The sequence below is a fragment of the Curtobacterium poinsettiae genome (assembly GCF_025677645.1).
Classification (GTDB): domain Bacteria; phylum Actinomycetota; class Actinomycetes; order Actinomycetales; family Microbacteriaceae; genus Curtobacterium; species Curtobacterium poinsettiae_A.
The window spans coordinates 2,853,126-2,910,796 of record NZ_CP106879.1; the positions used below are offsets into that span (position 1 = coordinate 2,853,126).

The 57,671-nt window shown below is 71.1% G+C and carries 50 protein-coding genes, 1 tRNA gene, 1 rRNA gene and 1 pseudogene (2 of these 53 cut by a window edge); 16 read left to right on the plus strand and 37 right to left on the minus strand.

Annotated elements, in window-relative coordinates; genetic code table 11:
• From OE229_RS13590 to otsA, 14 genes are all read right to left on the minus strand, one after another.
• A 16S ribosomal RNA gene (locus OE229_RS13590) occupies positions 1 to 1,001 on the minus strand; it reaches 521 nt to the left of the window's first position.
• Positions 1,002 to 1,522: 521 nt separating this feature from the next.
• Positions 1,523 to 2,293 carry a fumarylacetoacetate hydrolase family protein gene (locus OE229_RS13595; protein WP_027466538.1) on the minus strand — a complete coding sequence of 257 codons (771 nt, stop codon included), beginning with the start codon at positions 2,291 to 2,293 and terminating at the stop codon, positions 1,523 to 1,525.
• 30 nt (positions 2,294 to 2,323) lie between these two features.
• Positions 2,324 to 3,433: a branched-chain amino acid aminotransferase gene (locus OE229_RS13600; protein WP_262138475.1), complete on the minus strand. Its 1,110-nt coding sequence runs from the start codon at positions 3,431 to 3,433 to the stop codon at positions 2,324 to 2,326.
• A gap of 15 nt (positions 3,434 to 3,448) precedes the next feature.
• Positions 3,449 to 4,522: a 3-isopropylmalate dehydrogenase gene (locus OE229_RS13605; protein WP_262138476.1), complete on the minus strand. Its 1,074-nt coding sequence runs from the start codon at positions 4,520 to 4,522 to the stop codon at positions 3,449 to 3,451.
• A gap of 12 nt (positions 4,523 to 4,534) precedes the next feature.
• The gene (gene serA, locus OE229_RS13610) at positions 4,535 to 6,124 is read right to left on the minus strand and encodes a phosphoglycerate dehydrogenase (protein WP_262138477.1); all 1,590 of its coding nucleotides are present in this window, start codon (positions 6,122 to 6,124) and stop codon (positions 4,535 to 4,537) included.
• A 156-nt stretch (positions 6,125 to 6,280) separates the two neighbouring features.
• On the minus strand, positions 6,281 to 6,664 hold the full coding sequence (locus tag OE229_RS13615; protein ID WP_214560901.1) for a hypothetical protein: 384 nt from the start codon (positions 6,662 to 6,664) through the stop codon (positions 6,281 to 6,283).
• The gene (locus tag OE229_RS13620) at positions 6,661 to 7,125 is read right to left on the minus strand and encodes a hypothetical protein (RefSeq protein ID WP_027466533.1); all 465 of its coding nucleotides are present in this window, start codon (positions 7,123 to 7,125) and stop codon (positions 6,661 to 6,663) included. The genes OE229_RS13615 and OE229_RS13620 overlap by 4 nt, the downstream gene beginning before the upstream one ends.
• 59 nt (positions 7,126 to 7,184) lie before the next feature.
• Positions 7,185 to 8,375, minus strand: coding sequence for a mannitol-1-phosphate 5-dehydrogenase (locus OE229_RS13625; protein ID WP_182065920.1), 1,191 nt, complete (start codon positions 8,373 to 8,375; stop codon positions 7,185 to 7,187).
• A gap of 210 nt (positions 8,376 to 8,585) precedes the next feature.
• On the minus strand, positions 8,586 to 9,611 hold the full coding sequence (gene ilvC, locus OE229_RS13630; RefSeq protein ID WP_209135192.1) for a ketol-acid reductoisomerase: 1,026 nt from the start codon (positions 9,609 to 9,611) through the stop codon (positions 8,586 to 8,588).
• Positions 9,612 to 9,682: 71 nt separating this feature from the next.
• On the minus strand, positions 9,683 to 10,183 hold the full coding sequence (gene ilvN, locus OE229_RS13635; RefSeq protein ID WP_017888842.1) for an acetolactate synthase small subunit: 501 nt from the start codon (positions 10,181 to 10,183) through the stop codon (positions 9,683 to 9,685).
• Positions 10,180 to 12,003, minus strand: a complete 1,824-nt coding sequence (locus OE229_RS13640; RefSeq protein WP_182065921.1) for an acetolactate synthase large subunit — start codon at positions 12,001 to 12,003, stop codon at positions 10,180 to 10,182. Before OE229_RS13640 ends, ilvN begins: the two co-directional genes overlap by 4 nt.
• Before the next feature lie 45 nt (positions 12,004 to 12,048).
• Entirely contained in the window at positions 12,049 to 13,743 is a 1,695-nt protein-coding gene (ilvD, locus tag OE229_RS13645; RefSeq protein ID WP_071246395.1) for a dihydroxy-acid dehydratase, read from the minus strand.
• 70 nt (positions 13,744 to 13,813) lie between these two features.
• Entirely contained in the window at positions 13,814 to 14,596 is a 783-nt protein-coding gene (otsB, locus tag OE229_RS13650) for a trehalose-phosphatase (RefSeq protein WP_209135191.1), read from the minus strand.
• Entirely contained in the window at positions 14,589 to 16,181 is a 1,593-nt protein-coding gene (gene otsA, locus OE229_RS13655; RefSeq protein WP_071405817.1) for an alpha,alpha-trehalose-phosphate synthase (UDP-forming), read from the minus strand. Before otsA ends, otsB begins: the two co-directional genes overlap by 8 nt.
• 262 nt (positions 16,182 to 16,443) lie before the next feature.
• On the opposite strand from otsA, the gene OE229_RS13660 reads away from it, so the two are divergent.
• Positions 16,444 to 19,218, plus strand: a complete 2,775-nt coding sequence (locus OE229_RS13660; RefSeq protein ID WP_262138479.1) for a hypothetical protein — start codon at positions 16,444 to 16,446, stop codon at positions 19,216 to 19,218.
• A 99-nt stretch (positions 19,219 to 19,317) separates the two neighbouring features.
• Positions 19,318 to 20,289, plus strand: coding sequence for a magnesium transporter CorA family protein (locus tag OE229_RS13665; RefSeq protein ID WP_182065924.1), 972 nt, complete (start codon positions 19,318 to 19,320; stop codon positions 20,287 to 20,289).
• Between the two features lie 45 nt (positions 20,290 to 20,334).
• Here OE229_RS13665 and OE229_RS13670 read toward each other — a convergent pair whose 3' ends face one another.
• On the minus strand, positions 20,335 to 21,486 hold the full coding sequence (locus OE229_RS13670; RefSeq protein ID WP_262138481.1) for an SLC13 family permease: 1,152 nt from the start codon (positions 21,484 to 21,486) through the stop codon (positions 20,335 to 20,337).
• A 93-nt stretch (positions 21,487 to 21,579) separates the two neighbouring features.
• Here OE229_RS13670 and OE229_RS13675 point away from each other — a divergent pair, with 93 nt between their 5' ends.
• Positions 21,580 to 21,771: a hypothetical protein gene (locus OE229_RS13675; RefSeq protein ID WP_071261817.1), complete on the plus strand. Its 192-nt coding sequence runs from the start codon at positions 21,580 to 21,582 to the stop codon at positions 21,769 to 21,771.
• A 114-nt stretch (positions 21,772 to 21,885) separates the two neighbouring features.
• Here the strand turns inward: OE229_RS13675 and OE229_RS13680 are convergent, their stop codons facing one another.
• Positions 21,886 to 23,049 carry a mechanosensitive ion channel family protein gene (locus tag OE229_RS13680; protein ID WP_262138482.1) on the minus strand — a complete coding sequence of 388 codons (1,164 nt, stop codon included), beginning with the start codon at positions 23,047 to 23,049 and terminating at the stop codon, positions 21,886 to 21,888.
• 138 nt (positions 23,050 to 23,187) lie between these two features.
• Here OE229_RS13680 and OE229_RS13685 point away from each other — a divergent pair.
• Together OE229_RS13685 and OE229_RS13690 are read left to right on the plus strand one after the other, a co-directional pair.
• Positions 23,188 to 24,722, plus strand: a pseudogene (locus tag OE229_RS13685) (amino acid permease).
• A gap of 77 nt (positions 24,723 to 24,799) precedes the next feature.
• On the plus strand, positions 24,800 to 25,099 hold the full coding sequence (locus OE229_RS13690) for a hypothetical protein (protein ID WP_182065928.1): 300 nt from the start codon (positions 24,800 to 24,802) through the stop codon (positions 25,097 to 25,099).
• A gap of 58 nt (positions 25,100 to 25,157) precedes the next feature.
• Here the strand turns inward: OE229_RS13690 and OE229_RS13695 are convergent, their stop codons facing one another.
• The 7 genes from OE229_RS13695 to OE229_RS13725 form a co-directional block, all read right to left on the minus strand.
• Positions 25,158 to 25,814: a PepSY domain-containing protein gene (locus tag OE229_RS13695; protein WP_262138483.1), complete on the minus strand. Its 657-nt coding sequence runs from the start codon at positions 25,812 to 25,814 to the stop codon at positions 25,158 to 25,160.
• A gap of 49 nt (positions 25,815 to 25,863) precedes the next feature.
• Positions 25,864 to 27,237 carry a sensor histidine kinase gene (locus tag OE229_RS13700; RefSeq protein ID WP_262138486.1) on the minus strand — a complete coding sequence of 458 codons (1,374 nt, stop codon included), beginning with the start codon at positions 27,235 to 27,237 and terminating at the stop codon, positions 25,864 to 25,866.
• A gap of 16 nt (positions 27,238 to 27,253) precedes the next feature.
• On the minus strand, positions 27,254 to 27,931 hold the full coding sequence (locus OE229_RS13705) for a response regulator transcription factor (protein ID WP_262138487.1): 678 nt from the start codon (positions 27,929 to 27,931) through the stop codon (positions 27,254 to 27,256).
• Between the two features lie 143 nt (positions 27,932 to 28,074).
• Positions 28,075 to 28,287 carry an SCO4848 family membrane protein gene (locus tag OE229_RS13710; RefSeq protein WP_027466517.1) on the minus strand — a complete coding sequence of 71 codons (213 nt, stop codon included), beginning with the start codon at positions 28,285 to 28,287 and terminating at the stop codon, positions 28,075 to 28,077.
• Between the two features lie 162 nt (positions 28,288 to 28,449).
• Positions 28,450 to 29,376 (minus strand): hypothetical protein, encoded by a 927-nt coding sequence (locus OE229_RS13715; protein WP_262138488.1) that lies wholly within the window; start codon positions 29,374 to 29,376, stop codon positions 28,450 to 28,452.
• Positions 29,373 to 29,834: an ImmA/IrrE family metallo-endopeptidase gene (locus tag OE229_RS13720; RefSeq protein WP_209135182.1), complete on the minus strand. Its 462-nt coding sequence runs from the start codon at positions 29,832 to 29,834 to the stop codon at positions 29,373 to 29,375. Before OE229_RS13720 ends, OE229_RS13715 begins: the two co-directional genes overlap by 4 nt.
• Positions 29,831 to 30,271 (minus strand): hypothetical protein, encoded by a 441-nt coding sequence (locus OE229_RS13725; protein ID WP_051596928.1) that lies wholly within the window; start codon positions 30,269 to 30,271, stop codon positions 29,831 to 29,833. Before OE229_RS13725 ends, OE229_RS13720 begins: the two co-directional genes overlap by 4 nt.
• 101 nt (positions 30,272 to 30,372) lie before the next feature.
• On the opposite strand from OE229_RS13725, the gene OE229_RS13730 reads away from it, so the two are divergent.
• Positions 30,373 to 31,023 (plus strand): YigZ family protein, encoded by a 651-nt coding sequence (locus tag OE229_RS13730; protein ID WP_410007316.1) that lies wholly within the window; start codon positions 30,373 to 30,375, stop codon positions 31,021 to 31,023.
• A gap of 105 nt (positions 31,024 to 31,128) precedes the next feature.
• Here OE229_RS13730 and OE229_RS13735 read toward each other — a convergent pair.
• Positions 31,129 to 31,201 (minus strand) — tRNA-Lys (locus OE229_RS13735).
• A gap of 95 nt (positions 31,202 to 31,296) precedes the next feature.
• Between OE229_RS13735 and bcp the strand changes: the two genes are divergently transcribed.
• Positions 31,297 to 31,767, plus strand: coding sequence for a thioredoxin-dependent thiol peroxidase (gene bcp, locus OE229_RS13740; RefSeq protein ID WP_262138492.1), 471 nt, complete (start codon positions 31,297 to 31,299; stop codon positions 31,765 to 31,767).
• A gap of 143 nt (positions 31,768 to 31,910) precedes the next feature.
• Here bcp and OE229_RS13745 read toward each other — a convergent pair whose 3' ends face one another.
• Entirely contained in the window at positions 31,911 to 32,342 is a 432-nt protein-coding gene (locus OE229_RS13745) for a hypothetical protein (protein WP_259579290.1), read from the minus strand.
• 261 nt (positions 32,343 to 32,603) lie between these two features.
• Here OE229_RS13745 and OE229_RS13750 point away from each other — a divergent pair, with 261 nt between their 5' ends.
• Entirely contained in the window at positions 32,604 to 32,852 is a 249-nt protein-coding gene (locus OE229_RS13750; protein WP_017888820.1) for a WhiB family transcriptional regulator, read from the plus strand.
• 163 nt (positions 32,853 to 33,015) lie between these two features.
• Here OE229_RS13750 and OE229_RS13755 read toward each other — a convergent pair whose 3' ends face one another.
• Entirely contained in the window at positions 33,016 to 34,515 is a 1,500-nt protein-coding gene (locus OE229_RS13755) for a sensor histidine kinase (RefSeq protein ID WP_027466510.1), read from the minus strand.
• A 118-nt stretch (positions 34,516 to 34,633) separates the two neighbouring features.
• Between OE229_RS13755 and OE229_RS13760 the strand changes: the two genes are divergently transcribed.
• Complete coding sequence (locus OE229_RS13760) at positions 34,634 to 35,074, plus strand: Rv3235 family protein (protein WP_182065938.1); 441 nt, start codon at positions 34,634 to 34,636, stop codon at positions 35,072 to 35,074.
• Positions 35,075 to 35,143: 69 nt separating this feature from the next.
• Here the strand turns inward: OE229_RS13760 and secA are convergent, their stop codons facing one another.
• The 6 genes from secA to mtrA all read right to left on the minus strand — a co-directional run bounded on the left by secA (position 35,144) and on the right by mtrA (position 43,816).
• Positions 35,144 to 37,924, minus strand: coding sequence for a preprotein translocase subunit SecA (secA, locus tag OE229_RS13765; protein WP_111024364.1), 2,781 nt, complete (start codon positions 37,922 to 37,924; stop codon positions 35,144 to 35,146).
• 170 nt (positions 37,925 to 38,094) lie between these two features.
• Positions 38,095 to 38,805, minus strand: a complete 711-nt coding sequence (gene hpf, locus OE229_RS13770; RefSeq protein ID WP_262138496.1) for a ribosome hibernation-promoting factor, HPF/YfiA family — start codon at positions 38,803 to 38,805, stop codon at positions 38,095 to 38,097.
• 158 nt (positions 38,806 to 38,963) lie between these two features.
• Entirely contained in the window at positions 38,964 to 39,626 is a 663-nt protein-coding gene (locus OE229_RS13775) for a ComF family protein (protein ID WP_182065941.1), read from the minus strand.
• Positions 39,627 to 39,723: 97 nt separating this feature from the next.
• Entirely contained in the window at positions 39,724 to 41,406 is a 1,683-nt protein-coding gene (locus OE229_RS13780; RefSeq protein ID WP_263344592.1) for a GerMN domain-containing protein, read from the minus strand.
• The gene (gene mtrB / locus OE229_RS13785; protein ID WP_262138502.1) at positions 41,406 to 43,136 is read right to left on the minus strand and encodes an MtrAB system histidine kinase MtrB; all 1,731 of its coding nucleotides are present in this window, start codon (positions 43,134 to 43,136) and stop codon (positions 41,406 to 41,408) included. Before mtrB ends, OE229_RS13780 begins: the two co-directional genes overlap by 1 nt.
• A gap of 5 nt (positions 43,137 to 43,141) precedes the next feature.
• Positions 43,142 to 43,816 carry an MtrAB system response regulator MtrA gene (gene mtrA / locus OE229_RS13790; RefSeq protein ID WP_017888813.1) on the minus strand — a complete coding sequence of 225 codons (675 nt, stop codon included), beginning with the start codon at positions 43,814 to 43,816 and terminating at the stop codon, positions 43,142 to 43,144.
• A gap of 149 nt (positions 43,817 to 43,965) precedes the next feature.
• Between mtrA and OE229_RS13795 the strand changes: the two genes are divergently transcribed.
• From OE229_RS13795 to OE229_RS13815, 5 genes are read left to right on the plus strand one after another with little or no spacing between them, the layout of a single operon-like run.
• Positions 43,966 to 45,300: a glycerophosphoryl diester phosphodiesterase membrane domain-containing protein gene (locus tag OE229_RS13795; protein WP_262138504.1), complete on the plus strand. Its 1,335-nt coding sequence runs from the start codon at positions 43,966 to 43,968 to the stop codon at positions 45,298 to 45,300.
• On the plus strand, positions 45,297 to 45,938 hold the full coding sequence (locus OE229_RS13800; protein WP_262138506.1) for a DUF4129 domain-containing protein: 642 nt from the start codon (positions 45,297 to 45,299) through the stop codon (positions 45,936 to 45,938). The genes OE229_RS13795 and OE229_RS13800 overlap by 4 nt, the downstream gene beginning before the upstream one ends.
• Positions 45,935 to 47,179 (plus strand): DUF4350 domain-containing protein, encoded by a 1,245-nt coding sequence (locus OE229_RS13805; protein WP_262138507.1) that lies wholly within the window; start codon positions 45,935 to 45,937, stop codon positions 47,177 to 47,179. Before OE229_RS13800 ends, OE229_RS13805 begins: the two co-directional genes overlap by 4 nt.
• A 5-nt stretch (positions 47,180 to 47,184) precedes the next feature.
• Positions 47,185 to 48,192: an AAA family ATPase gene (locus OE229_RS13810; protein WP_371830606.1), complete on the plus strand. Its 1,008-nt coding sequence runs from the start codon at positions 47,185 to 47,187 to the stop codon at positions 48,190 to 48,192.
• Positions 48,192 to 49,544: a DUF58 domain-containing protein gene (locus OE229_RS13815; protein ID WP_182065946.1), complete on the plus strand. Its 1,353-nt coding sequence runs from the start codon at positions 48,192 to 48,194 to the stop codon at positions 49,542 to 49,544. Before OE229_RS13810 ends, OE229_RS13815 begins: the two co-directional genes overlap by 1 nt.
• A 13-nt stretch (positions 49,545 to 49,557) precedes the next feature.
• On the opposite strand, the gene OE229_RS13820 is transcribed toward OE229_RS13815, so the two are convergent.
• Entirely contained in the window at positions 49,558 to 50,556 is a 999-nt protein-coding gene (locus OE229_RS13820; protein ID WP_262138508.1) for a stage II sporulation protein M, read from the minus strand.
• A 42-nt stretch (positions 50,557 to 50,598) separates the two neighbouring features.
• On the opposite strand from OE229_RS13820, the gene OE229_RS13825 reads away from it, so the two are divergent.
• Positions 50,599 to 51,468 carry an RDD family protein gene (locus OE229_RS13825; protein ID WP_262138510.1) on the plus strand — a complete coding sequence of 290 codons (870 nt, stop codon included), beginning with the start codon at positions 50,599 to 50,601 and terminating at the stop codon, positions 51,466 to 51,468.
• Between the two features lie 142 nt (positions 51,469 to 51,610).
• On the opposite strand, the gene ahcY is transcribed toward OE229_RS13825, so the two are convergent.
• On the minus strand, positions 51,611 to 53,089 hold the full coding sequence (gene ahcY, locus OE229_RS13830; RefSeq protein WP_262138512.1) for an adenosylhomocysteinase: 1,479 nt from the start codon (positions 53,087 to 53,089) through the stop codon (positions 51,611 to 51,613).
• Between the two features lie 104 nt (positions 53,090 to 53,193).
• On the minus strand, positions 53,194 to 53,409 hold the full coding sequence (locus tag OE229_RS13835) for a DUF3499 family protein (RefSeq protein ID WP_111039893.1): 216 nt from the start codon (positions 53,407 to 53,409) through the stop codon (positions 53,194 to 53,196).
• A 59-nt stretch (positions 53,410 to 53,468) separates the two neighbouring features.
• On the opposite strand from OE229_RS13835, the gene OE229_RS13840 reads away from it, so the two are divergent.
• Positions 53,469 to 53,909: a metallopeptidase family protein gene (locus OE229_RS13840; protein WP_262138514.1), complete on the plus strand. Its 441-nt coding sequence runs from the start codon at positions 53,469 to 53,471 to the stop codon at positions 53,907 to 53,909.
• Positions 53,910 to 53,952: 43 nt separating this feature from the next.
• Here OE229_RS13840 and OE229_RS13845 read toward each other — a convergent pair whose 3' ends face one another.
• Both OE229_RS13845 and OE229_RS13850 read right to left on the minus strand, forming a co-directional pair.
• Positions 53,953 to 55,362 (minus strand): DUF5719 family protein, encoded by a 1,410-nt coding sequence (locus OE229_RS13845; RefSeq protein WP_182065951.1) that lies wholly within the window; start codon positions 55,360 to 55,362, stop codon positions 53,953 to 53,955.
• Positions 55,359 to 57,671 carry the 3' portion of a glycosyltransferase gene (locus tag OE229_RS13850; RefSeq protein ID WP_262138516.1) on the minus strand. 525 nt of this gene lie beyond the right edge of the window, so the window shows 2,313 of its 2,838 coding nt (coding positions 526-2,838); the start codon falls outside the window, past its right edge; its stop codon occupies positions 55,359 to 55,361. The genes OE229_RS13845 and OE229_RS13850 overlap by 4 nt, the downstream gene beginning before the upstream one ends.

Below are 57,671 nucleotides of genomic sequence, written 5' to 3' on the forward strand. Positions count from 1 at the left end.
GACCATCTCTGGCCGTTTCCGGTGTATGTCAAGCCTTGGTAAGGTTCTTCGCGTTGCATCGAATTAATCCGCATGCTCCGCCGCTTGTGCGGGCCCCCGTCAATTCCTTTGAGTTTTAGCCTTGCGGCCGTACTCCCCAGGCGGGGCGCTTAATGCGTTAGCTACGACACAGAAACCGTGGAAAGGTCCCTACATCTAGCGCCCAACGTTTACGGCATGGACTACCAGGGTATCTAATCCTGTTCGCTCCCCATGCTTTCGCTCCTCAGCGTCAGTTACGGCCCAGAGATCTGCCTTCGCCATCGGTGTTCCTCCTGATATCTGCGCATTCCACCGCTACACCAGGAATTCCAATCTCCCCTACCGCACTCTAGTCTGCCCGTACCCACTGCAAGCCCGAGGTTGAGCCTCGGGATTTCACAGCAGACGCGACAAACCGCCTACGAGCTCTTTACGCCCAATAATTCCGGACAACGCTTGCACCCTACGTATTACCGCGGCTGCTGGCACGTAGTTAGCCGGTGCTTTTTCTGCAGGTACCGTCACTTTCGCTTCTTCCCTACTAAAAGAGGTTTACAACCCGAAGGCCGTCATCCCTCACGCGGCGTTGCTGCATCAGGCTTTCGCCCATTGTGCAATATTCCCCACTGCTGCCTCCCGTAGGAGTCTGGGCCGTGTCTCAGTCCCAGTGTGGCCGGTCACCCTCTCAGGCCGGCTACCCGTCGTCGCCTTGGTGAGCCATTACCTCACCAACAAGCTGATAGGCCGCGAGTCCATCCCCAACCAAAAAATCTTTCCACCACCAGACCATGCGGCCAGTGATCATATCCAGTATTAGACGTCGTTTCCAACGCTTATCCCAGAGTCAGGGGCAGGTTACTCACGTGTTACTCACCCGTTCGCCACTAATCCACCCAGCAAGCTGGGCATCATCGTTCGACTTGCATGTGTTAAGCACGCCGCCAGCGTTCGTCCTGAGCCAGGATCAAACTCTCCGTAAAAAAATACAGACCCAACACCCGAAGGCATCAGACCGAGTTGATTCTGACTGTTGACTGTCTACTGACAATCTTCAATCCAAAAGGAATTGCTTCATGACCCAGCCGGACAAACCGACCAGGCACGAGGTCAATCAATAAATTGGCATTGACAATGTGCACGCTGTTGAGTTCTCAAGGACCAGACGCACTCCCCGCTCGACCCATCACAGGTTCCGCCAGAGAGGCATTCGTCTTGTACAACGTCCTGGGCGCACAACCAGAGGTCGTGGTTCCGAGGAGTTGGTTGCCTGAGCGGGACCCCGTCCGGACTGCATCTCCAGGTGTTCAACCCGGTGATCGTCTCGGCCGTTCCGTTCTCCGCCTCAGCGGCAACGAGTGATTACTTTACGCAGAGGTGAACGGCAGCGCCAAGCCGGGCCACATCCCGGGCGTGTCGCCCACTGCGCCCGCGCTGAGCACTCCCCCGAGAACGACGAACGGCCCGTTCCCCACCTGGGGGAACGGGCCGTTCGGCAGCGCTGTCAGTGCCGGGCGATGACAGGGTTCTTGAGCGAACCGATGCCGGAGATGGTGACCTCGACGATCTCACCGTCGCGGATCTGTCCGACACCGGCCGGAGTCCCGGTCAGGATGACGTCACCGGGCAGAAGGGTCCAGATCGAGGACACGAACTCGACGAGCGACGGGATGTCGTGCACCATCTCGTTCGTCGACGCAGCCTGCCGGAGGTCACCGTCGACACGGGTCTCGATGCGGATGTCCGACGGGTCGATCTCGGTCTCGATCACGGGGCCGAGCGGGCAGAAGGTGTCGAACCCCTTCGCCCGGGTCCACTGACCGTCGCGCGCCTGCAGGTCTCGGGCGGTCACGTCGTTGGCGATCGTGTAGCCGAGGATGACGCTCGCGAAGTCCTCACGCCGGACGTTCTTCGCGAGTGAGCCGATCACGATGGCGAGTTCGCCCTCGTGGTCGACGCGTCCGATGTCGGCGGGGAGGCGGATGGGTTCGTCCGGACCGATCACCGAGGTGTTCGGCTTGAGGAACACCACCGGGTCGTCGCCGGCGCGCTCGTCCATCTCCGAGGCGTGCTCCGAGTAGTTGAGCCCGACGCCAATGACCTTCGAGCGCGGGATGACGGGGGCGAGGAGCTTGGCGTCGGCGAGTGCCACGCGCTCCCCCGTGGTCTCGAACCCCTGGTACATCGGGTCTCCCGCGAGCACCACCAGAGCGCGCTCGTCGAGGATGCCGTACCGGGGGTCTTCACCCTTGCTGCTGAACCGTGCGATCTTCACCGTTCGACCCTACCCACGCCCGCCGGTCGATCAGGACGCGTCGGTCAGCTTGGTCATCCACCCGTGGGGGTCGGGACGACGGCCGTACTGGATGTCGGTGAGCTCGTCGCGCAGGGACATCGTGAGTTCGCCCGCCCCGACGGTCGGCGAACCGATCGTGAAGCCGTCGCCCCGGAGTTCGGCGATCGGGGTCACCACGGCGGCGGTCCCGCACGCGAACGCCTCGGTGATCGAACCGTCGGCAACGCCGTCACGCCACTCGTCGAGGGTCACGCGGCGCTTCGCGACGGTCAGGCCGCGGTCCTCGGCCAGCTGCAGGATCGAGTCACGCGTGATCCCTTCGAGGATCGAGTCGGAGTCGGGCGTGACGAGGGTGCCGTCGGACTTGACCAGGACGACGTTCATGCCGCCGAGCTCTTCGAGGTACTTGCCCTCCACCGAGTCGAGGAACATCACCTGCTGGCAGCCGTGCTCGTAGGCCTCTTGCTGGGGCAGCAGCGACGAGGCGTAGTTGCCGCCGGTCTTCGCCGCACCGGTCCCGCCTTTGCCTGCCCGGGCGTACTGCGTCGACAGCCAGATCGACACCGGCTTCGGGCCCGAGGTGAAGTACGCACCGGCCGGGCTCGCGATGCAGTGGTACGCGACGGCCTGTGCCGCGCGCACCCCGAGGAACGACTCCGTCGCGATCATGAACGGCCGCAGGTACAGGCTGGTCTCGGGCGCCGAGGGCACCCAGTCGACGTCGGTCTGCACGAGCTGCCGGATCGACTCGACGAACGCCTCCACCGGGAGTTCCGGGAGCGCGAGCCGTCGGGCGGACCGCTGGAATCGCCGGGCGTTGGCGTCCGGCCGGAACGACCACACCGAACCGTCCGCGTGCCGGTAGGCCTTGAGCCCCTCGAAGATCTCCTGGGCGTAGTGCAGCACGCTCGCGCTCGGATCGAGGGACAGCGGCCCGTACGGGTGGATCGACGCACTGTGCCAGCCGTCGTCGAGCGTCCACTCGACCGTCGCCATGTGGTCGGTGAAGTGCTTGCCGAAGCCCGGGTCGGCGAGGATCTGCTCACGCTCGGCGGCCGCGCGGCGGTCGGCGGACGGGGTGCTGGCGAACTCGAGTCCGAAGGCGGTGTCGGTGCTCATGGGGAGGACTCCTTCTCAGGCGGTGGTGGTGCGTACCGTGGCCGCGGCGGCGATCGCGTCGCCGATCTCGGCCGTGCGACGCGGCGTGGTGCCCCGGTCGGCGAGGTCGGACTCCACCGCAGCCGTGACCGCGGCCGCCAGGTCACCGCGACCGAGGTGGTCGAGCAACAGGGCGACGGAGCGGATCGCGGCGGTGGGGTCGGCCAGCTGCTGACCTGCGATGTCCGGCGCGGAACCGTGGACCGGCTCGAACATGCTGGGGAAGGTGCCGTCCGGGTTGATGTTCCCCGAGGCCGCCAGACCGATGCCGCCGCTGATCGCGCCGGCAAGGTCGGTGATGATGTCGCCGAACAGGTTGTCGGTGACGATGACGTCGAACCGGGCGGGGTCGCGGACCATGTGGATGGTGACCGCGTCCACGTGCTGGTAGTCGACCGTGACGTCCGGGTACTCGGCGCCGACGGCCGCGACGGTGCGCTGCCAGAGGGCTCCGGCGTGTACCAGGACGTTGCTCTTGTGCACGAGGGTCAGGTGCCGACGCGGGCGTCGGTCCGCCAGCGCGAAGGCGTACCGGACGACCCGCTCGACCCCGAAGGCGGTGTTCAAGGAGACCTCGGTAGCGATCTCGTGCGGGGTCCCGGTCCGGATGGCACCGCCGTTGCCGACGTACGGCCCCTCGGTGCCTTCGCGCACGACCACGAAGTCGACTTCGCCGGGGTCGGCGAGCGGCGTCGGAACGGCCGGGTGCACCGTCGTCGGCCGGAGGTTCACGTAGTGGTCGAATGCGAAGCGGAGCTTGAGGAGCAGCCCGCGCTCGATGATGCCGCCGGCGAGCCGCGGGTCACGGGGGTCACCGCCGACCGCTCCGAGCAGGATCGCGTCGTGCTGCGCGATCGCCGCCATGTCGTCGTCGGTCAGGACGTCACCGGTCTCCAGGTACCGTGCGGCACCGACGGAGAACGGGGTCTCCAGCACCACGAGGTCGTCCGGCAAGACCGCGTGCAGGACCTTCAGGGCCTCGTCGACGACCTCGGGGCCGATGCCGTCACCACGGATGACCGCGAGTCGGATGGTCTGCGCGCTGCTCATGTCCGCCACTCCCTAGAGCGTGATGTCGATCTCGCGGAGCGAGGACGCGTCGATCGCCGAGCGGACGTGCTCGAGGATCTCGGCCGGCACGGGCGAGTCGACCGTCAGGACGCTCAGTGCCTGGCCACCGGCGGCTTCGCGGGAGATCTGCATGGCGGCGATGTTGATGCCGGCCTGGCCGAACTCCTTGCCGTAGACCGCGACGATGCCCGGTCGGTCGGTGTACTCCATCACGACGTGGTGCCGGTCGAGCGGCACCTCGACGTCGTGCCCGTTGATCTCGACGAGCTTCTCGACCTGCTTCGGGCCGGTGAGCGTGCCGGACACGCTGATCGCCGGGCCGTCGGACTGGGCACCGCGGATCGTCAGCACGTTGCGGTACTCGGGGCTGTCGGTCTCGGTGATGAGGCGGACGGTGACCCCGCGCTGCTCGGCGATGAGCGGGGCGTTGACGTACGAGACCTGGTCGCTCACGACGTCGGTGAAGACGCCCTTGAGCGCCGCGAGCTTCAGCACGCTGACGTCGTACTCGGCGAGCTCGCCGTGCACCTCGACGTCGATGCTCGTGACCGGCGAGGTCGCCAGGGCGGTGAAGACCTGGCCGAGCTTCTCGACGAGCGGGATGCCGGGGCGCACGTACGGGTCGATGACCCCGCCGGCGACGTTCACCGCGTCGGGCACGAGCTCGCCGCCGAGGGCGAGACGGACCGACTTGGCGACCGAGACGCCTGCTTTCTCCTGCGCTTCGTCGGTGGAGGCACCGAGGTGCGGCGTCACGACGACGTTCGGGAGCGCCAGGAGCGGCGAGTCCTTCGGGGGCTCGGCGACGAAGACGTCGAGGCCGGCGCCGGCGATGGTGTTCGCCGTGAGTGCACGGTGCAGGGCGTCCTCGTCGATCAGGCCGCCGCGGGCCACGTTCACGACGAACGCGGTCGGCTTCATCAGGGCGAACTGGGCGTCCGAGATCATGCCGAGGGTCTCCGGCGTCCTCGGCATGTGGATCGTGGTGAAGTCCGCCCGGCGCAGCAGGTCGTCGAGGGAGACGAGCTCGACCCCGAGCTGCTGCGCACGTGCCGTGGTGACGTACGGGTCGTACGCGATGACCGTCACGCCGAAGGCCTGCAGCCGCTGGGTGATGAGCGCGCCGATGCGGCCGAGGCCGATGATGCCGACGGTCTTCTCGTAGAGCTCCACACCGGTGTACGACGAGCGCTTCCACGCACCGGCGGCCAGCGAGGCGTGGGCGGCCGGGATGTGCCGCGCGAGCGACAGGATGTGCCCGACCGTGAGCTCCGCCGCCGAGATGATGTTCGAGGTCGGGGCGTTCACCACCATCACGCCGGCGGTCGTCGCGGCCTTGATGTCGACGTTGTCGAGGCCGACGCCGGCGCGGGCGACGACCTTGAGGTCCGGTGCCGAGGCGATCGCCTCGGCGTCGATCTTGGTGGCGGACCGCACGAGGACGGCGTGCGCGTCGGACAGCGCCGCCAGGAGCGCCGGACGGTCGGTGCCGTCCACGTTCCGGATCTCGAAGTCGGGCCCGAGGGCGTCGACCGTTGCGGGCGAGAGTTCTTCGGCGATCAGGACGACCGGCTTCGACACAGCAGCTGTTTCCTCACTCGAGACGGTTGGTATCCCACCATGCTATCGACGCGGGCCGGTGGTGACGACCGCGGGAGCGGTCCTGTGGAGAACCACACGACGGCAGGAGGCGCGGGGCGGGGCCGCACCGAGCCTCCTGGCCGTGGGCGGGTCGCGTCAGAAGTCCAGCAGCGTCGGGACGAACAGCTGGAGGTCGAGCCAGAGGGCGCCGGCGCCCGCGAACGCGACCACGAACACCGCGATCGTGACGGGCAGGCTCGCGCGCCGGGTGATGACGATCGCCGCGACGAACGCGACCGGCGCGATGAGGATGTCGAGCACGAGCCACAGCCACGGGGTGCTGGTCTGCAGCGAGTCTCCACCCGAGGTCGTCTGGAGGAACGCGTTGAAGGCGTCCACCCGCTGGTTGATCTGCGTCAGGTTGCCGACGGCCTGCACCGTCATGTACGCGAACAGCGCCGCGAACACGACCCAGACCACGATCTTCGCGACCACGGGGGCACTGTTCCGGCGGGTCGTCGCCGGCACTGCCCCGGTCACCCGAAACTCCGCGTCAGGAGGAACGGCCAGGGGAAGAGCACGACGGCGCCGAGGAGCATCCAGAGCAGGCGGGTCCGGGTGCGGCTGCTGCGCGCTGCCCAGAGCACCACCGTGAACCAGAGTGCCGGCGCGAGGATCGCGAGGAAGCGGAGCACCTCGACGAAGAGCGTGAGGACGGTGTCGACGCCGGAGACGTACGCGGTCGAGGCGGTCAGGAGCCAGGCCACCGTGTAGAGCAGGTAGAGGCCCCCGAAGACACCGAACCCGACGAGCGCGCCGGAGGTCTCGGGGGCTTCGGGGTCACGGGCTCCGCGGTCACGCACCGCCACCGGGTTGTGCGCCGCGTCGACGTGGGTGGCGTCGTCCGCGTCACCCCAGCTGAGGGCGGCGTCGTCGGTGTCGACGGCGTTCGGCACGTCCGGGTCGATCGACCCGTCTGGTGGGGATGCTGCCGTGGTCATGCCCCGATTCTACGAGGGACACGACACCGGGGAGACCAGCGGCTCCCGGGAGGCCGACGTCAGACGTCGGCCGGCTGCGTCGCGAGGACCTCGGCGACGACGTCGCGGACGGCCGGGAAGAGCGGGTGGCTCTCCATCAGGCCCGTGAGGATCTCGGTGAGCGCGTGTGCGGTCGCCCCGGAGCGCAGGAGGGCGTGCAACTCGATCGACTCCGGGTCGTTCTCGTCGTCGAACGCGAGCGCCGCGCGGACGGCACCGAGCAGGTGTTCGACGGGCAGACCGCGCTCGGCGAGCTGCGACGCCGGGCCGACGAAGCGTTCACGACGGCCGAGCTTGCGGAGCGGGTTGCGGCCGACGCGCGCCGTGGAGTCCGGCAGGTGCGGGTTCGCGATGCGGGAGAGGTTCGCGGCGACGTAGCGCGCGTGGTCCTCGGGGTCGAAGCCGTGCTTCGCGATCAGCAGTGCGGTGGTCTCGGCGAGCACCCCGTCGACCTCGGCGCGGACGGCGTCGTCCTCGAGTGCTTCGCGGATGAGCCGGATGCCCCGCACGTAGCCGTGGTAGGCGGCGGTGGCGTGCGCCGTGTTGACCGTGTAGAGCTTGCGCTCGACGAACGGCTGCAGGTCGTCGACCCAGGTGACGCCCTCGATCGTCGGCGGTTCGGCGTCGGAGCCGAGGAACGGGGTGCGCTCGATGACCCACTCGTAGAACGGCTCGAGCACGACGTCGAGGCCGCCGGACTGACCGAGCACACCGGACTGGTCCGGGACGATGCGGTCGATCGCGCAGTTCGCGAAGACCGCGGCGATGTCCCGGTCTTCGAGGATCGGGGCTCGGCGGATGCTGGCGTGCAGGGAGTCGGTCGCGTTGAACGCGTTCTCGCAGGCGACGATCGTGACGTCGCCGCGCTCGAGCGGGCGTGCCGCGAGCCCCTCGGCGATGAGCGGCGCGACGAGCGGGAGCGTGCGGGCTCCCACGGCGGTCGTCACGACGTCGGCCTCGGCGATGGCCTGCACCACACGCTCGCGGTCGGTCTTGCTGCTGAGCGCACGGAAACCGTAGACGAGGTGCTCGACCGGCATCTCGCCGACCTCGTGCACCACGAACCGGCCGGCTTCGTTGAGCGCCGAGACCACGCGTTCGTCGACGTCGACGAAGGTGAGGTCGTAGCCGCTCGCCACGAGGAACTGGCCCACGAACCCGCGCCCGATCTTGCCGGCGCCGATGTGGACCGCTCGCTTCGTCACCGCCATCGAACGATCATCCCATGCTGGTCGGGGCGGTCCTGACCGCGGGTGCGCAGCACGGCCGACGGGTGTCGGGAATCGTCCGCGCGCACGGCGGAGGGACGCCGGTCCGCGGCGTCGGGGCTGGAGAAGGGCTGCTGCATAACGTTCGGGTCACATCGCGAGGCGGCGGTGCAGGTGCACCGCCGCCTCGCAGGTCGAGTGGTTCTCGGAAGACTACCGCGCGGCCGAGCCGTCCACGTAGTCGCCGTCGTTCTGCTTCCACGCGAAGAGCGCGCGGAGCTCACGGCCGGTGGCCTCGATCGGGTGGCCTTCGCCCTTGGCGCGGAGCGCCTTGAACTCCGGAGCGCCGGCGTCCTGGTCGTCGATGAAACGCTTCGCGAAGGCACCGTTCTGGATGTCCGCGAGCACCGCCTTCATGTTCTCCTTGACGTCCGGCGAGATCACGCGGGGGCCGGAGACGTAGTCACCGAACTCGGCGGTGTCGGAGATCGACCAGCGCTGCTTGGTGAGACCGCCCTCCCAGATGAGGTCGACGATGAGCTTGAGCTCGTGCAGGACCTCGAAGTAGGCGATCTGCGGCTGGTAGCCCGCCTCGACCAGGGTCTCGAAGCCGTACTGGATGAGCTGCGACGTACCACCGCAGAGGACGGCCTGCTCGCCGAACAGGTCGGTCTCGGTCTCCTCGGTGAAGGTCGTCTTGATGCCGCCGGAGCGGAGGCCACCGATGGCCTTGGAGTACGACCACGCGAGGTCCCACGCGGAACCGGACGCGTCGACCTCGACGGCGACGATCACGGGGACGCCACGGCCGGCCTCGTACTCGCGGCGCACGGTGTGGCCCGGGCCCTTCGGAGCGACGAGCGACACGTCGACGCCCTCGGGCGCCTCGATGTAGCCGAAGCGGATGTTGAAGCCGTGACCGAAGACGAGCGTCGCGCCCGGCTTGAGGTTCGGGCGGATGTCCTCTGCGTAGACGATGCGCTGGACCTGGTCCGGCGCGAGGATGACGACGACGTCGGCCCAGGCTGTGGCGTCGCCCGGGGTGTGGACCTCGAAGCCCGCCTCTTCGGCCTTCTGCCGGCTCTTCGAGCCCTCCTGCAGGCCGATCTTGACCTCGACACCCGAGTCACGGAGGTTGAGGGCGTGGGCGTGGCCCTGCGAGCCGTAGCCGATGACGGCGACCTTCTTGCCCTGGATGAGCGTCAGATCGGCGTCGGCGTCGTACACGATGTCAGTCACGAGGGTGTGTCTCCTTGGTTCTGTGGTCGGTGCCGGGCACCGTCGGCGCCCGGGAAGGGTGTGACGGGCGCTCAGCGCACCCGGTCGGTGATGCTCTTCGGTCCGCGGCCCATGCCGAGGAGGCCCGCGCGGGCGAGCTCCTTGACGCCGTAGGGCTCGAGCACGCGGAGGATCGCCTGGATCTTGCCGGGGTCGCCGGTCACCTCGACGATCAGGGAGTCGGTCGCCACGTCTACGACCTGGGCACGGAACAGGTTCACTGCTTCGAGCACCGCCGAGCGCGTCTGGTTGTCGACGCGCACCTTCACGAGCATGTGCTCGCGCTGGACCGACTGCGAGAAGTCCAGTTCGACGATCTTGATGACGTTCACCAGCTTGTTGAGCTGCTTCGTCACCTGTTCCAGCGGGAGGTCCTCGACGTCGACGACGACCGTGATCCGGCTGAGGCCGTCCACCTCGGTGTTGCCGACGGCGAGCGACTCGATGTTGAACCCGCGGCGGGCGAAGAGTCCGGCGACACGGGTCAGCAGACCGGGCTTGTCCTCCACGAGGAGGGAGAGGACGTGGCTCATGCGGTTTCTCCCGTCATGTCGGCGTCCTCGTCGTCCCAGGTGGGGGCGAGTGCCTGGGCGTACTCGATGGAGGAGTTGCTGACGCCCTGCGGGACCATCGGCCAGACCATCGAGTCACGACTCACGACGAAGTCGATCACCACCGGGCGGTCGTTGGTCGCCAGGGCGAGCTCGATCGCGGCGTCGACCTCGTCGGCCTTCTCGACGCGGATGCCGAGGGCACCGTACGCGTCGGCCAGCTTCACGAAGTCCGGCACGCGACGCGAGTCGTGCCCCGTCTCGAGGTCGGTGAAGGAGTGCCGGCCGTCGTAGAACAGCGTCTGCCACTGCCGGACCATGCCGAGCGAGGAGTTGTTGATGATCGCGACCTTGATCGGGATGTCGTTGATGACGCAGGTCGCGAGCTCCTGGTTCGTCATCTGGAAGCAGCCGTCGCCGTCGATCGCCCAGACCACGCGGTCCGGCTGGGCCACCTTCGCGCCCATCGCCGCGGGGACCGAGTAACCCATCGTGCCGGCGCCACCGGAGTTGAGCCAGGCGTTCGGCCGCTCGTACTTGATGAACTGCGCCGACCACATCTGGTGCTGACCGACACCCGAGGCGTACACGGCCTCGGGACCGGAGAGCTCACCGATGCGCTTGATGATGCCCTGCGGTGCCAGGAGCCCGTCGGTCGGCTCGGCGTACCCGAGCGGGAAGTCGGCCTTGAGCTGGTGGAGCTTGGCCCACCACTCGTCGGTCGATGCGCGGTCCTCGACGGCGATGCCGCCCCAGGCGTCGAGCAGGTCGACCAGGACCTCGCGGGCGTCACCGACGATCGGGACGTCGGCGAACCGGATCTTCGAGATCTCGGCCGGGTCGATGTCGACGTGCACGACCTTGGCGTCCGGCGCGAACTCGTCGGCCTTGCCGGTCACGCGGTCGTCGAAGCGGGCCCCGAGGGCGACGATGAGGTCGCTCTCCTGCAGGCCGAGCACCGCGGGCACGGTGCCGTGCATGCCGGGCATGCCGAGGTGCTGCGGGTGCGAGTCCGGGAACGCGCCGCGCGCCATCAGGGTCGTGACGACCGGCGCCCCGGTGGCCTCGGCGAAGCGGAGCAGCTCGGCGGTCGCGCGGGAACGGACGACCCCGCCGCCGACGTAGAGCACCGGACGCTCCGACTCGGACAGCAGCTGCGCGGCCGCGGTGATCTGCTTGCCGTGCGCCTTGGTCACCGGGCGGTAGCCGGGCAGGTCGATCTTGGGCGGCCACACGTACGGCGCCGACTTCTGCTGGGCGTCCTTGGTGATGTCCACCAGCACGGGGCCGGGCCGACCGGTCGTCGCGATGAGGTGCGCCGCGGCGAGGGTCGCCGGCACGTCGGCCGGGTCGGTCACCAGGAACGAGTGCTTCGTGATGGGCATCGTGATGCCGACGATGTCGGCTTCCTGGAACGCGTCGGTGCCCATCAGCGTCGAGAACACCTGACCGGTGATCGCGATGAACGGCACCGAGTCCATGTAGGCGTCGGCGATGGCCGTGACGAGGTTCGTCGCGCCGGGGCCGGACGTCGCGATGGCGACCCCGACCTTGCCGGACGACGAAGCGTAGCCCTCGGCGGCGTGGCCGGCGCCCTGCTCGTGACGGACGAGGATGTGGCGGATCGTGGTCGACGCCATCAGCTCGTCGTAGAACGGGATGATCGCGCCGCCCGGCAGGCCGAAGACGTCGGTGATCCCGAGGTGCTCGAGCGTCCGGAGGACGGCTCCCGAGCCGGTCAGGATCTCCGGCGACCGGCGTGCACCGGCGGCCGCGGACAACGGAGTTGCTTCCGTGGGCATGAGTGGTCCTTGCCTGAGTGGTGGCGGTGGTGCGGGTGTCGGACGCTAGCCCGTGACCGCGCCCTGGGCGGCGGACTTGACGAGCTTGGCGTACTTCGCGAGGACTCCGCGGGTGTAGCGCGGGGGCAGCGGGGCCCAGCCGTCACGGCGGGCCTCCAGCTCGGCCGGGTCGACCAGTAGGTCGAGCGAGCGAGCCGCGATGTCGACACGGATGCGGTCGCCATCACGAACGAAAGCGACTGGACCTGCGTCCACTGCTTCCGGTGCGATGTGGCCGATGCACAGGCCGGTTGTGCCGCCTGAGAATCGACCGTCGGTCAAGAGTAGTACATCCTTGCCGAGGCCCGCGCCCTTGATGGCCGCGGTGATGGCGAGCATCTCGCGCATCCCCGGACCGCCCTTCGGTCCCTCGTAGCGGATGACGACGACGTCGCCCTTCTCGATCTTGCCCTCGGTCAGGGCGTCCATCGCGGCACGTTCGCGGTCGAACACCCGGGCGGGGCCCTCGAAGACGGAGGCGTCGAAGCCCGCGGTCTTCACCACGGCGCCCTCGGGGGCGAAGGAGCCCTGGAGGACGGTGAGGCCGCCGGTCTCGTGGATCGGGTTGTCGAGCGTGCGGAAGACCTCACCGTCGAGCGCCGGCGGGTCGATCTCGGCGAGGTTCTCGGCGACGGTCTTGCCCGTCACGGTCATGCACTCGCCGTGCAGCAGGCCCGCGTCGAGCAGCGCCTTCATGATCACGGGGATGCCGCCGTTGCGGTCGACGTCGACCATGACGTACTTGCCGAAGGGCTTCATGTCGGCAAGGTGCGGGACCTTGGAGCCGATGCGGTTGAAGTCGTCCAGCGACAGCTCGACCTCGGCCTCGTAGGCGATGGCGAGCAGGTGCAGGATGACGTTGGTCGAGCCGCCCAGGGCCATCGCGACGGCGATCGCGTTCTCGAAGGCTTCCTTGGTGAGGATCTGCCGCGCGGTGATGCCGTGCTCGAGCATGTTCACCACGGCCTCGCCGGAGCGGTGCGCGTAGTAGTCACGGCGGCGGTCGGCGCTCGGCGGGGCCGCGGAGCCCGGGAGCGACATGCCGAGGGCCTCGGCGACGGAGGCCATCGTGTTCGCCGTGTACATGCCACCGCAGGCGCCCTCGCCCGGGACGATGGCGCACTCGATCTTCTTGAGCTCTTCCTCGCTCATGGTGCCGGCCTTGCAGGCGCCGACGCCCTCGAAGGAGTCGATGATCGTGACTTCCTTCATCGTGCCGTCGGCCTGCTTCACGTAGCCCGGCATGACCGAACCCGCGTAGAGGAACACGCTCGCCAGGTCGAGGCGCGCGGCGGCCATCAGCATGCCGGGGAGCGACTTGTCGCAGCCGGCGAGCAGGACGGTGCCGTCGAGGCGCTCGGCGTTGACGACGGTCTCGACGCTGTCCGCGATGACCTCACGCGAGACGAGGGAGAAGTGCATGCCCTCGTGGCCCATCGAGATGCCGTCCGAGACGGAGATGGTGCCGAACTGCAGCGGGTAGCCGCCACCGGAGTGCACGCCCTCCTTCGCACCCTGTGCGAGGCGGTCGAGCGACAGGTTGCACGGCGTGATCTCGTTCCACGAGGACGCGATGCCGATCTGCGGCTTGCTCCAGTCCTCGTCTCCCATACCGACGGCCCGCAGCATCCCACGCGAGGTGGTTGCTTCGATCCCGTCGGTGACGACCCGGCTGCGCGGCTTGACGTCGATATCAGGCATGGGATGAGTCTAGGACGCTTTGGGATACCAGCTGTGCACCCCCGTGCATTCTCATGCCCCGGGCCCGCGATCAGCGCGTCGCGCGGAGCCTCGCCAGCTGCTTGAGCACCCCGGTCAGGGCCGCCGGGTCGGCGATGCGGTAGCCGGCACGGGTCTCCCCGGGTCCGACCTTCACCCCGACGTCGCCGTCGCCGAGCACGCGGAACGCGTCCTCGTCGGTGACGTCGTCGCCGGCGAAGAACACCGCGTCGGCACCGTGCAGCTCGCGGAGCCGGGCGATCGCGTCGCCCTTCGTGACGTGGCGCACCGCGAACTCGACGATGTCCTTGCCACCGCGCTCGAGCACCTCCGGGTCGGCCTCGTGCGCCGCACGGCTCGCCGCCGCGTTCGCCTCGGCTGCGACCTCGGCGGAGACGCGGCGCGTGTGCACCCCGTGCCCGGCGGGCTTGTGCTCGATGACGACGCCCGGGAACCGTTCGCCGACCGCGTCGAGCGCAGCGCCGATCCGTGCCACACGACCGACCTCGTCATCGGACAGCGCGGCCTCGTCGTGGCCGTCCACGCGCCACTCGACACCGTGCGAGCCGACGAGCGCCATGTCCTCGGGTGCGTGGGTGACCGCGGCGAGGCTGCCGAGGGGACGCCCGGACACGAGCACCACCTCGGTGTCCTTCGCACGGTGCAGGGTCAGGACCGCGGCCCACGAGCCCGGCAGCGCACCGACCTGCGAGGGGTCGTCGGCGAAGGGGGCCAACGTGCCGTCGAAGTCGAGGGCGACGATCAGTCGCGGCGAAGCCGCGAGCGTCTCGAGGGCCGCGTCGATGGCGGTCTGGTCGGTGGTGGTCTCAGTCATCACGTGCCTCCCGGGTGTCCTCGGCAGCACGCGCGGACTGGGCGTCCTGGTCGAAGATCGACATGTTGTCGGTCTGTGCCTCGCGGTGCTGCTCGCGCGGGTCGGCGGCGGACGGGTCGATCTGGGCGTTCCGCGGTGCGTGGCGGTCGAGCGCCTCGAGGAACGAGCGCGACCAGCGGGCCACGTCGTTGTCGCGGACCCGCTTGCGGAGCGCGCGCATGCGCGTCGACCGCTCGCGACGCGGCATCTGGATCGCGCGCTCGATCGAGTCCTTGAGCGCGCCGATGTCGTGCGGGTTGACGATCACAGCCTGCTTGAGCTCGTCGGCGGCACCGGCGAACTCGGACAGGATGAGCACCCCGTCGTTGTCGAAGCGGGCGGCGACGTACTCCTTCGCGACGAGGTTCATGCCGTCGCGCAGTGCGGTGACGAGCATGATGTCGGCGGCCAGGTAGAGCGCCACCATCTCCTCGCGCGGGTAGCCGTGGTGCAGGTACGAGATCGGCTGGTGGCCGATGACTCCGAGGTCGCCGTTGATGCGGCCGACGCTCAGCTCGATCTCGTCACGGAGCGCCGCGTACGAGTCGACACGCTCCCGACTCGGGCTCGCGACCTGGATGAGGGTGGCGTCCTCGACCGCGATGCGGCCGTCCTCCACCAGCTCGCCGAAGGCCTTGATGCGGTGGCGGATGCCCTTGGTGTAGTCGAGCCGGTCGACGCCGAGCAGCACCGTCTTCGGGTTGCCCAGGCTCTCGCGGATCTCGCGCGCACGCTCCTGCACCTCGGGCTTGCGGGCGATCGCCTCGAAGCTCTCGGCGTCGATGGAGATCGGGAAGTGCCGCGCCTCGACGTGGCGGACCGTGATGCCCTTGCGGCTGCGCGGGGCTGCCGGGTCGTCCACCGGGACGTCGATCGTGGTGCCCTTGGTCGTGTAGCCCTTGATGTGCCGGACGGCGCGCAGGAAGTCGCTGGCGTCGTCGTGGCGCTGGAAGCCGATGACGTCGGCGCCGAGCAGCCCGTCGAGGATCTGCGCACGCCACGGCAGCTGTGCGTAGATGCCGACCGGCGGGAACGGGATGTGGTTGAAGAAGCCGATCGTCAGGTCGGGACGCTTCGCGCGGAGCAGGGCCGGCACGAGCTGCAGCTGGTAGTCCTGCACCCACACGATGCCGTCCTGCTCGACGATCTCGGCGATCTGCGCGGCGAAGCGTTCGTTGACCCGCTTGTACGCGTTCCACCAGTCGCGGTGGTAGCTCGGGTGCTCGATGACGTCGTGGTAGAGCGGCCAGAGCGTGTCGTTGCTGAAGCCCTCGTAGTACTCCTCGACGTCGTCGTCGGAGAGCGGGACGGGGACGATGTGGATGCCCTCGTTGTCGAACGGTGCGACCTCGACCTCGGCCTGCCCCACCCAGCCGACCCAGGCTCCGTCGTTCGCGCGCATCACGGGTTCGAGGGCGGTGACGAGGCCGCCCGGCGAGTGCCGCCAGCCCTCGTTGCCGTCCTGGTCGACGACGCGGTCCACCGGGAGGCGGTTGGAGGCGACGACGAACGAGTAGCGGGTCTGTTCGGTGCGGTCTGCAGGCATGGGGTGGTGTGATCTCCGTTCCGCCCGGCCGGGGCCGGGTGCGTCGGGTGCGTCGGTGCGTCGGGTGCGACGGCTGGCGTGGTGCGACGGCTGGCGTCGTGCGACGACCGGCGTGGTGCGCCGGGCGCGCTGCCGAAGTTACCAGCGTGGGGACAGCGCATTCACGGCGGATCGGCGGTTCCGCTACGCTGCAGGCACGTGTCGGGGGGACACGGGTGCTGGAGTGCGGCGCCGGCCTCCCGGTCGGAGAGGACCCCCAGCCGTGAGCGAGAACCCGCCCAACCAGCCCGTCCCGCCGTCGCAGCCCGGTCCCGGCCAGCCCGGTCCCGGCCAGCCCGGTCCCGGCCAGCCCGGTCCCGGCCAGCCCGGTCCCGGCCAGTACGTTCCCGGCCAGCCCGCCGGGAACGGCCAGCCCGCCTGGCAGCAGCAGCCTGGAGGCCCGCAGCAGTGGTCGGGTCAGCCCGCCCCCGCCGCGCAGCCGTCCGGTGCGTTCGGTCGCTTCCTGCGCTCGGTCTCCGGTCGCGACTGGCTGGCGGCCGTGCTCGCCGCCGTCGGCGGCTGGGTCGCGGCGTACGTCGTCGCCGGACTCTCACTGCTCATCACCGTGGGCTTGCTCGCATCCGGCGGCAGCGGTTCGGCCGCTCCGTCCACCGGGTCCGGCACCGACCTCGGCGCGGGCTCGGCCCCCGACGTGGAGTCCCTGCTCTCCGGCGTGAGCGTCCTGCTCGGTGCGCCGGCGCAGCTCGTGGCCCTCGCCGACCTCGGCCGTCTGCACCTGTCCGGGTCGATCGGGTTCCTCGGTTCCGGTTCGGGCTCGCTTGCCGTGGTACCCGCACTGGTGCTCACCGCGCAGGTCGTCCTGGCCGTCGTGCTCACCCGCCGGATCCGCACGCGAGGCCTCGGTCGCACGCAGGTGCTCGTCACCGCGGTGGTCTCCGGCCTCGTGACCACCGTGCTCACGAACGTCGCGGCCGCTCTGTTCGCGATCCGGTTCCCGTCGGTGTCCGGCGCGGTCATCGAGCCGGTGCACGCCGTCGGTGTCGGGAGCATCCTCGGCGCGTTCGTCATCGGTGCCCTGGCCGCGCTCCTCGCCCGGCCCTCCGTGCTCGCTGGTGGCAACGTCTTCGCCGCCCGCCTGCTCGGCACACTGCGTGTCGCCGCGTCGCAGCTCACGGTCCTCGTCGTGCTGGTCGCCCTCGTCGTCCTCGTCGTCGCCGTCATCGCCCAGCCCTCTTCCGGCTCCGCGTTGCCGCTGCTGCTCGGCAACGTTGCGGTCGGGCTGACCGCGCTGGGGTTCTTCGGTGGGGTGGGGACCTCCGGCTTCGGGTCCGCCAGCGACACCGCCTCGGTGTTCGGCGGGGCCGGCGGCTGGACCTGGCTGGTCGTGCTGTTCGTCGTCGTCACCTCGGTCGCGGCCGGGCTCGCACTCGCCGTCCGCCGCAACGACCGGATCCGCACCACCATCGACTGGGTCGTCACCCCGCTGGTGTGGTTCGCACTCGGTCTGCTGTTTTTCGTCCTCGGCACCGGCGTCGCCTCGTACCAGGTGAGCAGCACGAGCTCCGTGGACGCATCGGGGTCGATCGGCGTCGCGCCGTGGACGCCGATCGTCTTCGCCCTGTGGGGCGGCGCGATCGAGGTCGTCGCCCGGTACCTCGCTCCGGTGCTCCTGCCCCGCCTCGGTGGTGCCGCGGTGCTGCGGACGTCGCGTCTGGTCGGGGCGGACCCCCGCCCCGTCGTGCCGCAAACGTTCCCGGCCGGGCCCGTCGCCGGCCAGGGTGCTCCCGTCGCGCCCACCGCGACCGTCGACCCGGCCGCTCCCGTCGCGCCCGACGCGCCTGTCGCCGCGGACGCGCCGGCTGCCGCCGCGTGGAACACTCCCCCGGCCGCTGACCAGCACGCGTCGTACCCGCCGGCCGGGCCTGCCCAGGAGCCCGCGTACGGCGTGCAGTCGAACTCCGGCGCGCAGCCGTCGTACGGGTCGCAGCCGCCCTACGGCACGCAGCCCCCGTACGGCGCACAACCCGCCTACGGGTCGCAGCCGTTCATCGGCGGTGGTGCCCCGGCTCCGGCACCGATGTCCCCGCGGTCCAAGAAGATCCTGGTCCGTTCGCTCATCGCCGGTGGCGCCGTGATCGTGGTCGTCATCGCCGGCGCGGTCACGACGAGCGTCCTCCGCGCCAACGTCTGGGGTCCGGCGCCGACCGTGAAGTCCTACGTGCAGGCCATCGCCAGCGGTGACGCAGACACCGCTGCCGACCTGAGCGAGATCCCCGACGACGCCGCGATGCTCGACTCGAAGGTGCTCGGGAGCGCGAAGGACCGCCCGTCGGACATCCGCGTCGGCCGGGTCGCCCGGACCGGTGACACCGCCATCGCCACCCTGAGCTACACCCAGGACGGCAAGAACCGCTCCGGCCAGGTGTCGTTGCGGCGCACGGGCACCTCGTTCCTGGTGAAGGACGAGTGGCGTGTCACGCAGCCCCTCGCCCAGCAGGTCACCCTGACGGCCTCCGACGTGCTCGAGGGTGCACCCGTGACCGTCGGCGGCAAGGAGATCGGGAAGATCAGCGAGGGCACGTTCACGTCCCTCGCCTACCCCGGCACCTACCAGGTCTCGGTCGGCGGTTCGAAGTACTTCACCGGCGGCACCGAGAAGGTCTCCGTGGGCGCGGCCACGTCGGGCTACGTCGACTTCGCGCCGAAGGCGACCAAGGCACTCGAGCAGGACGCCGAGCAGTACGTGACCGACCTGATCGACGACTGCGCCGAGAAGACCGAGCTCCGGGCACTGAGCGGTTGCCCCTGGTACGGGCCCTACGACGCCGACGGCGGCGTGCAGTACGACGTCACGTCGATGCCCGAGCTGGAGGTCGAGGCGTCCCGCGCCGGCACCGTGATGGTGACGAGCACGAAGGACGGGAGCGTCTCGTACAGCTACACCTCGTACCTCGGTGACAAGAAACGCGGCGAGGACTCGTTCGATGTGAACCAGTACCTGAAGGTGGAGGACGGCAAGCTCGTCTCCGCCTACTGAGCAGGAGCCGGCTGAGCAGGAGCCGGCTGAGCGGCTCCGCAGCACCACGACGGCCGACCCGGGATATCCCGGGTCGGCCGTCTCAGTAGGCTGACGAGCATGGTCAGGACACGGGCGTGGTGCAAGGGCGACACGGTCGAGCGGGACTTCCCCGTCGACCGGATCTCCGACCTCGTCGCCGATCCGGACACCTTCGTCTGGATCGACTACACCGACCCGACCTCGGCCGACCTCGAGCAGATCGAGGAGGAGCTCGGCATCCACGCGCTCGCGGTCGAGGACGCCGTCGAGCACGGTCAGCGCCCGAAGCTCGACCGGTACCGGGACAGCCTGTTCCTGGTCGTCTACGACGTGGGCGGCACGGACGACGAGGGTGACCTGATCACGCACGAGGTCAAGGCCTTCGTCACCGAACGGGCCCTCGTCACCATCCACGGGTCCGACGTCGACACCGCCCCGATGGAGCACCGGCTCACGGCGAACTCCGACATCGCCGAACACGGCGTGCCCTGGCTCGTCTGGGCACTGCTCGACGCCGTCGTCGACCGGGCCACCGACACCGTCGAGGACCTCGAGCGGCAGATCGATGCGCTCGAGGACGACCTGTTCGTACCGGGCGACCCCCGCGAGCAGCAGATCCAGCGGCGGTCGTTCCGGCTCCGCAAGACCCTCGGGGTGCTCCGGCGGCTGGTCGTCCCGACGCGGGACAGCGTCGCGTCGTTGCTGCACGGTGACGCGGAGACGATCTCGAACGGCATCCGCCCGTACTTCCGCGACGTCGAGGACCACCTGGTCTCGATCGCCGACTCGGTCGAGCAACTCCGCGACGCGGTGTCGAGCGTGCTCGACACGACCCTGAACCTGGCGTCGAACCGGCAGAACACCGTCATGAAGAAGGTCACGAGCTGGGCGGCGATCATCGCGATCCCGACCGGTGTGACGAGCTTCTTCGGGCAGAACGTCGAGTTCCCGGGCGAGGGCGCCTGGAGTGGTCTCTGGGCCTCGCTCGCGATCATCACCGCGTCGTCGCTCGTGCTCTACCGCGTCTTCAAGACCCGCGACTGGCTCTGACCGCGCAGGGCTCCGGCACCCGAACGGTCCGAGGCCCCGCCGACGTCAGAGCGCGAGTGCCAGGACCCCGGCGACGACGGTGAGCGGCGCGACGACGCACCCGAGCGCCATGTACCGGCCCCACGACAGGTGCACGCCCTCGGCCGACAGCCGGGCGTGCCACAGGAGCGTCGCGAGCGAGGCCCACGGCGTGATGAGACAGCCGGCGTTCACGCCGATGAGCAGGGCCGCGTACCGCACGGCCTCGTGCCCGGCGGCCGGTTCGAGCACCAGGTACGCCGGCAGGTTGTCGATGCCGTTCGCCGCGACCGCGCCCGCACCGCCGAGCAGCAGCAGCGGGCCGGTCCCGGTGCCGCCCTGCAGCGCGTGCACGATCGGGTCGGTGATGCCCGTCGTGTGCAGCGCCTCGACCACCACGAAGAGCCCGGCGGCGAACAGCAGGGTCGACCACGGCACGCGGGACACCCGGAGTTCGGACGGTGACCGGAACGCCGCGACCACGACGAGCACCACGGCGGCCAGGACCGCAGCGATCCACACGGTCACCCCGGCGGTCAGGGCGACGACGAGCGCGACCAGCACGGCGGAGGCCGCCCAGAAGAACACCGGGTCCTTCGGCGTGCGGACGGACACCGGCGAGTAGCGGCCGAACAGCTTGCCGCGGAACACCACGAGCAGGACGACGCACGGCACGACCACCCCGGCGACCGCGGGCCAGGCCATCAGCCCGGCGAACGGCAGCGGGCCGCCGAGCCCCATCCGGTCGACGGCGAGCAGGTTCGTCAGGTTGGACACCGGCAGCAGCAGTGAGGCCGTGTTCGCGAGCCAGACCGTGGTCAGGGCGAACGGCATCGGGGGCAGCCCCACACGCCGTGCGAGCGAGATGACGATGGGGGTGAGGAGCACCGCGGTGGTGTCGATCGACAGGAAGACGGTGCAGAGCACGGCGAGGACGACGACCGCGCCCCAGAGGCCGATGGTGCGCCCGCCACCGACCCGGGCGGCGAGGTCGGCCAGGCGGTCGAACACCCCGGCGTCCGCGGCCAGCTCGGCGACCACGGTCAGCCCGAGCACGAACCCGAGGACCGGCAGGACCCGATCGGCGAGCACGGCGAGGTCGTCGAGTGGCAGCAGCCCGAACACGACGCAGACCGCGCCGACCACGAGCAGGGCCGCTCCGATGACCGCTTGACGCACGAACACTCCTCTGGCACACACCGCGGCAGGGTGACCGGCGGCGCTCCAATGTACGGGCCGGTAGCGTTGTCAGCACGACGACAGGAGGCCTCTGTGCGCAAGTTCATGTTCAACGGTGCGGTGTGGAGTTCGCTCATCAGCGGCTACAGCGTGCTGCAGACCACCCGCCAGGGACCGCGCGACTGGCGGCTCGCGCTGACCTGGGTCGCGTGGCTCGCCACGACGATCGTGGCGATCGGCACGGTCGTCGAGGACGACCGCGCGGTCAAGGCGCGCCAGCCGTAGGTCCAGGCCGCGACCACACGACGGACGGGAGGCCCGCGGCGGATCTGCCACGGGCCTCCTGTCCGTCGTCAGCACCGTCCACGGAACCTGGTTCCGCAGCGGCAGACGCGCCCGTCAGCGCTCCGACGGCGGGATGTCGGACGTCTGGATCGGGCCGGTGAAGAGCGCCGCGCGGTCCTCCTGGCCCGGCGCGAACAGCGCCGAGTCGGCAGCGGTCGACGCCGTGCGCCGTCGCGGCGCCGTCTCGTCGACCATGAGCACGCGTTGGACCGGCAGGGCGTCGGGGTGGGTGCGCTGGATCCACTCGACGAGCTCCTCGCGGATGTAGCAGCGCAGGTCGAACAGCGACGGGGCGTCGTGCGACGTTGCGAGGACGCGCACCCGCACGTACCCCTGCACGGCGTCGGTCACCTGCAGTACCTTGACGCGGCGGTCCCACAGTTCGGTGCGGTCGAGGATGCGGTCGAGCTCCTCGCGCATCTCCCCCGGCCGGACCCGCCAGTCGAGGTCGAACTCGACTGCGCCGAGCAGTTCGCTGCCGGTCCGTGTCCAGTTCTCGAACGGCGTGCTCGTGAAGTACGTCGACGGCAGCACGAACCGGCGGTCGTCCCACAGGTGCACGACGACGTAGGTCAGCGTGATCTCCTCGATCCGTCCCCACTGCTGCTCGACCACGACGACGTCGTCCACCCGGATCGACCCGGAGAACGCCAGCTGCATGCCGGCGAACACGTTGCCGAGCGTGGACTGCGCGGCGAGGCCCGCGACCACGGAGATGAGACCGGCGCTGGCGAGCACGCTCGCGCCGGCCGCCTCGACCCCGTCGAAGGTCAGCAGGATCGCGCCGACCGCGATGATGACGAGTACGGCGACGGTGAGCCGCCGGATGATGAGCACCTGGGTGCGGATGCGACGCGCCTGCCGGTTGTCGGGCACGTCGATGCGGAACCGGTGCAACCCGAGGTCCTCGAGGAAGATCGCGACCTGGCACGCGAGCCAGCAACCGGTCGCGATCGTGACGATCAGGAAGGCGTGCGCGACCTCGTCGCGCCACGGGTACGCGTCGGCGTTCCGCGGGATGCTCGACGTGAACGCGATCCAGAGCAGGACCACCAGCAGCACGGTGCGGAAGGGGTGCTTCGTCCGTCGCGAGAGCACGCCGGCCCAGCGTTCCCGGCGCGCGATCGCCCGGAGGACCAGGTGCAGGACGAGGGCGACGACGGCGGTGACGAGCAGGGCGAACCCGATCGCGACGAGGAGTCGGAGGAGGATGTCCATCCCTCCATGCAAGCAACGGACGACGGTCGTCGTTCAGGTTCGGGCCGCCGTCAGCTGTGCGGACGTTCAGCAGTCGCGGTTCGCCCGAACCGGGGTTTGCGTGACGGCCCGGTCCGGTGCGCATGTAGGTTCTCTCGCATGACAGCGCAGAACGACACGGGTGGCAACCGAGCGCCGGCGAACGACTTCTCGCACGAGCAGGAGGGCTACCAGCACGGCCTGAAGCCCCGGCAACTGCAGATGATCGCGATCGGCGGCGCGATCGGCACCGGCCTCTTCCTCGGTGCCGGTGGACGCCTGCACACCGCGGGCCCCGCGCTCGCGCTGACCTACCTGGTCGCCGGGATCTTCGCCTTCTTCATCCTCCGTGCCCTCGGCGAGCTGGTGCTGCACCGCCCGTCCTCGGGGTCGTTCATCTCGTACGCTCGCGAGTTCTACGGCGAGAAGTTCGCGTACGCCGCCGGCTGGATGTACTTCCTCAACTGGGCGATGACCTCGATCGTCGACACCACCGCGGTCGCGATCTACCTGCAGTACTGGTCGGCCTTCACCGCCGCACCGCAGTGGCTGCTGGCGCTGATCGCCCTGGTCGTCGTCCTCGCCGCGAACATGGTCGCCGTGAAGGTGTTCGGCGAGCTCGAGTTCTGGTTCGCCCTCATCAAGGTCGCCGCGCTCGTGGCGTTCCTCGTCGTCGCGATCGTCTGGCTCGTCTTCGCCTTCCCCGTCGAGGCCGGCGGCGAGGCCGTCCGCACCGGGTTCTCGATCTGGGGCGACAACGACGGGCTGTTCCCGAACGGGCTGCTCCCCGCGGTCATCGTGATCCAGGGCGTCGTGTTCGCGTACGCGGCGATCGAGCTCGTCGGAACCGCGTCGGGCGAGACGCAGAACACCGAGAAGGTCATCCCCCGCGCGATCAACTCCGTGGTCTTCCGCATCGCGGTCTTCTACGTCGGCTCGATCATCCTGCTCTCCCTGCTGCTGCCGTACACGGCCTACAAGGAGGGCGAGAGAGCCCGTTCGTCACGTTCTTCTCGTCGCTCGGCAACCCGCAGGTCGGTTCGATCGTCGGTGGGATCATGAACTTCGTCGTGCTCACCGCGGCCCTGTCGTCCCTGAACGCCGGCCTGTACTCCACCGGACGCGCGCTGCACTCGATGGGCATGAACGGCTCGGCGCCCAAGTGGACCACGAAGATGTCGAAGGGCGGCGTCCCCTACGCCGGCATCCTGCTCACCGCGGCGTTCACCGTCGCGGGCGTCGTACTGAACTACTTCGTGCCGAGCCAGGCGTTCGAGATCGCCCTGAACATCGCCAGTCTCGGCATCATCACGGCGTGGGGCACGATCATCCTGTGCCAGATGCGGCTCCGTCAGTGGGCCAAGCAGGGGCTCGCCAAGGAACCCACCTTCCGGCTACCGGGTGCGCCCGTCACCGCCTGGCTCACCCTGGCGTTCCTCGCCTCGGTCATCGTGCTGATGGCGATCGACTACCCCGTCGGCACGTACACGATCGCGTCGCTCGTCATCGTGATCCCCCTGCTCATCGTCGGGTGGTTCCTGCAGCGTGACCGCATCCTGCGCATCGCCGCCCTGCGCGAGGGCGTCACGGGTCCCTACCCGATCGGCGTCCGCGACCCCGCCGCCTCGGTGCGACGCGACGGCGACGGGAGCTAGCGCTCCGCTTGTCCCCGGAACGCAAGGCACCCCGGCGGGAACACGAACGGTCCGGCACCCCTCGCTACCATCAGCAGGTGCCGGACCGTTCTGCTTCGCCCACACTCGACCTGCAGCTCAGCTGGCGAGGTGCCTACGGACGCCTCCGGGTGTTCGCGGATCGTCTCGAGGCCGAGACCGACTACCAGCGAGGGACGCGAACCATGGTGCCGATGGACGCGGTGCAGGGGTGGCGCCTCGGACCGTGCGACGAGGACGCCGTCTGCGTCGAGTTCCTCACCGGGCAGGACACCTACCGCGTGCTGCTCGACACCCCGGACGAGCAGCTCGCTGCGCTGGCGATCCGGAAGGTGCTCGGCCCGCCGCTGGAGTCCTGAGGACGCGCTGCCGTGCGGGCGACAGCGGTGTCCGGTTCGCCTGCAGCAGGACCGTCGGTCAGTCGTCGGTGTCGACGCGGTCGGTGACGACGTCACCGGATCCGGCGTCGATGCGCACGCTGTGCTTGGTGCCGGACGAGTCGAGCACGTCGCCCTCCCAGACGACGGAGCCGACGTGGTCGTCGAGGCCGAGTTCGGTCACGGTCCCCGCGTGCAGGTCCTGGAAGGCGTCGACGGCCTGCTCGACGCTCAGGTCGGCGGCGGCGACGAAGCGCTCGTGCTCGGCCTCGTCGTCCGCGTCGGCGGCCTCGGTCTGCGGGGTGCCGGCGACCGAGGTGCCGTCGGCGTTCGTGTGCACCTCGTGCTCGGTGCCGCCCTTCGTCACGACCAGGACCTCGTAGGCGGAGGCGCCCTGCTCCTGCTCGACCGAGATGACGGTGCCCGAGCCGACCTCGCCGCGTGCGGTGGCGACCGCTGCGAGCAGTGCCGTGTTCGAGCCGCTGGACGCGACGCCGGACGCACCGGACGCCGACGAACCGGAGCCCGACGAGTCCGTCGCCGACGAGCCGACCGAGCCGGAGCCGGCCGAGCCGGTGTCGTCGTCGGAGTCGTCGCTGGCGCAACCGGTGAGTGCGAGCGCCGCGACGATCGGCAGGGCGGCGAACGCGGCGATGCGGCGGGCGGAGGGCTTCTGGTGCTGGGTGCGGAAGTTCATGTGGACGAGCATCGCGTCGGGGTGCTGAAGCAGCCCTGAAGCCACCTGTTCAGCCGCCGAGTGCGATGCGGACGACGAACCGCGCGCCGCCGAGCGGGGACGTGACCACGGTCGTGTCGCCGCCGTGCGCCCGCACGGCGTCGCGGACGATGGCGAGGCCGAGCCCCGCGCCACCGGCGTCCCGGCTGCGGGCCTCGTCGAGACGGACGAACCGCTCGAAGACGCGCTCGCGCTCGTCCTCGGGGACGCCGGTGCCGTCGTCGTCGACCGTGAGCACCGCGGACCCGTCGTGCTCGGTGAGCGACACGGCGACGCGTGTGCTCGCGTGCCGGACGGCGTTGTCGACGAGGTTCCGGACCACCCCTGCCAGCACGCGCTCGTCGCCGAGAACCCGCGCTGCCGAGATCGCCGAGCCGTCCACCCGGACCGCCGGAGCGTCGCCGTGCCGCGCGGGCGCGTCACCGGCCGTCGACCGTGCTCGCGCGCGGGCCACCGCGTCCAACGCCAGGTCGTCGAGGTCGACGGAGCGCCGCGTGCGGATCCCGCCCTCGTCGAGGCGGGAGAGCTCGAGCAGCCCGGTGACCAGGTCCTGCAGGCGCACCGCCTCGGACCGGACGACGTCGGCGAGGTCGGCCACCTCGGTCCGCTCCGGGTGCGCGACGGCGACCTCGGCGTGCTGCCGGATCGACGCGATCGGCGACCGGAGTTCGTGGGAGGCGTCGGACACGAAGCGCCGCTGGCTCTCGGCGGACCGTTCGAGTCGGTCCAGCATGGCGTTCATGGTGCTCGCGAGCCGGGCGACCTCGTCGCCGGTGTCGGGCACCTCGACCCGGGCGTCCGGACGGGCCGCCCGGATCGTCTCGACCTCGGTGCGCATCCGCTCCACGGGCCGCAGCGAGCGTCCTGTGACGGCCCAGGTGACCGCGACCAGCAGGAGCACCAGCACGGGTACCCCCACGGCGAGGAGTGCGACGGCGGTGCGGACCGCGGTGTCGGCCTGGTCGAGCGTGGCGCCGTAGACGAGCGTCGCCTCGCCGCCGCCGGGCAGGTCCACGTCGTCCGCGACGAGCAGCCAGCGTTCGCCGTCGTGGGTCCACCGGGACTCGTCGGCGGTCGGCAGGGCGGCCCCATCGGCGTCCTCGCCATGCGCCAGGACCGCCCCGCCGTCGCCGATCACCTGCACCAGGACGTCCTCGTAGCCGGTCACTGCGGCCGCACCGTCCGCTTCGACTCGGGAGGACACCTGCTCGAGACCGGCCTCGGCCGAGGTGCGCACGCCGTCGAGCAGCACGAGCCGCAGCACGAGGACGAACGCGACGGCACCGATGACCAGCGCCGCGAGGACGACGACCCCGGCGCCGAGGGTGGTGCGTGCCCGGACCGACCGGGGGCGACGAGGCCGGTTCGGTGTGGCCCCGCTCACACGGGGGGCCGGCCGCTCAGCCACCGTCCGCCGCCAAGCGGTACCCGGCGCCACGGACCGTCTCGATCGCGGCGCGCCCGAACGGCCGGTCGAGCTTCCGGCGGAGGTGCCCGACGTACACCTCGACGATGTTCGGATCCCCCTCGAAGTCGACGTCCCAGACGTTCTCGATGACCTCGCGCTTCGACCGGACCTGACCCGGGTGCCGTGCGAGGTACTCGAGCACGGCGAACTCGCGGCTGGTCAGCTCGACCGGGGTCTCGCCGCGAGCCACGGTGCGGGCTGCGGGATCGACCACCAGGTCGCCCAGCGTCAGCACGGTGGGGCGCTCACGGGCACCCCGTCGGACGAGCGCCCGCAGCCGTGCGACGAGCACCGGGTGCGAGAACGGCTTGGTGACGTAGTCGTCGGCGCCCGCGTCGAGCGCCTCGACCTGGTCCCACTCGCCGTCCTTGGCGGTCAGCATGAGCACGGGGGTCCAGTCGCCGTCCGCACGGAGCTGCGCGCACACGGCCCAGCCGCTCAGGCCGGGCATCATCAGGTCGAGCACGATCGCGTCGTAGCGGAACTCCCGCGCGTGCCACAGCCCGTCGACGCCGTCGTTCGCGACGTCGACCGCCCACCCCTCGGCCTCGAGGCCGCGGCGCACGCCGTCGGCGAGCCGGACCTCGTCGTCGACCACCAGCACACGCATGGGGTCGATCCTGCCGTGCCCCGCTGAAGCAGGCCTGAAGCGGCCGGCGAGTGCGGCGGGGCGGACGGGAGGTCCGTGGCGGCGCCGCCACGGGCCTCCCGTCCGACGGTGGTCCGGACCAGGGCCGCGCCGCCTCGGCGGGCTCAGACCAGCAGCAGGATCCCTGCGATCACGGAGGCGACGGCGATGGCGAGCGCGATGAGCAGGAGCACGAGGTGCACCGTGTAGAACGTCGTCGGCTTGCCGGCGGCGTCGCGGGCACGGGAGTCCTTCGCGACACGCTGGAAGAAGCGCGGCCAGGTGACGACGTTGAAGACGGCGCCGATGAACAGGACGACTGCGGCGAAGACGAGCACGGGACGATCCTAGTGAACGTCCGCGGCGACGATGCCGGTACGGCGACGCCGGGCGGGTGGTGCTCGGCCGCCCCCAACGCGGCCGAGTCCCGACCCGGCAGGCCACAGGATCTGTAGCACTTGCTACAGACTGTACACGGCCTGCTCGACAGCGTCGAGGGACTACGCGGTCTCGAGCGCGGCTTCGGCGTCGGCGAGGGTGGCACGCTCGGCGTCGGTCAGGGACGCCCGTGCACCCCGGACGCCGTCGTTGATCTCGACGATGCGGCGGCTGAGCCGGGTCGCGGGGTCGTCGGTGGGCGGGTAGGCGTTGTCCACGCCGACACGGTCGTGCAGCGGCGCGAGGAGGCGCAGTGCATCGTCGACGCGGCGTGCCCGACGTCGGCGGGAGATCCGGTGCCCGACGACGAGCAGGAGCATGCCGGACGCCACGCACAGCACGGCTCCCGGCGTGGTGACGTCGTAGGGCAGCGAGAGCGCGTGCGTGACGTCCAGGTCGCCGGTGACGTGCGCGACGTCCATCACGACGACCACGACCATGCGGACGACCCCGAGCACCCCACCGAGGACCAGCACCCACAGTCCCACCAGGTCGGTGGTCGTCCGGGCCTCGCGCAGGTGGAGCACGCAGATGAACCCCGTCGCACCGAGGGCGACTCCGAGGTAGACGGTCTGCGCGATCGCGTAGACCGTCGCCGCCGGGTGCGAGCCGGCGTCGAGCATGAACGTCGTCGTGGTCGCGGGCTTGTCGAGCACCGTGAACGCGACGACGACCACCACGACGACCGCGGCGAAGGACACCACGACCGCGTTCCGGAGCCACGGCCGCGCCGCGCCGACCGCCTTCGCCACGCCCCACAGCAGCGTGCTCGTCCCGGCCACCATGAGGCAGTCGCTGATGAGGGTCACGACGTTGTGCCCGCCCAGCAGCGGGTCGAGCCACCGGTACAGCGGGTCGACGTTCGTCACGATGGTGGCGGCGAACAGCAGGAACGTGAACGCCAGGGTGCGGTCCTGCCCTCGCTGCAGGACCAACAGCACGATCGTCCCGACGATGAGCAGCACCGCCTGGACGACGGCGATGATCACCCGAAGACCCCGCGGAAGGCGCTCGGGCGGCCGCGGTGCCGACGGATCACGGTGGCCAGGCGGTCCGCGAAGACCTCGGCCTCGTGCTCGTAGGTGTTCGAGAACATCCCCCGGGCGAGTGCCCGCTCCACCTTGTACTCGGGCAGGTCGGGGATGACGTCGCGGATGTAGGCGCTCTGCGGCGCGTGCTCCTGGTGCCGGTGCAGGACGTGCCCGAGCTCGTGGCCGATGACGAACGACCGGAAGGTCGGTGAGGAGGTCGGCGAGATCATCACGAGGTGCGCGTGCTCGAGGGTGGCCACGAAGCCGCACACGGGCTCGGCAGCCAGGAACGACTCCTCGCGCACCACGATCGGCTTGCCGACGACGTCAGCCGCGGCGGCGACGGCCTGGTCGACGTCCGACCACCCCTCGGCGGCACCACGAGCCCAGAACGCCTCCACGAGGGCATCGGTCATGCGACGCTCCCCCGCTGTGATTCCTCCTCGAGCACCTCGGCGATGCGCCGCAACGCGTCGGGTGAGAGTTCGCCGGGGAAGGTCCGGGCCGCGAAGCCGCTCACGCGCGCGGACCGCAGGGACCGGACGAGGGCGAGCTGGGCACCGATCCGTTCCGGTACCTCGCTGTCCTCGAGCAGGAAGCGTTCGTCGACCTCGAAGTACCCGGCCAGCAGGCGCAGGAGCTCGGTGTCGCGGTTGCGGCGGCCGTCGCCGGAGAGCATGTAGGTCCACTTCGCCCGCGACAGCGACCCACCGTGGGCCGCGACGTACTCCTCGATGGAGGAGAACGGCACCGGAGCGCCACGCTGGGACTCCTCGAAGTCGAGGAGCAGGTTGAGGCGGCGCGCGAGCTCGGCGGCGTCGAGCGCCCCGCCCTTCAGATCACCCGTGTCCATCTCGGACTCCTCCCCAGCCGTGTCCGCGCGACCTGTGGGTCCGGCGCGTGGACGCCATGTTAGCGCGGGCGCTCGGCACGCGCGCCGCTACCCTCGTGGGCATGCCCCGCCGCTTCCCCGCCACCGTCGCGGCGCCGGTCGAGCACGAGCTCGTCATCACGAAGTCCCGGTTCATCACCACCGTCGCACCGGTGTCCGGGGTCGAGGACGCCGACCGCGTGATCGCCGAGGTCCGCCGGCGGTACTGGGACGCCCGGCACAACTGCACGGCGATGGTCACCGGCGTGCTCGGCGACCAGGCGCGTTCGTCGGACGACGGGGAGCCCTCCGGCACAGCGGGTGTGCCGATGCTCGAGGTCCTGCGACGCCGCGGTCTGACCGACGTCGTCGCAGTCGTCACGCGGTACTTCGGCGGGGTGAAGCTCGGTGCCGGCGGACTGGTCCGGGCCTACTCGACCTCGGTGTCCGAGGCACTCGACACGGCGGTCCTCGTGCGTCGCGAGGCCCTGACGCAGGTGCGCTTCGACGTCGACCACGCCGACGCCGGGCGGCTCGACAACGTGCTGCGCGACTGGGTCCGGCACCACCACGCGACGCTCGGTCCGACCGAGTACGGTCGGGCGGCGACCTTCGAGGTGTGGGTCCCCCGCGAGGCGCTCGGAACCCTGACCGCCGACCTCGCCGCCGCGTCAGCCGGTTCGCTCGAACCCGTCATCGGCGAGGAGCGGATCGTCGACGTCCCCGCCGACTGAATCCGCGGTTCCTGCACACCTCGGGCGTGTCACCGCTTCGGCGTGAGAACCTGCCCGGAACGCACGAACGCCCCGACTCGATGAGCCGGGGCGTTCGTTCTGCGGTGCACCCCCTCGGACTTGAACCGAGAACCCACTGATTAAGAGTCAGTTGCTCTGCCAATTGAGCTAGAGGTGCATGTTCCGGCTTCCGTGCCGCAACGGGAATCAACAATAGCATGGGTTTCGCGCGCCCACGACCACTCGTCGGCGCACGACGCGAACAGGAGCACCATGACCGACCGTCTCGTCCCCGGCGACACCGCCCCCGACTTCACGCTGCCCGACCAGGACGGCGCCCGGCACTCCCTGGCTGCCCTGCGCGGCAAGAAGGTCATCGTGTACTTCTACCCGGCGGCGTCGACCCCGGGCTGCACCACCGAGGCCTGCGACTTCCGCGACAACATGTCCTCGCTGCAGGCAGCCGGCTACGAGGTCCTCGGCGTCTCGAAGGACGAGCAGGCGAAGCTCAAGACATTCCAGCACGAGCAGGCGCTGACCTTCCCGCTGCTGAGCGACCCCGATCTCGCCGTGCACAAGGCGTACGCGGCCTGGGGCGAGAAGAACAACTACGGCAAGATCGTCACCGGCACGATCCGGTCCACGATCGTGGTCGACGAGGACGGCGCGGTCCAGCTGCCGCTCTACAACGTCAAGGCCACCGGGCACGTCGCGAGCCTGCGGAAGAAGCTCGGCCTGGTCTGAGGACCGGCCACGCACCGGAGGCCCGGTGCCAGTTCTCGGAACCGGCACCGGGCCTCCAATGCGCTGTCTGCAGACCGCCCTCGCAGGCTCGGCCGGCGCTGGCGCCGCGCGCCGCTGGCGCGTCGCCCCGTGCGGGGCGCGCGCTACTCGGCCGGACGCGCGAGCGCGGCCGTCACCGACCGCGACAGCACCAGCGTGATGCCGAGCAGGGCCGGGACGAGCAGCACCCAGCCGACCGCGGCGACCCGGAAGACGCCCTGGAACGCGCCGATCGCGATGGCGCCCTGCAGGACCTGCCAGACGATGATCCCGGAGCGCACCCACGACCGGCCCTGCCACAGGCCGTTCAGCAGCGCACCGAGCCAGAGCGCAGCGATGGCGACGAGGACGGTGAGGGCGATGCCGGAGGCAATGCTCGTGGCCGGGGCGACGAGCAGTTCGACGACCAGGACGACGGTCACGACCACCAGCGCGAGGAACTCGAGGCCGACCACCGCGAGCAGCCCCAGCATCGCCGGCGACCGGCGCGCGACTGGTGCGGAGGGATCGGTGTCGTTCGGGGTGTCGTCGTGCACAGTGATCCTCCAGCATCGGAACCCTTGATTTGGCCCTACCAGTATGGAACGATATTGGAGGTCGTTTGGACGGCACGATGTGGTGTGCGTCTCCCGTGGTTCATCGCTCCTCCCCCGAGCGTCTCGCGGGCGTCAGACACGCTTCCTGCGGACTCCTCCCCACAGTTGTCCCCTCCATGCCGCATGCATGGTCAGCGGTCCGATCCCCCGAGCCACGGCCCCGGCCTGCCGTTCGAGCATCGACATCAAGGAGCACCACACATGGACTGGCGTGACAAGGCTGCCTGCCTCACCGCAGACCCCGAGCTCTTCTTCCCCGTCGGGAACACCGGGCCCGCCGTCGACCAGATCGAGAAGGCCAAGTCGGTCTGTGCGCGTTGCACGGTCACCGAGATGTGCCTGCAGTACGCACTCGAGAACAACCAGGACTCGGGTGTCTGGGGTGGTCTCAGCGAGGACGAGCGTCGTGCGCTGAAGCGTCGCGCCGCCCGCGCTCGCCGCGCGTCCTGACCCCGGTCGCCCGACACCACGACGCCCGTCGTCCCTCCGGGGGCGGCGGGCGTCGTCGTGCGCGCGGAGCGGCTTCTGCAAAACACCGGTGTTCACGCGTCGAACACCGGAACGCGGGTGTTCGACCGGTGAACACCGGTGTTTTGCGGACTCGAACCGGGCGTCAAGCGGGGGCGGTCAACCAGCGGAACGGGATGGTGATCGTCACCTCGGTGCCGCTGCCCGTCAGGGTGTGCCAGTCGATGGTGCCGCCGAGCTCACCCTGGATGAGCGTGCGGACGATCTGCGTACCGAGCCCCGAGCCGACCTTGCCCTCGGGGAGCCCCACCCCGTTGTCGCGGACCTCGATCTCCAGGTGGTCGTCGAAGCGGCGGGCGACGATCTCGACCTCGCCGTCACGGCCGTCCAGCCCGTGCTCGACGGCGTTCGTCACGAGCTCGGTGAGCCCGAGGGCAAGTGGTGTCGCAGCCTCGGAGGGCAGCACGCCGAACTCGCCGGTCTTCTTCGGGTGCACGGTGGTGTTGTGCGACGCGGCGACCTCGGTCACGAGCTTGAGCACCGAGTCGAACACCTCGTCGAAGTCCACCGTCTGGCTGAGGCCGCTCGACAGCGTGTCGTGCACGACGGCGATGGCGGCGACGCGACGCATGGCGTTCTGCAGGGAGGTCCGCGCTTCGTCCGAGTGCGTGCGACGCGCCTGGATCCGCAGCAGGGACGCCACCGTCTGCAGGTTGTTCTTCACCCGGTGGTGGATCTCGCGGATCGTGGCGTCCTTGGTGATGAGCTCGCGCTCCTGGTGCCGCAGCTCGGACACGTCGCGGCAGAGCACGATGGCGCCGATGCGCTCACCGTGGTCGCGGAGCGGGATCGAGCGGAGCGACACCGTGACGCCCTTCGACTCGATGTCGGCCCGCCACGGTGCACGGCCGGTGACGACGAGCGGCAGGGACTCGTCGACGTCGAGCTGGGCGCCGATGAGCTCGGTGGTGACCTCGGCGAGGGACTTCCGCTCGAGTTCCCCCTCGAAGCCCATCCGGTTGAACGCGCTCAGGCCGTTCGGGCTCGCGAACGTGACGATGCCGGCGGTGTCGAGGCGCAGCAGACCGTCGCTGGCACGGGGCGCACCACGACGGGGACCGGCCGGTGCCCCGAGGTCCGGGAAGTCACCGGTGGCGATCATGCCGAACAGGTCGTTCGCGCTCGCGGTGAAGTTGAGCTCCTGGCGGCTCGGGGTCCGCATCTCGTCCTGGTTGGAGTGCCGGGTGACGACGGCGATCGGTCGCTCGGTGGTCTCGGCGCTCTTCGCGCTCAGGCGGCGGAGCACCGGGATCGCGCGGACGCGGGTCGGGGTGTCCTCGTACCAGTCCGGCTCGGCGGAGTCGACGACCCGTGACCCGGCGAAGCTCTCGGTCACCTGGCCGCGCCACTCCTCGCGGATCTCCTGCCCGACGATGTCGCGGTAGAACAGCGTCGCCGCGGAGCTCGGTCGGGCGTGCGCGACGGCCACGAACGAGCCGTCCTCGGCGGTCGGGACCCAGAGCACCATGTCGGCGAAGGACAGGTCGGCGAGGAGCTGCCAGTCCCCCACGAGCAGGTGGAGCCACTCCACGTCTGCTTCCGAGGAACGGCCTTGCGCGAGGACGAGGTCACTGAGGGTCGACACCCAGCCAGTCTAGGTCCGGCGCCTTGTGGAGAACGTCGCCCTGTCCACAGGGCAGACCGGTATGTATTTTGTATGTCACACGCCCCATACGCTCGCTCCAACGACGGAAGGGGCAGGGGTGGCAGAGCAGGCACGCCGCATCGATCACGAGACGACGACGGCGCACCCACCGCCGCTGCGCATCGTCGAACCGGCACCGGAGCCTGCCGTGGCGACCGGCCTCCCGGACCCGGCGACGACGGCGCGGGCGCTCGGGCTCTGCGTCGCCGAGGTGCTCACCGGCGCGCGGGAGGTCGACAGCATCGCCCGGTGGATCAGCGACGACGTGCAGCGGCACCTGCAGCAGCGGGCCGCGGTGGCAGCGCACGCCAGGGGCTCCGGTCGGCGGGCACGCGGGCGCCCGGTGCTCCGGGTCGGCAGCGTGCTCGTCTGCCGCCCCGCGGCAGGCGTCGCCGAGGCGACGGTGGTCGTGCACGCGCGCAGTCACGCTCGGGCGGTCGCCATGCGGCTCGAAGAGCGACACGGACGGTGGCAGGCGACCGCGATCGGGGTCCTGTAGCCGGGTGGCGGGCAGACGGGAGGCACGGTGCCAGCTGGCACCGTGCCTCCTGTCCGTCCTGTGTGGACGCTAGTTCTTCTTGGCGGCCTGACGACGCTCGGCGCGGTTGCTCGCCGCGGCCTGACCGGAGGCCGTGGCCGCGTTGCCGAACGCGGAGCCCTGCTCCGGCTCGGCGGCCGCTTCGGCCTCGGCCTGGGCGCGCTGCGCGCGGGCGGTCGCCGCCTGCTCGAGGCGACCCTTCTCGTCGCGGACCTCGACCTCGCCGTCGATCGACGGTGCCGAGTACTCCAGGCCGGAGACCTCGTCCTCGCCGAGACCCTTGGCCTCGATCACCGCGTTCTCGCCGTCGGACTGCACCTGGACCTCGAGGTTGAAGAGGTAGCCCACGGACTCCTCGCGGATCTGCCCCATCATCGTCTGGAACAGGGCGTAGCCCTCGCGCTGGTACTCGACCAGCGGGTCACGCTGCGCCATCGCGCGGAGGCCGATGCCGTCCTTCAGGTAGTCCATCTCGTACAGGTGGTCGCGCCAGCGGCGGTCGATCACCGAGAGCACCACGCGACGCTCGAGTTCACGCATCGCCTCGTCGCCGAGGAGCTCCTCACGCTGCTGGTAGGCCAGCTTGGCGTCGGAGAGGATCTCGCGGGCCAGGAAGTCACGCGACGCCTTGCCCTTCGAGCCGGCCTCGGTGATGACCTCGTCGATGGAGATCGAGATCGGGTAGAGCGTGCCGAGCTCGGTCCACATGGCGTCGAGGTCCCAGTCGTCCGGGGAGCCTTCGCCGGTGTGGCTGTCGATCACGTCGTCGATGACGGCCTTGAGGAACGACTGCGCGCGGTCGTGCAGGTCGTCGCCCTCGAGGATGTGGCGGCGGTCGCTGTAGATCGCCTCCCGCTGGCGGTTCAGGACGTCGTCGTACTTCAGGACGTTCTTGCGGATCTCGGCGTTGCGGCCCTCGACCTGCGCCTGGGCGGACCGGATCGCGCGGCCGACGAGCTTGTTCTCGATCGCCAGGTCGTCCGGGACGTTCGAGCGGCCCATCAGGCTCTCGGCGGCACCGGAGTTGAACAAGCGCATCAGGTCGTCGGTCAGCGACAGGTAGAAGCGGCTCTCGCCCGGGTCACCCTGGCGGCCGGACCGGCCACGCAGCTGGTTGTCGATGCGCCGCGACTCGTGGCGCTCGGTGCCGAGCACGTACAGGCCGCCGACGGCGCGGACCTTGTCGCCCTCTTCCTCGACCTCGGCCTTGACGCGGGCGAACACGTCGTCCCACTCGGCCTCGTACTCGTCGGGGGTCTCGGTCGGCGACAGACCCTTGGCGTGCATCTCCTGCACGGCGAGGAACTCCGCGTTGCCGCCGAGCATGATGTCGGTACCACGACCGGCCATGTTCGTCGCGACGGTCACGGCGCCGAAGCGACCGGCCTGGGCGACGATCGCGGCTTCGCGTGCGTGGTTCTTCGCGTTGAGGACCTCGTGCTTCACGCCCTGCTTGGCGAGGAGCTTCGACAGGTACTCGGACTTCTCGACGCTCGTGGTGCCGACGAGGACGGGCTGGCCCTTCTCGTGGCGCTCCGCGATGTCCTCGGCGACCTGCTCGAACTTCGCCTTCTCGTTCTTGTAGACGAGGTCGGTCTGGTCGATGCGCTGCATCGGCTTGTTCGTCGGGATGGGCACGACGCCGAGCTTGTAGGTCGACATGAACTCGGCCGCCTCGGTCTCGGCGGTACCGGTCATGCCGGAGAGCTTCTGGTACAGGCGGAAGTAGTTCTGCAGCGTGACGGTGGCGAGGGTCTGGTTCTCGGCCTTGACCTCGACGCCCTCCTTCGCCTCGATCGCCTGGTGGATGCCCTCGTTGTAGCGGCGGCCCATCAGGATGCGGCCGGTGTGCTCGTCGACGATGAGCACCTCGCCGTTCATCACGACGTAGTCCTTGTCCTTCTTGAACAGGGCGACGGCCTTGATGGAGTTGTTCAGGAACGAGATGAGCGGGGTGTTCGCCGACTCGTAGAGGTTCTCGATGCCGAGGTAGTCCTCGACCTTCTCGATGCCGGGCTCGAGGACGCCGACGGTGCGCTTCTTCTCGTCGACCTCGTAGTCCTCGCCCGGGGTGAGGCGCTTGGCGATCGAGGCGAACTCGGTGAACCAGCGGTTGGCCTCGCCCGAGGACGGACCGGAGATGATGAGCGGCGTGCGGGCCTCGTCGATGAGGATCGAGTCGACCTCGTCCACGACGGCGAAGAAGTGACCGCGCTGCACCATGTCGGACGCCTGCCACGCCATGTTGTCGCGCAGGTAGTCGAAGCCGAACTCGTTGTTCGTGCCGTACGTGATGTCGGCGGCGTACTGCTCGCGGCGCTCGGCCGGGGTCTGGTTCGCGATGATGCAGCCGGTGGTCATGCCGAGCGCGCGGAAGACGCGGCCCATGATCTCGGACTGGTACGACGCCAGGTAGTCGTTGACCGTGATGACGTGCACCCCGCGCGACGGGATCGCGTTGAGGTACGCGGCGGTCGTCGCGACGAGGGTCTTGCCCTCACCGGTCTTCATCTCGGCGATGTTGCCGAGGTGCAGGGCCGCGCCGCCCATGAGCTGCACGTCGAAGTGCCGCATGCCGAGGGTCCGCTTCGCGGCTTCTCGAACAGCGGCGAACGCCTCGGGCAGGAGGTCGTCGAGGGTCTCGCCGTTGGCGTACCGCTCGCGCAGCTCCTTGGTCTCGTCGTGGAGTTCCTCGTCGGTGAGGCTCGAGAAGTCGTCCTCGAGGTCGTTGATGGCCGAGGCGTACGCCTTCAGCCGACGGAGGGTTCGTCCTTCGCCGATGCGGAGGACCTTCTCCAGCACGTTTGCCACGTGAACTCCTTACGAGGTCGTCGCGCGCGACCTGCGCGCCCGATCGACCAGTCATGCTAGCAACCCGCGAACGCACGGCGCTGTGAGCGGCGCGGCTGTGGCGGACACGGGTGTGCGCGGCCCGCGAACGGGCCGCGCACACGGTGCGGAACGCAGGTTCCGCGTCGGGGTCAGGCGATCGCGGCTGCACGCTCCGCGTCGGCGTCCACGTCGGCCGACGCCTGGCCGGCGGGCACCTCGTCGATGCCGATCACCCCGTAGTCCCAGCCCTTGCGTCGGTACACGACACTCGGACGACGGGTCTCGGCGTCGAGGAACAGGTAGAAGTCGTGCCCGACGAGCTCCATGTGGTACAGGGCGTCGTCGACCGTCATCGGGGCGGCCTCGAAGACCTTGTGGCGGATGACGACCGGGCTGTAGACCTCGTTCTCGTCCTCGGCGGCCTCCTGGTCGACGACCGGGACGGCACCGGTCGCGACGTCCTCGATGAGCTTGCCGTCGGCCGGGACGACACCCATGCCGTCGAAGCCGCTGCCGGCGGCCTCGGCGACCGAGGTGGGGCGGTGCCGACCGTGGTGCACCTTGCGGCGGTCACGCGCCCGACGGAGGCGTTCCATGATCCGCGCGAAGGCGAGGTCGAAGGCGGCGTACTTGTCCGACGCCGCGGACTCGGCCCGCACGAGCGGCCCCGGTCCGATCAGCGTGAGCTCCACGCGGTCCTCGCCCTGGCTGCCGCTCGACTTCTCGTTGTGGCGGCTGATGCGCACCTCGAAGGCGAGGGCGCGGTCGGCGAGCACGTCGATCTTCTCGGACTTCTGTTCGACGTAGGTGCGGAAACGGTCGGTGACCCCGACGTTCCGGCCCGTGATCGTCACGTCCATGTGGCGGCTCCCATCCAGTGTCGGCGCGTCGCCTCCGTCCGGCGACCCGAACGCCTTGTCGCGAGGCTAGACCCGGCGCACCGTCGGCGTCACGGGGAGGCGGCGAGTCCGTCGGACACTCACCGGACACACAGCGGCCACCGGGTGTTCACCAGGCGTCAGGCGTCGACGGTCGCCACGGCGACGCAGCGCACCACCCGGCCACCGGCGGCCCGCACCGCGCGGACGCCCTCGGCCATCGTGACGCCCGTCGTGACGACGTCGTCGACGAGCACGACATCGCGGCCGTCGACGCCGGTCGCGTGCAGGGTCCCGACGGTCGCCGCGACGCGTTCCACCGCCGACCGCTCCTTCTGTCCCGGTCCGGATCGCCGTCGTCCGGCCGCGGTGCGGACGAGACGCCCCGTGTGCCGGACACCACCACGGGCGAGCAGCAGCACGACCGGGTCGAACCCACGTCGTCGGGCACCCGCCCGGGACGGCGGCACCCGGAGCACCACGGTGCCGTCCGGGGCCGCGGCGAGCGCCGCACGGACGAGTGCACCGAAGCGGACGCCGAGCGGACGGGCGACGTCGACCCGCCCCCGGAGCTTGAGCTCGAGGACCAGGGTGCGGACCAGCCCCTCGTACTCGAAGGCCGCGTCGAGCCGGACACCGGCGACCAGCCGGACCCGCCGGGGCCGTGCTGCGAGCGCCGCCCGGCACGGTGGGCAGAGCGCGCGGTCCTGGCGGCCGCAGCCCAGGCAGGTGACGGGCAGGAAGAGCCCGAGCACGGCGAGCAGGGCATCACGCCACGGGGTGGAGTCGTCGTCAGGGGGCATGCCCACGACTGTGGTGGTGACCGGACGGTGGTGGTGGGCCGTGGTGCCGGACGGTGGACGGGCCTCCAGGCCGGCTGGGGTGTGGAGGACCGTCGCGTCAGCGCTGGACGCCGAGCACGTCGGCGGTGACGCCCGTCGTGTCCCAGCCACCCCCGGTGGACTGCAGGACGTTGCCGTCCGACATCCGGAGCAACAGCGCGCCGCCGCCGCCGCCGCTGATGGCGGTGGCGCGCCCGTCGGGCTTCGGCAGGGTGCTCGACTTGCCGCCGATCGTCGTGCGCACGATGTTCGGACCGGTGGGGGTCTGCCCGACCGAGGCGACGTCGGTGTCGTTCACCCATGCGGCGTCGACCGCGGTGCCGCTGGCCGCCTGCACCCGGACCGGGGCGCCGAACGAGGTCGGTGACCGGTCGGACCCCCGGATGATCGCCATCACGTACAGGCCGGGGCCGTCCGAGGTCTCGATGAGTGCGAGGGCCCTGGTGGAGTCGCGGGACACCTCGAACGACACGAGGTCGCCGCGCGGCAGGGTGGTGCGCACCTGGTGGGGGTCGCCGCCGAGCCCGTACGCGGTGATGCGGCGGGTGTCGGACTGCTGTCCCACCCAGACGAAGCCGAGGTCGTCGACGGCGGGGGCGATGAGGCCGTCGCGGGCATCGACGCGCAGGCGGTCCTTGCCGCGCACGACGATGACGCCGTCCCGGTTGCCGACGGCGGCGGTGGTGCCGGACGCCGACAGGGCGATCGACGTCGGGTCGAGGCCGGCGATCGCGGCGCCGACGCCGCTGCCGAGTTCGGCGACCTTGCCGGTTCCCGAGGCGGCGTAGCCGACGACGCCGTCCTCGTCGACCAGGGGTCGGGGATCGACGTCGGGGTTCTGCTGGGCGTCCGCTCCCCCGGAGTCCGGCACCGACAGCGTCGCGCCCTCGATCGTCATCGAGACCGACGAGATGGTGGCGACCGAGGCAAGCGACTTGCTGAGCTGTTCGCGCATCCGGACCCTGTCGACGGTGCTCGCGCCCAGGGCGTCGCGCGACAGGTCGACGAGGGCCGTGCCGCTGTCGATCGTCACCGCGTTGAGGGACAGCTGAGTGCCCTCCGGGAACGACGAGACGACGGCGCCCTTCAGCCAGTCGGTGGGGCCGGCGAGCAGGGCGCTCGCGATGCGCGTGCTCGTGGAGGACCGGGCGAGGAACCAGCGCTGGTCGGGCACCAGGAACCTGTAGGTGGGGTCGTAGAAGTACAGCGCGTGCGGTTGGAACACCGACTCGAAGCTGACCGGCGACAGGATGATGCCGTCCGGGGCGTAGGCGATGCGCCACTCGCCGTCCTCGCGGACGAACTGGAACGTCAGCGTCGACGAGGTCGGGCGGACGGCCTGGGTGTACTCCCCTTCGGAGTCGACCGTGGCGCTGGCCGTCATCGTGTAGGTGAGTTCGCGGTCGTCGGCGCGTTCGACGGTGCCGCTGCCGTCGCGGATCGTGACGCCCTGCCGTGGGTTCCACTGCTGGGCGAAGTCGGCGGCCAGGAACTGCCGGGCGATGGCGTAGTTGTCCTGGGCGCCGGTGGCGGCGGCGATGAACCCGCGGAGGATCGCCGTCTGGTCGGACCCGGTGATCGGCTTGTCCGGCCGGAAGTCGACGCCCGAGAGTGACTCGTCCTTGATCGTCTGCCCGGTGCGGACGGCACCGTCGGTCGGGATGGCCGCGCAGGCGGTGACCGCGAGCAAGCTGACCGCGGCGAGCGCGACGGCGAGGACGTGGCGGATCCGGTGGCGCATCAGGACTCCTCTCGCACGGCGCGGGGGCCGTCGTACGACTCGTCGAGCTCGGGCAGCGGGATGGCCGAGGTGGCGGTGGTGCCCTGCTCGTTGCGGGGCAGGGTGAGCACGAACGTCGAGCCCTCGCCCGGTCGGGACCACACGTCGATGCGCCCGCCGTGGAGCTTCGCGTCGCCGAGGCTGATGGCCAGACCGAGGCCGGTGCCGCCGATGGTGCGCTTCCGGCTCGGGTCGGCCCGCCAGAACCGGTCGAACACCCGTGCGGCGTCCTCCGGCGGCATGCCGACGCCCTGGTCGCGGACGGCGATGGCGACGGTTCGTGCGTCGCTGTCGACGACGACCTGCACCGGCTTCGCGTCACCGTGCTCGATGGCGTTGCCCACGAGGTTGCGCAGGATCCGGCGGACCCGCTTGGCGTCGAGCCGCATCGTGGTGTGTCCGCCGGGGGTCGCGAGCTGCAGGTCGATGCCGGCACGCTCGGCCAGCGGGCGGAACTCCTCGACGATGTCCGCGGCGAGCGCCGCCGGCACCGACGGTTCGGTGTCGAGCTGCACCGCTTGCGCGTCGTAGCGGGAGATCTCGAGCAGGTCGGCGAGGAGCAGCTCGAACCGCTCCACCTGGGCGTGCAGGAGCTCGGCGGACCGGCCGACCGACGGTTCGAACGCGTGCCGGGAGTCGTAGAGCATGTCGCCGGCGAGGCGGATGGTGGTGAGCGGCGTGCGCAGCTCGTGCGAGACGTCGGACACGAAGCGCTGCTGCACGCGGGAGAGCTCGGCCAGCTGGGTGATCTGGCGGCTGACCGCCTCGGCCATCCCGTTGAAGCTCCGTGCCAGGGTCGCCAGGTCGTCCTGGCCGCGCACCGGGATGCGCTCGTCGAGGCGCCCCGCGGCGATCTTCCGGCTCGTCTCGGCGGCACCACGGATCGGCACGACGACGAGCCGGACGACGAGCGACGTGACCAGGGCGATGAGCACCATCAGGGCCACACCGCCGATGGAGAGCGTCTGGGAGACGAAGTCCAGGGTCTGCTGCGCGTCGGACAGGTCGTAGACCAGGTAGAGCTCGTACTGGCCGGCGCTCGGGATCTGCAGCGTGGACCCGACGGCGAGGCCCGGCACCCGGCGCCCGTCGTCGTCGAGCTCGACGGGCTGCAGGCTGAGCCGACCGGTGTTCTGCCCGACCTCCTTGCGCAGGGCATCCGTGATGACCGCGTCCGGGAAGTCCTGGCTGGCGATCGTCTGGAGCGTCTGCGGGGTGGACTGGTCCGGGCTCCGCTCGATGGCGATGCTCGTGCCACCCGGACTCGTCGTGTTCGACAGGATCGCCTGCTGCGCCTCGTTCTGCAGGGTCTCGAGCTCGGACTGGTTGTTGTCCTCGGCCGCGGTCGCCGCGTCGAAGATCCCCTGGGCGACGATGGTGGCCCGGGCCGACTCCGACTCGATCTGGTCGCGGCGCTGCGAGTAGACGTTCGTCGAGATGCTCACCATGACCGCGGTGCCGATGATCGCCACCGCGAGTCCCGTCGTCATCACGGTGATGGCGACCGAGCGGAACATGAGCGAGCGCCGCCACAGGTAGGCGATCGGACGCCAGGCGCGTCGGAGCCAGCGTCGCATCCGGCGACGGCTGCGGTCGACGACACCGATCGAGACGGTGGTGCTGCCGGCGCCGCCGGCCCCACCGACCCGCCCGGAGCGTGCCGAGCCCGACGGGCGCGTCGAGGGCGGCACGGTGCTCAGGCTCCTCCGGCGCGGTACCCGACGCCGCGGACCGTGGTGACGGTCTTCGGGTTGTCCGGGTCGTGCTCGATCTTCGCGCGGAGCCGCTGCACGTGCACGTTCACCAGGCGTGTGTCCGCCTTGTAGTGGTAGCCCCAGACCTGCTCGAGCAGCATCTCGCGGGTGAACACCTGGTTCGGCTTCTCGGCGAGCGCCCGGAGCAGGTCGAACTCGAGCGGCGTGAGCGCGATCACGGTGTCGCCGCGGCGCACCTCGTGCCCGGCGACGTCGACCGTGACGTCGCCGACGTGCAGGACGGTCGCGTCGGACGCGCTCGGTCGCAGACGGGTCCGGATGCGGGCGACGAGCTCCTTCGGGTTGAAGGGCTTCACGACGTAGTCGTCGGCACCGTTCTCGAGCCCGAGGACGACGTCGGCGGTGTCGCTCTTCGCGGTGAGCATGATGATGGGCGTGCCGCTCTCGGCGCGGATGCGCTTGCACACCTCGATGCCGTCGATGCCGGGCAGCATGACGTCGAGCAGGACGAGGTCCGGCTTGGTGGCGTGGAACGCGTCGACGGCGTCGTTGCCGTCGGCGCTGAACTCGGGTTCGTACCCCTCGGAGCGGAGCACGATGCCGATCATCTCGGAGAGGGCCTGGTCGTCGTCGACGACGAGGATGCGCGGTGTCATGTGATCTGGACTCCGGGTGGCGTGCGGGTGCCGTGGTCGGCACGTGTCCCCACACGATAGCCGAGGCCCCGCCGCGCCGGGTTTTCCGCCAGGATGGGGGTGGACCGTGCATCGCTGGCACGGTCCGACACGACGAGGGGGCTGGAGTCATGTCCGATTGGCACACACCGGGCGGTGGGCAGCAGGGTGCGCCGACGCCGCCGGCGTCCGGACCGGCGCAGGGACCAGGACCCCTGCCTGGAGGCCCGCCCCGCTTCTCCGTGCCGCCGCAGCCCGCCCCGGGGCCGGGTCCGGGGCGACCGGGCGGCCCGTCCGGCGGCTCGCGTCCGGTGATCCCGCTGCGCCCGCTCGGCCTCGGGGACATCCTGGCCGGCGCCTTCACGGTCTTCCGCCGGAACGCCCGCGTCCTGCTGCTGTGGAGTGTGCTGTTGAGCGGTGTGCTCGGTCTGCTCTCGACGTTGGCCAGCACGTTCGGCCAGCAGGCGCTGCAGTCGCGGATGTTCTCGGCGCTCGACGGCGGCAGCGGTGCCGACTCGGTGGTCGCGGGCACCCTGACGCTCACGGCACTGCTCTCGGTCGTGCTGCCGTTCCTCGCCTACCTCGGTCGCGGGTTCCTGGTGGCGCCGGTCGCCGCGGACACCGGGCAGCGGGTGCTCGGCCGTCGCGCCACGTTCCGGGGGCTGTGGGCGCTGCTCGCCGGCCGCCGGTGGTCCGTCGTCGCGTGGATGCTCGTGCAGATCGGGGCCGGCGTGGTCCTCGCGATCCTGGCCGGACTCGTGTTCTTCGGGGTGTTCGCGGCCATGGGTGCCGCCGACTCCGGCACCGGGTGGTTCGTGCTGGCGCTCGTGCTGTTCGTGCTCGGCATCGGTGTCGTCGTCGTGTGGCTCGCCACGCGCTTCGTGCTCACCGTCCCGACCATCGCGCTCGAGGGCCGGCCGGTCTTCGCCGCAGCCGCACAGTCGTGGCGTCTGACACGCGGGGCCTTCTGGCGGACCTTCGGCATCCTGCTGCTCGTGCGGCTCGTGTTCGGGTTCGCGGCGTCCATCGCGTCGATCCCGCTCACCATCGGCGTCGTGCTCATCGGGGGCACCTTCGACCCCCTCGGCCAGACGGGAGGCACGTCGGGAGTCGGCACCGGTGCGGGCATCGCCATCGTCGTCGGCAGCCTGCTCGCGATCGCGGTGCAGTGCATCACCGACGTGCTGAGCGCGTCGATCACCACGTTCCTCGCCGTCGACCGGCGGATCCGCACCGAGGCCCTCGACCAGCGGATCGCGTCGCACCTGGACTCCGGGCAGCCGGCCGACCCGTTCGCGCCGTCCGCGCCCGTCGCGCGCCCGCCGTGGCCGCCGCAGCAGCAGTGGGGCGGTCAGCAGTGGCAGGCGCAGCAGTGGCAGGCGCAGCAGCAGCCGTGGCAGCCCGGTCAGCAGCAGCAGCCGTGGCAGCAGGGTCCGGGCCAGGCGCCGCCGGACGGCTCAGCGTGACGGCGGTCGACCCGGACGAGGCGCGTCGCCTGCTCGAGCGCGAACTCGACCGCGCCGCCTACGACGGTGCCCGGCCGACGTGGTGGGACCGTGCCTCGCGCTCCTTCCTCGACTGGCTCGGGTCGCTCCGTGCCGACGGCCTCGACTCGCCCGCTGCGGCACGCACCGCGCTCGTGATCGCGATCGTGGTGCTCGTCGCCGTCGTCGTGCTCGTCGTCGTCGCCCGCGGGCTTCCCCGCCGACGCGCCCGGGCCGGTGACGGCGACACCGGCGGGGTGTTCGACGCCGACGACCTGCGCTCCGCCCGGGAACTCCTCGAAGCGGCCCAGGCCGCCGTCCGTCGCGCCGACTGGTCGGCAGCGGTGCTCGACGGGTTCCGCGCGATCGCCAGAGGGCTCGGCGAACGCGACCTGGTGCCCGACGTGCCCGGAGCCACCGCGCGGACGATCGCCGCACGGGGCGCCGTGCCGTTCCCCGCGTCGGCGGGTGCGCTCGATGCGGCAGCGACCGCCTTCGACGCGGTGCGGTACCTCGGTGCCGAGGCCGACGAGGCCGCTGCCCTCCGCGTGCTCGACACCGAGCGCTCCGTCCGGCAGGCCCGGCCCGCCCGGGCCGACGGACCGGTGGTGCCGGCATGACGACCGACAACGCCACGCGGACGAGCGCCGGGCCGGCGCGGGCTCACGCTCCGGCTCCGGCCGAGGGACGCCGGTTCCGCGTCGGGTTCTGGGTCGCCATCGTCCTGGTCGGCGTCCTGCTCGCCGCCCTGACCGCCCTCGTGCAGGGCACCGACCCGGACGCACCGCGCGCACTCGACCCGACCTCGACGACGGCCAGTGGTTCGGCCGCCCTGGTCCGGGTGCTCGAGCAACGGGGCACCGCGGTCTCCGTCACCGACACCGTCGACGGCGTCGGCGGCATCGACGGCGGCACGGTGTTCATCGACGACGCGGACGGTGCGCTCGACCCGGCCGTCGCGGAACGCATCGCCCGCACGGCCCGGCACGTCGTGGTCGTGGGCACGAGCGGCGCCGGACTCGAGGCACTCGGACTCCGGGTCGACCCGGCGGTCCAGGTCGACGGTGACGCCACCGTCTCGACGGCCTCGTGCGGGATCCCGGCGGCGGCCTCGGCAGCCCGGGTCACCACCGCCGGCTCCGGGTACACCGTGCACGACGACGCCGCCGAACGGTGCACGCCGACGGGCGAGGGCGGCTCCCGGGTCTGGGGCCTCGTGCGCACCGCCACGCCCGGCGGCGACGTCACGCTGCTCGGCACCACCTCGGCGTTCCGGAACGACACGATCGCCACCGCCGGGAACGCCGCGCTCGCCCTCGGCCTGCTCGGCGCCGACGAGCGGCTCGTCTGGTACAACCCGGCCGTCGGCACCCCCGACGCCGCTCCGACCCTCGGCGAGCTCGCCCCGCCGTGGGTCCCGAGCGCGCTCGCTCTGCTCGCCCTCGTCGCCGTGGCGGCCGGCGTCTGGCGGGGCCGACGGCTCGGCCCCCTCGTCGTCGAACGGTTGCCCGTCGTCGTCCGTGCTGCCGAGACCACCGAGGGGCGCGCCCGGATGTACGCCCGCACCCGCGACCGCACCCACGCCCTCGACACCCTGCGCGTCGCCGCCGTCCGCCGCATCGGCAGGATGCTCGGTCTGCCCCGCTCGGCACACGTCGACGAGGTCGTCCGGACCGCGGCCCAGGCCACCGGCATCCCGCACACCCGTGTCGGAGCCCTGCTCGTCGGCGGGACCACCGACGACGACCGTGCGCTCGTCGACGGCACCGCCGCCCTCGACGACCTCGAACGCGCCGTCCGCCGGGCGACCTCCGGCGACCGACCGACCTCCGACCCCGACCGACCAGGAGCACGACCGTGACCGACCTGCCCCCTGCCACCACCGAACACACCGCACCGGAACACGACCCCACGTCCTCGGACGGTTCCGACCTGCGCGACGCGTTCGGCCGGGTCCGCACCGAGGTCGCCAAGGCCGTCGTCGGCCAGGAGGGCGCGGTCTCCGGCATGATCGTCGGACTCCTCGCACAGGGGCACGTGCTGCTCGAGGGCGTCCCCGGTGTCGCGAAGACCCTGCTCGTCCGCAGCCTCGCCGCCGCGATGACGCTCGACACGAAGCGCATCCAATTCACCCCGGACCTGATGCCCGGCGACGTCACCGGGTCGCTCGTCTACGACGCCTCGACCGGCACGTTCCCGTTCCGCGAGGGTCCCGTCTTCACGAACGTCCTGCTCGCCGACGAGGTCAACCGCACGCCGCCGAAGACCCAGTCGGCCCTGCTCGAGGCGATGGAGGAACGCCAGGTGAGCGTCGACGGCGACGCCCGGGCGCTGCCGGACCCCTTCTTCGTCGCCGCGACGATGAACCCGATCGAGTTCGAGGGCACGTACACGCTGCCCGAGGCGCAGCTCGACCGCTTCCTGATGAAGCTGACCCTCGACATCCCGCCGCGCGACGTCGAGTGGCAGGTGCTCCGACGCCACGCCGACGGATTCGTGCCGCGCGACGTCCGGTCGGCCGGCATCACCCCGGTGGTCGGCGTCGACGAGGTGGTCCGTGCGCAGCGTGCCGTCCGCGGTGTCGGGGCCCGCGACGACGTGCTCGCGTACATCGTCGACCTCGCCCGCGCCACCCGGCAGGCACCGTCCGTCCGCGTCGGCGTGAGCCCCCGCGGTGCGACGGCACTGCTCGCGGCCGCCAAGGCCTGGGCGTGGCTCACCGGCTACGACGCGATCACCCCGGACCACGTGCAGGCCATGGCCCTGCCGGTCTGGCGGCACCGCCTGCGGGTCGCCGCCGACGCGGAGCTCGAGGGCGTCGGCGCCGACGGCGTGCTCCAGCAGGTGCTCGAGCAGGTGCGGGTGCCGATCTAGTGGCGGTCTCCGGCCGGTTCGTCGCGCTCCTCGCCGTCGCCCTCGTGCCCACCGTGCTGCTCGGCAGTGGGTGGGCCGGTCTGGCGTGGGTCGGGGTGGTGCTGCTCGCCGCGGCGCTCGACGTCGTGCTCGCCGCCGACCTGCGACGGGTCCGCGTCGAGCGTCGGATGCCGCGGCTCGCTCGGCGCGACAGCACCGCGGACGGCACCCTCGTGCTCGCCAACGACGGCGCCCGGACGATCCGCGGTGTGGTCCGGGACATGTGGGAGCCGTCGGCCGGACACCGTCCCCGTCGGATCCGGATGACGGTCCCCGCCGGGGAACGTCGGACCGCCCGGATGCGGTTCACGCCGTTCCGTCGTGGTCGCCGCCGCACCACCGGGGTCGCCGTGCGGTCCTTCGGTCCCCTGGGCCTCGCCGCACGGCAGCGGGTCGTCGCGGCCCCGGGCGAACTGGTCGTGACGCCGCCGTTCCGCTCCCGGCGGCACCTGCCGTCACGGTTGGCACGTCTTCGTGAGCTCGACGGCGAGACCACGCTGCAGCTCCGCGGGCACGGCACCGAGTTCGACTCACTGCGCGACTACGTGCGCGGCGACGACGTGCGGTCGATCGACTGGCGCGCGACCGCGCGGCGGCAGGACCTCGTCGTCCGCACCTGGCGACCCGAACGCGACCGGCGCGTCGTCGTCGTGGTCGACGCGGGCCGGGCGGGTGCCGGCCGCGTCACCGACGAGCCCCGACTCGACACGTTCATCGAGTCGGCGCTGCTCCTCGGCGCCCTCGCGGCTGCCGCCGGTGACCGCGTCGACCTGGTGGTCCTCGACGACACGGCACACGACCGCGTGCACGGCGCCACCCGCGCCGACGTCGTGCAGCGCTTCGGCGAGGCCCTCGCGATGGCCGAACCCGGGCTCGCCGCGACCGACTGGGCATCCGTGCCCGCGCTCGTCGACTCGATCACGACCTCGCGCGCCATGGTCGTCCTCGCCTCGAGCCTCGACTCCGTCGGTGCCTCGGGCGACCTGCTCGCCGTGCTCCCCCGGCTGTCCCGGCGGCACGCGGTCGTCGTGACGAGCATCGAGGACCCGGCCGTCCAGCGGATGGCGCGCGGCGGGGTGGACCCGACCACGGCGATCCGCACCGCGCGCGGCGGACGGGTGCCGGGCCTCCCCACCGGCGCGGAGCGCGACGTCTACCGACGCGCGGCCGCCGAGCGCACCCTGCTGGACGCGGACGGTGCGGCCGACGTCGCACGGCGCTCCGGCGCCGAGGTCGTGCGCGGCGCACCGGCGGACGTCCCGCCGCTCGTCGCGGACGCCTACATCCGTGCGAAGGCCACCGGCCGGCTCTGAACCGGGACGGACGTCAGCCGGCCACCAGGGCGGTGGAGCCGCGCTCGAACTCCTCGAGGTCGCCGCGCTCCCCCGCTCGGTACGCGCGGCCGCCGAGCACCCACTGGTAGGCGAGCACCGCGACGAGGGCGACCGTGCCGATGCCGATCTTGATCGGCCACGGCCAGTCCTGCCGCGTCACCACGCCCTCGACGATGCCGGACAGCAGCAGGGTCAGGGTCAGGCCGATCGCGATGGTGATGAGGGCCCGGCCGTCCTCGGCGAGGGCCTGGGCACGCGTGCGTCCAGGCCCCGGTGCCACCCACGACCAGAAGATCATCAGCCCCGCACCGCCCGCGAGGAACACCGAGTAGAGCTCGAGCTGTCCGTGCGGGGAGATGTAGAGGAAGAAGTCGGCCAGGCGGCCCTGGGAGTGCATGATCGCCGCGGAGACCCCGAGGCTGACGGCGTTCTGCATGATCGAGAACGGCACGAAGAGCCCGGTGATGCCGAACGCCACCATCGTGGCCGCGATGTAGGCGTTGTTCGTCCAGACCTGCGCGGTGAAGGCCCCGAGGCCTCGGTCGGAGTAGTAGTCGACGAAGTCCTGCGTGGCGTACCGGCGCAGGGCCTCGTCGCTGCCGAACGTCGCCGTCGCACCGGGGGTGGTGGTGATCCAGACGGCGACGATCGCCGCGATCGCCACCGTCGCGAGCGCGACCCAGATGGTCACCCAGCGGATCCGGTAGAGCGCGGCGGGCAGCTGCCGCGTGAAGAACAGGGCGACCGCGGTCAGCGGGTCGACGGGGGTGCCGGTGAAGCGCAGGCGGGCGCGGAACAGCGTGAGCGAGAGCCGGTCGCCGGTCACGGTGCGCGGTGCGGCGCCCCGGATGCGGGCGAGGTCGGTCGCGGCCTCCTGGTAGCCGGCGACGAGCCGGTCGACGTCCGTGCCGGACCGGTGACGGGCACGCGCCAGACGGTCGAGTTCCTGCCACCGGTCACGGTGCACCTCGGCGTAGGCATCCAGGTCCACGTGTTCCCCCTCAGATCGCGCGATCTCCGACAGAATGATCCCATGCCGAAGCCCCGCACGCCGCGTGACCTCGCCGACGCCCGGTTCTCGCGCGACCTCGACGAGACCGCCGACGAGCTGGTGGTCGGCGAGGGCGTCGCGCTCGACGTCCAACCCGCCGGACTCGTGCTGCGGCTCGCGGCCGCCCTGCTGGACGGCCTGTGCGTCCTCGTCCTGTTCGTGCTCGCGCTGTTCGGCGTCTCGCGGCTCTGGCCGAGGGGACTCGAACCGGCCTGGGGCGCGGCGCTCGGCATCGCGCTGCTCGTCGTCGTGCTCGTGCTGGTGCCCGCGGCGGTCGAGACCGTGACGAAGGGGCGGAGCGTCGGACGGTTCGCCACCGGCACCCGCGTCGTCCGGCTCGACGGCGGTGCGATCGGCTTCCGGCACGCCTTCACCCGGTCGCTCGTCGGCCTGTTCGAGCTCTGGATGACCTTCGGGTCGGTCGCCCTGCTCGTCGCACTGTTCGGCAGTCGGCCTCGGCGCCTCGGGGACCTGCTCGCCGGCACGATCGTGCAGCACGAACGCCTGCCGAAGCAGCGGGACCCCGAGGTGCTGCTGCCCCCGGAGTTGACGGCGTGGGCCGGCGTCGCGGACGTGTCGGCGCTGCCGCAGCGGTTGGAGAACCGCCTGGGTGCGTTCTTCCGCGGGGCGGCACTGATGCGCCCCGAACTGCGCGAGGCGGCGGCGCAGACCCTGGCGGCCGAGGTGTCCGCGTTCGCGAACCCCGTGCCGCCCGTGCCGCCCGAGGTGTTCCTGGCCGGGGTCGTCGTGCTGCGGCGTCGACGGGACGTGCGGGCGCTGGGGGCCCGAGCCGAGCTGCTGTCCCGGGCCGGGGCGACCGCGGCGGCGTCCCCGCCGGGGTTCCCGCGCTGACGCGCACCGCGGCGCGGCGCTGGGACTGCTCGCACGACACCGGTGTTCGCACTCCGAACACCCGCGTGCGGGGGGTGCAACGTGCGAACACCGGTGTTCGGCGGAAGCGGAAGCGGAAGCGACAGCGGCAGCCCCGCTCCGCTCAGTAGCGGTAGTGGTCCGGCTTGAAGGGTCCCTCGACGGCGACACCGATGTACGCAGCCTGCTCCGGACGCAGCAACGTCAGCTGCACCCCGAGGGCATCGAGGTGCAGCCGTGCGACCTTCTCGTCCAGGTGCTTCGGGAGCACGTACACGCCGGTCGGGTACTCCTCGCGCCGGGTGTGCAGCTCGATCTGCGCGAGCACCTGGTTCGTGAACGAGTTGCTCATGACGAACGACGGGTGCCCGGTCGCGTTGCCGAGGTTCATGAGCCGACCCTCGGACAGCACCAGGATCGATCGCCCGGTCGGCAGCCGCCACTCGTGCACCTGCGGCTTGATCTCGACCTTCGAGACGCCGGGCAGCGCCTCGAGCCCCGCCATGTCGATCTCGTTGTCGAAGTGCCCCACGTTCGCCACGATGGCCAGGTGCTTCAGCCCGAGCATCTCGTCGACCCCGACGACGCCCAGGTTGCCGGTGCACGTGATGACCATGTCGACGGTGTCGACGACGTCCGCCAGGCGCGCGACCTGGTAGCCGTCCATCGCCGCCTGCAGCGCGCAGATCGGGTCGACCTCGCTGACGATGACCCGGGCGCCCTGCCCGCGGAGCGCCTCGGCCGCACCCTTGCCGACGTCGCCGTAGCCGACGACGAAGGCGACCTTGCCGCCGATGAGCACGTCGGTGGCGCGGTTCAGGCCGTCGGGCAGCGAGTGCCGGATGCCGTACTTGTTGTCGAACTTCGACTTCGTCACGGAGTCGTTGACGTTGATCGCCGGGAACTTCAGCTCGCCGTTCCGGAACAGCTCGTACAGGCGGTGCACGCCCGTGGTGGTCTCCTCGGTGACGCCCTGGACGTCAGCGGCGATGCGGGTCCAGCGGTCCGACGAGGTCTCGAGCGACCGCGCGACGGTGTCGAGCACGATCTTCCACTCGGTGCTGGCGTCCGGTTCGGCCACCGGAGCGGCACCGGCCGCCTCGGCGTCGGCACCGGTGTGCACGAGCATCGTGGCGTCACCGCCGTCGTCGAGGATCAGGTTCGGCCCGGTCCAGCCGGCACCCGCGGCGGCTGCCTCGTCGCTCCAGTCGAAGATGCGGCTGGTGCACCACCAGTACTCCTCGAGCGTCTCGCCCTTCCACGCGAACACCGGCACGCCGGCGGGGGCGTCCGGGGTGCCGGTCGGCCCGACGGCGACGGCGGCCGCGGCCTCGTCCTGGGTGGAGAAGATGTTGCAGCTGGCCCAGCGCACCTGCGCGCCGAGGGCGACGAGCGTCTCGATGAGCACCGCGGTCTGCACCGTCATGTGCAGGGACCCGGCGATGCGCGCGCCGGCGAGTGGCTGCGACGCGGCGAACTCGTCACGCAGGGACATCAGGCCCGGCATCTCGTTCTCGGCGAGGCGGATCTGGTGCCGGCCCGCTTCGGCGAGGGAGAGGTCGGCGACACGGAACGCAGCAGCGGTGCGGGTTTCGGTGGGCATGCCCACCAGTCTTCCATGCCGGGAGGCGCGGATCACCAGCAGATCCCGGTCACGTCCCACGGGCCTCCGGTCCGACCACCGCGGCACGTCGCGGACGCGAGCCGTCAGTCGGCGTCGCGCGGCAGCGGCTCGCGCCGCACCACCTGCCAGCCGCGCGGGACGCGCAGGGCGGCAGCGTGCCGGGCGCAGAGGTCGTAGCCGTGCGGCTCGACCCGGGTCGACAGCGGCCCGACGACGACCATGGAGTCGCCGTAGTCGTACGTCAGGGTCGACGAAGCACTGTTGGCACACGCCACCTTGCTGCAGATCCGCACGTCCATCTCGACAGGGAGCCTAGCGGAGCGTCCGGCGCGTACCCGTCCCCGCGTACGATGTGGGGATGCGTCGGAAGCCTCGCCTCGTCACCCCGGTCGACCGCGCTCGGGGGCGCTCCCGGCACGGCCGCGGTGGGCGTTCGAGCGTGACCGGGCCCGAGCTCGCCCCGATCATCACCCGTGCCGAGGCGTTCGACCGGATCGTCGGCGACAGCGCGCACTACCTGCTCGGTCTCTGGCCCGAGGAGCTCTCCGGCGTCGTCTTCCAGGTGGCGGACATGCCCAGCGACACCTCGCTGCCGGAGGAGATGCCACGCTGGCGGATCGACCGCGACAGCCGCCGCGTGACCGTCTTCCGGATCCCCGTCGAACGGGTGAACCGGAGCCCCGAGAAGGACGACTCGGACCGCCGCATCATCATCGAGACCGCGGTGTTCCGCGCGGTCGGCGAGCTGATCGGCAAGGACCCGTGGGACCTGGCACCGGACCGCTACCGCCACTGGTGAGCCGCCCGCGCCGGTCCGACCGCGCCGGCCGTCGTGCCCGGCGTCAGGGGTAGACGCGGACCGGGGTGGAGACGTCGGTCGCCGGCCGCACCGGGAACCCGGCGATGCCGTCGGCCCCTCGGTAGGTCACGCCCGCGACGATGCCCTCCGTGCCGGTCAGCGTGAGCTGCTTCGCGGTCTGCACCGGGAGCGTCACGGTCGCACCGGAGAGGATCTCCAGCGTCCGACGCTCGTCGCCCGACCGCACCGTGACGGAGCGGTCCTGACGGGTGGGGTTCACGAAGTTCAGGCGCACGCCCTCACCCGGGGCGATGGCGGTGATCGTCCGGTCCCCCAGCGGCTCGGCCGAGGCGAACCACCCGAGGTCGGTGCCGCTGCTGGCACCGTCGGTCGGCGTCGTGGTGCGTGCACCGGTGACGACCGGCTCGGTCGAGGTGACGGTGAACGAGTACCGGCCGTCCGGGAAGTCGTCGAGCGCGACGTCGGTGACGACCCCGGGCTCGGCGGTGGCGTTGACGGTCGTGCCGCCGCCGTCGGCCGTGCTGATGCCGAGGGTGACGCGGGCCGACTTCGTGCCGGGGACGAACAGCCGGACGATCGGCGCCGCGTCGGCCGTGTCGTCCCCGCGCTGGGCGGCCTGCGCGTCGGCGAGGGCGACGGCGGGGATGACCTGCGAGCGGGACGGGGCGGCCCCACCGGAGACGATGTCGTAGCCGCCCGGGGTGAGGGTGCGGACGACGGACTCCTGCATGTGCGCGACGATCTGACCGCCGGACGACGTGACGTGCACGACGGTGGAGGCGGCGTCGGACACGAAGCCCGACAGCGGGACGACCTTCTGCGTGTTCGGCGCGACGACGATGCCGGTGGTCCCGGGCGCGCTGACCGTCCCCGAGCCGTCGAAGATCGTCAGGTCGACCGTGGCGTTCACGTCGGTCGGGTTCGAGAGCGTGACGAGGCTCGTCCGACCGGTCTCCGTCGAGCCGCCGACGAGCCACGTGGACTGGGTCGGGTCGTCGCACGAGGCAGCGCCCGCCCCCACCAGGTCGCCGCTCGAGACGCTCTGGAAGCTGCTGCCCGCGACCTGCGGCGTCGTCTCGCCAGCGGGGGCCGTCAGGAGCCGGGGGTCGCTGCCGCCGGTGGTGGAGGGGTCGAGCGAGGACCGCTCGACCGTCGAACCGGTCGTCGCCGTCGCGACGGTCGCGGTACCGACGGTGCTCGCCTGCGTCGCGTCGTTGCCGGCGTCGTCGGACAACCGCAGCGCACTGCCGGCGCAGACGCGCTCGGCGGCCGCGGGGACCGGCGTCACGGTGCGCCCGGCCGGTCGACCCGGTTCGGACTCGGTGCCGATGGCGTGAGCCGCGGTGACGGCACCCGCGGCGACGACGACGGCGACGGCCGTGGCGGTGCCGCGGACGATCCAGCGCCGGACCGAGGACGGGTTGGTGCTCATTCGTCGCGCTCCTCGTCGAAGGTGGTGGCGGGTTCCTCGGCCTCGATGACGTTCGAGGTGGCACGGCGGCGGCGCGGGGCCGTCGGGACCGCGAGCAGGGCCGCGGCGCCGAAGACCACGCCGAGCACGACGAGGTACAGCACGTGGGTGGCCTGGGTCGCCGCGGAGCCGGAACGGGTGCGGTCGACCTCGCCCTCGTAGTGGAACAGCTGCCCGTTGGTGGTCTCGCCGATGCTCGTGAAGAGCGCGTTCTGGCCGATCGCACCGGCGGCCCGGTCGTGCACCGTCTGCGCCTCGGGGTCGTCACCGGCGTCGTCGATGAGCACGAAGCTCACGCCGAGCTCGCGGAGCGCCGGCCGGGGGTCGTACCCGCTGCGGCTCGCCAGGTTGCCGGCGAGCGTGGTCAGCCGGGCGCCGGACTCGCTCAGCCGGAGTGCGGTCGCGTCGAGCGTCGACTGGTCGTCCAGGGTGGACCCCTGCCCGCGCTCGAGCGTGACGGCGAGCGAACCGTCGTCCTGCGGGACGACCACGAGCGTGCCGACGTCGGGGTTCGCCTGGGCCTCGGCGTTGACGTACGCGCTGAGCACCCGGCCGGTGGTCGGCTCGATCGTGGCGGTGCCGAGGTAGAACGCCGCGAAGGCCGGAGCCACGGCCACGCCGGCGAGCACGGTCGCGACGAGCCCGGTGACCGGAGCGGCCTTCGGCAGCACGTCGATGCCGATGCAGGCCGCGACCACGAGGGCGAGCCAGTACACGGACAGACCGCTGCCGGGCCAGACGATGGTGGTGGTCGAACCGACACCGGTGACCGTGACGTGGGTGGCGGCGAAGGCCGTGGCGAAGCCGAGGAGCGCGATGACGAGTGCCGAGCCCGCGACCGCCCAACGGTGGCCGAGCATCGCCCCGATCGCGGCGGCGGCCACGGGGAGCGCGAGGACGGCCATCACGATCGGCAGGACCATCGCGACCAGCGCGAGTCCGGACGTCGCGGGGAGCCAGCCGCTCCAGTCGGGCAGGGGCTGCCCGATGGCCAGCTGGAGCGCGGACGGCGCCCGGGTCGCGGACGGCGCGCCCGGGTCGGCGAACACCGCGAGCAGGTTGCCGCGTGCCGCCTGCGCCAGGATCAGCGGCAGGAAGAGCACCGCGGTCGGCACCGGGATGAACAGACGACGGTGGGCACGGCGCCAGCCGACCAGGAGCGCCACGAGCCAGCCGACCAGCAGGACCGGCAACAGTGACGGTGCCGAGGCGGCGACGACGGCGAACAGGAGCGACGCACCAGAGGCCCAGGCCCACGAGCGGTGCGCCTCGAGCACGGCGACGAACAGCCACGGCAGCACCAGGTGCGCGATCACGGCGCCGAGGTGTCCGGTCGTCACCGCGCCGACGAGCGACGGGGCGATCGCGTACAGCGACGCACCGATGACCGGCGCCCAGGTGCGGGTCGTGACCTTGCGGACCGCGAACCAGGCGCCCAGTGCGGACAACGGGAACGCGACGAGCATGACGAGCACGACCGCGGTGGAGGGCGACCAGAACACGATCGAGCCGAGCACGGCGAGCACCGCGGCGAAGGGGTCGGACGGGCCGGTGAAGCCCGTGCCGAGCGAGTGGAAGCCGTACCCGACGTTCTGCCAGAGCTGTCCCGGGGTCGCGGAGAGCGGCAGGAGTCCCCCGCCGGTCAGGGCCGGCGACCCGAGCAGCGGGTAGAGCGTCACGACGCTGAGGACCGCGGCGGCCAGGACCACCCAGATGCCGCCGTCGCTCAGGAACGACGCCCGGGCGATCGGGGCGTCCTCCGCCCGGGCGAGTTCGACGTCCCGCGAGGTGGTGCGGTGTTCGTGCACACGACGCCAGCTCACGCGGAGCGGTTCGACCGCCGCCCAGCCGAGCTTCTTCGTGCGGGCGAGGTTCTTGCGCGCGCGCCCCGTGCCACCACCGAACGCGACGGCGAACGCGGCGGAGAGCTCGGGGACCACGGCGGCGGGGTGCTTCGCGACGAGGTGACCGAGCGCGCGGCCGATCGCGAACGGCACGAGCGTGAGCCAGTGCAGCCAGACCAGCGCGGCGGGCGCGTACGTCATCCGACGGTGCAGCTGCGCCTGCCGGTGCATCCGGACGCGCCGCGCCTCGGACACGCGCTTGCGACCGAACTCCTCGATCGGTCCCGCGCTGGTGACCCTGGCCTCCGGCACGAGGGCGACGCGGTGCCCGGCGAGGCGGACCCGCACCGAGAAGTCGAGGGCCGCGTCGACGTCCGGCAGCGCCGGGTCGAAGCCGCCGAGCTCGTTCCAGACCGAGCGACGCAC

Excerpts from the sequence above, each read along its gene's own strand:
- hpf (WP_262138496.1), bottom strand. The coding sequence starts at position 38,805 with ATGGACGTGACGATCACGGGCCGGAACGTCGGGGTCACCGACCGTTTC.
- ilvN (WP_017888842.1), bottom strand. The coding sequence starts at position 10,183 with ATGAGCCACGTCCTCTCCCTCCTCGTGGAGGACAAGCCCGGTCTGCTG.
- OE229_RS13720 (WP_209135182.1), bottom strand. The coding sequence starts at position 29,834 with ATGACCGATGCCCTCGTGGAGGCGTTCTGGGCTCGTGGTGCCGCCGAG.
- OE229_RS13705 (WP_262138487.1), bottom strand. The coding sequence starts at position 27,931 with ATGCGTGTGCTGGTGGTCGACGACGAGGTCCGGCTCGCCGACGGCGTG.
- OE229_RS13680 (WP_262138482.1), bottom strand. The coding sequence starts at position 23,049 with ATGGACATCCTCCTCCGACTCCTCGTCGCGATCGGGTTCGCCCTGCTC.
- OE229_RS13805 (WP_262138507.1), top strand. The coding sequence starts at position 45,935 with ATGACGACCGACAACGCCACGCGGACGAGCGCCGGGCCGGCGCGGGCT.
- OE229_RS13625 (WP_182065920.1), bottom strand. The coding sequence starts at position 8,375 with ATGGCGGTGACGAAGCGAGCGGTCCACATCGGCGCCGGCAAGATCGGG.
- OE229_RS13725 (WP_051596928.1), bottom strand. The coding sequence starts at position 30,271 with ATGGACACGGGTGATCTGAAGGGCGGGGCGCTCGACGCCGCCGAGCTC.
- OE229_RS13835 (WP_111039893.1), bottom strand. The coding sequence starts at position 53,409 with ATGGACGTGCGGATCTGCAGCAAGGTGGCGTGTGCCAACAGTGCTTCG.
- OE229_RS13825 (WP_262138510.1), top strand. The coding sequence starts at position 50,599 with ATGCCGAAGCCCCGCACGCCGCGTGACCTCGCCGACGCCCGGTTCTCG.
- OE229_RS13845 (WP_182065951.1), bottom strand. The coding sequence starts at position 55,362 with ATGAGCACCAACCCGTCCTCGGTCCGGCGCTGGATCGTCCGCGGCACC.
- OE229_RS13695 (WP_262138483.1), bottom strand. The coding sequence starts at position 25,814 with ATGAACTTCCGCACCCAGCACCAGAAGCCCTCCGCCCGCCGCATCGCC.
- OE229_RS13750 (WP_017888820.1), top strand. The coding sequence starts at position 32,604 with ATGGACTGGCGTGACAAGGCTGCCTGCCTCACCGCAGACCCCGAGCTC.
- OE229_RS13775 (WP_182065941.1), bottom strand. The coding sequence starts at position 39,626 with ATGCCCCCTGACGACGACTCCACCCCGTGGCGTGATGCCCTGCTCGCC.
- OE229_RS13640 (WP_182065921.1), bottom strand. The coding sequence starts at position 12,003 with ATGCCCACGGAAGCAACTCCGTTGTCCGCGGCCGCCGGTGCACGCCGG.
- OE229_RS13605 (WP_262138476.1), bottom strand. The coding sequence starts at position 4,522 with ATGAGCAGCGCGCAGACCATCCGACTCGCGGTCATCCGTGGTGACGGC.
- mtrA (WP_017888813.1), bottom strand. The coding sequence starts at position 43,816 with ATGACACCGCGCATCCTCGTCGTCGACGACGACCAGGCCCTCTCCGAG.
- ahcY (WP_262138512.1), bottom strand. The coding sequence starts at position 53,089 with ATGCCCACCGAAACCCGCACCGCTGCTGCGTTCCGTGTCGCCGACCTC.
- OE229_RS13600 (WP_262138475.1), bottom strand. The coding sequence starts at position 3,433 with ATGAGCACCGACACCGCCTTCGGACTCGAGTTCGCCAGCACCCCGTCC.
- OE229_RS13840 (WP_262138514.1), top strand. The coding sequence starts at position 53,469 with ATGCGTCGGAAGCCTCGCCTCGTCACCCCGGTCGACCGCGCTCGGGGG.
- OE229_RS13620 (WP_027466533.1), bottom strand. The coding sequence starts at position 7,125 with ATGACCACGGCAGCATCCCCACCAGACGGGTCGATCGACCCGGACGTG.
- OE229_RS13795 (WP_262138504.1), top strand. The coding sequence starts at position 43,966 with ATGTCCGATTGGCACACACCGGGCGGTGGGCAGCAGGGTGCGCCGACG.
- ilvD (WP_071246395.1), bottom strand. The coding sequence starts at position 13,743 with ATGCCTGATATCGACGTCAAGCCGCGCAGCCGGGTCGTCACCGACGGG.
- OE229_RS13780 (WP_263344592.1), bottom strand. The coding sequence starts at position 41,406 with ATGCGCCACCGGATCCGCCACGTCCTCGCCGTCGCGCTCGCCGCGGTC.
- OE229_RS13665 (WP_182065924.1), top strand. The coding sequence starts at position 19,318 with ATGGTCAGGACACGGGCGTGGTGCAAGGGCGACACGGTCGAGCGGGAC.
- otsA (WP_071405817.1), bottom strand. The coding sequence starts at position 16,181 with ATGCCTGCAGACCGCACCGAACAGACCCGCTACTCGTTCGTCGTCGCC.
- otsB (WP_209135191.1), bottom strand. The coding sequence starts at position 14,596 with ATGACTGAGACCACCACCGACCAGACCGCCATCGACGCGGCCCTCGAG.
- bcp (WP_262138492.1), top strand. The coding sequence starts at position 31,297 with ATGACCGACCGTCTCGTCCCCGGCGACACCGCCCCCGACTTCACGCTG.
- OE229_RS13730 (WP_410007316.1), top strand. The coding sequence starts at position 30,373 with ATGCCCCGCCGCTTCCCCGCCACCGTCGCGGCGCCGGTCGAGCACGAG.